Genomic DNA, 57,671 nt, shown 5'->3' with positions numbered 1-57,671 from the left:
AGTGCAAATACCGACCCAACGGCAGCGGCGACTATACCGCGTGGAGCTATCCAAGCAAGTACCAAGCGAGACTTCATTGGTAGGTCAGTACCAAAGGTCGAAATAGCAATACATAATGGGCGTGCAACAAAAAGTACGATGGCTAAAAATATAAATACATCGCTGTCGAGCATCATTAAATCAGAGAGCTGTAAGCGTGCTGCAAGTAAAATAAACAGCGTTGATATTAATATCATCGACAAGTCTTCTTTGAACTCAAGTACAGAATCTATTTCTAAATCGTCTTGGTTAGCAAGCCAAATGCCAAATACTGTCACAGCTAAAAGACCCGATTCATGGCTTAAATAGTTTGATACAGAAAAACTAATGAGTACTAACGCTAAAATTCCAAACTTATGTAATTCAAATGGTAGCCATTCGCGGCGCATTAATAGTGTTGTTAGCCAGCCTGCAGCAACACCAATACTTAAACCAACGCCGAGGGTTTTAACTAAAGCAATAATAGTGTGGCTAAATACTTCGCCTTGGCCTACAAGCATTACGGCTTCAAATACTAATACAGCAAACAATGCGCCGATTGGGTCTATTACAATACCTTCCCAGCGTAGTATGCGGTCAATGTCTTGTGTTGGGCGCATTGAGTTTAATAGCGGTGCTATCACAGTAGGGCCTGTTACAACTAACACTGCACCTAATACTGCAGCTACACGCCAATTAAGCTCAAGTAACCAATAGGCGCTTAGGCTAATAATAATACAGGTAGTAAGCATGCCGATTGAGCAAAGGTTTCTTACAACTTTTCCAATCCCTTTTAATTCTCTGAAATGCAGAGTAAGTGAACCTTCAAATAAAATGATTGCAACGCTTAGTGATACAACTGGAAACAGTAAATCACCTAACAATGCATCAGGGTCTAAAACACCACTAAATGGCCCAAGTAAAAGACCAGTAAGCAATAAAAAAAGAATAGCGGGTACTCTAAATGCCCACGCGACCCATTGGGCAAGTACAGAGCAAAGTGCGATACCGGCTATATAAATTGCTGACATAGATTAAGAATTCCTTATTTATGACGATATATTTTAAAAGTATAACTTTTGTTAACTATTAATACAGGGGTATACACGGGAAATTCAAATATTACTTATCAATTTTAGCTGCTAATAAAAGATTAGTGAGCTTTAATTTTGGATCTCGGATGCAAAGACTTTATAAAAGTACATTAACTATTGTTATCTTATTGATTAATATTAAAAATATATGTTTTCATTATTAATGTGCAATAGCTTTGTTTGAATTTTAGTCTTGATCTTACTGTGTAATTTAGCGTATTATACTTCGAGTTCGAATTATTAGTTATCTAATTAAGATTGTTGGTTAAAATAGTTGAACGTTAATGCCACGGTCATTTTTACTGCTTATAATCATGTTTTGGATACTAAATTAGTATCTGAACGTTAAAATTTTATTTTCCGAATTCTTAAGTATAGTTTTATTGGACAAGTTTGTTTATTTCATTTAACAAATAAAAGTTTGAGTTGAACTATTACTTTTCAATATTTAATCCCCATCGTGGCGATTAAATCTCGGTCCTTGAGTCTTCACCCTATCTGTTGGTGTATCAGACTCTAGAGGCTCTATGTATGTTGTTAATAGAAAAGCCACACACAGCTTTTTACAGCGATGCATAAACAACACTTTTAAACTTTCTTATTGGTACTGCTCATAACACTGGGTGGGTGCTACTTTATATCTGAGCTTAAATTTAAAACAACGTTTTAGATTTGGCCTTTTTGTGTGCGTTTAAAAGTGCTGTCAAACGATAAATAAATTCGAAGCAAGGTTTTATACCTAGCTACTTAGTTTTAGCTCACGAGTAGTGAGCGCAAATAAAATGGAAAGTTGAGCATTTATGCAAAAGTTAAATTGGCGACGCATTGTACTTAAAGTAGGCAGCGCTTTAATTGCACCGGATCACGATGGCTGCCGTTCACGTTATATATTAACCATCGCACAGTTTATTGTTCGTTGCCGTGCGCGTGGTATTGAGGTGATCCTGGTTTCGTCTGGTTCGGTAGCGGCTGGCGCGCACTTGTTTCCATCAGATAAACCACGTTCAGTTGTAATGAAAAAGGCAATGGCGGCAGCAGGCCAAACAGAAATGATTGCCATGTGGGACCGTTTTTTTGACTTTCCATCAGCGCAATTACTATTAACTCATGGTGATTTACGTGATCATGAGCGTTATCAAAGTATTCGGGAAACCGTATTTACGTTACTTGAGCACGGTGTGCTACCAATCATCAATGAAAATGATGCTGTGACAACAGACGATTTACGAGTAGGTGATAACGATAATTTATCTGCTATGGTTGCCGCTGCAGCAGATGCAGATGCTTTACTGATTTTTTCGGATGTTGATGGGTTATATGATAAAAATCCTAATTTGCACGACGATGCTGTTTTATTACCTGAAATAAAATCAATTGATGAATCTATTTATGCTATGGCAGGATGTGCTACGAGTGCTGTGGGCACCGGTGGTATGAAAACCAAAATAGAGGCTGCGGAAAAGGCAACATCACACGGTATAGCCACTTATATTATTAATGGCTTTAAAGAAGAAACATTTACTCGATTATTAGCTGGAGAAAATCCAGGTACTATTTTTTCGCCATACGAAAAGCCAATGCAAGATTCTGTACATTGGATGACACATACAGCAAACGAGCAAGGTGAAGTTGTTGTTGATGGGTCGTTTGATGAGTCATTAGAAGGTGAAACTGGGTGTATTCGCGGCGATGAGATCGTTGAAGTACACGGTGAATTTGCTATCGGTGATACCATTTTAGTACGAAGTGAAGACGGTACGCGTCTAGCTAAAGCGACCGCAAATTATAGTAGCTGTTTGTTAAACTTTATTGCAGACAACGAACAGAGTGAATTCAGCGAAAAAATGCAGGATTCAATTGGACCAGTTATATCTGAAAAACATATCGCATTATTGGAGAAGTCATGAGTTTAATTACGGACATTTCACGTCAGGCAGCTAAAGCTGCACATACACTTGCTTTACTCGATACCGAGACTAAAAACCAAGTATTAGTTGAAATGGCAGCGGCATTAAGAGAGCAAAAAGCATTTATAATAAAAGAAAATGAAAGTGATTTAAGCGCAGCACGCGACAATAACTTAGCTGCCTCAATGATCGACCGCTTAACGTTAAACGATGAGCGTATTGAATCAATGGCACAAGGCATTGAAGTTATAGTAAGCCTTGATGATCCTGTTGGTCAGCTACGAGATATTACCGAGCGTCCAAACGGTATCAAAATTCGTAAAATGCGCGTACCTCTTGGCGTTGTATGTATGATTTACGAAGCACGCCCGAATGTGACAGCAGACGCTGGTGCATTATGTTTTAAATCAGGTAATGGCGTAATTTTACGTGGCGGTAAAGAAGCACTTAGAAGTTCACAAGCTATCGCAAGTGTGATGCATAGCGTACTTGAAAAGCATAACTTACCAGTATCACTTATTTCAGTGATTCCAGATCCAGATCGTGCGCTATTAATGGAGTTAATGCAGCAACGCGAAAGTATTGATTTAATTATTCCACGTGGCGGCGAAGGCTTAATCAACTTTGTTACTGAAAACAGTACGATTCCTGTAATTCAGCATTACAAAGGTGTTTGTCATCTATATGTGGATAAAGATGCAGATCTAGAAGTTGCCCTTAACTTACTACTTAATGGTAAAACGCAGCGTACCGGTGTTTGTAATGCACTAGAGGGCTTAGTCGTTCATCAAGATGTGGCAGATGAGTTTTTAAATCTGTGTGCAGTCGTATTACGCCAAGAAGGTGTGAAAATAAATGCAGACAGTTTTGCAGCTAAATATTTTGATAACGCAACCGTTTTAGCTGATGATGAATTTGGTGAAGAGTATCTAGATTTAGAAATTGCTATTCGCGTTGTTCCAAGCTTTACGGCAGCAGTTGAGCATATTGCACAGTTCGGTTCAAACCACACCGAAGTAATTTGTACTAAAAATCAAACTGCCGCAGAGTTATTTCAACGCAGTGTTGATGCTTCTGTAGTAATGGTTAACGCGTCATCTCGCTTTTCTGATGGCTCACAATTGGGTCTAGGTGCGGAGATTGGTATAGCGACCTCTAAGCTTCATGCATACGGTCCAATGGGGCTTGAATCACTCACTACTGAGAAGTACTTAGTAAATGGCGAAGGCCAAGTTCGTGAATAAATTAACGATGTAAGTAATAAAGCCGAGCATTGCTCGGCTTTTTTGTATTTGTGGTTTATTTTAATTTTTTTATCCAATCACTTGCTGGTTCTGGCTTATGCAAATGATAGCCTTGCATAATTACTTCAGGGTACTCTTGGAATAAATCAAAGTGGGACTGATTCTCTACTCCTTCGGCAACAACTTTCAACTGAAATAGCTTTCCTAAGCTAACAATCATATCAATAATTAATTTATCGTTGTTATCAGTCGGCGCATCAAACACAAATGAGCGGTCTATCTTCAATTCTTGAATAGGCAATTGTTTGAGGTAGGTAAGACTTGAATAACCCGTACCAAAGTCATCAATGGATACACGAACACCTAAGTTTTTTAGGTATTGTACCGCCTCAATGGCGGACTCTATGTGATTGAGTAAGGTGCCTTCAATAATTTCGATAGTTAACTGGTTTGGTTTTATTTCGTAAAACTCTATTTTAGTTTTTAATAATGATAGGAAGCGTGCTTCATGAAAGTGTCTACCACTAATATTTACCGATAAGCTCAGTGTTGAATGACGATCATCTAACTGTTGAATAAGCGACAAAGAATTTGTAAGTACCCATGAGTCTAGTTCATAAATAATGTCTGACTCTTCAGCAATAGGAATAAACTCAGCGGGGCTAATAAAGCCTTTCTCAGGATGCATCCACCGTAAGAGCACTTCGCCACCTTTTAACTTTTGCTGACTATCAAATTGAGACTGAACATAAAGTGTTAATTCATTTTGCGATATTGCTTTTCGTAAGTCTTGTTCAATTTCAAAGCGGCGTTTTGCCTGTTCACCAAAAGAGTTATCAAAGAAAGTAACTCTATTACCACCTTTTTCTTTTGCTTTATAACAAGCAGCTTCGCAGTTTCGGATCGTTTCAATTGCATTTTCCCACTGATCTTCTCTAGGGAAAATATAGGTGCCGATGCTAATCGTAATACTTATTTGTTGATCATCAATTATGAAAGGCTCGTTAATAACTCTTAATAGCTCTTGTGCCTTATGTTCTGCAATTTCTTGTGATCTTAGTTGACCAACGCCTTTGTCAACACTACTCAAAGCGGCAAATTCATCGCTGCCTAAGCGTGCAATAACATCTTTTTTATCAAGTTTATTATGGATACGATTGGCAAGTTCTTTAAGAACTTTGTCGCCTGCTAACAAACCAAGGCCATCATTAATTGAGTGAAAGCTGTCTATGTCTATTATATAAATATAAGCATAGTTATTGTCTAAAGAACATCGCTGTAATTGTTGTTCTAGCTGCTTTAGAAAACCGTTTCGGTTAGGTAAAGCGGTTAGTTCGTCATGCCAAGTAAGGTAGTCAATGCGTTCTTGAGTTACTTTCAAACTCGAAATATCACTAAATACACCAATGAAATGAACATTTGAGTCTTGTTCACCTTTTACCATACTTAGTGTCAGTAATTCAGGATATAGCTCACCATTTTTACGACGCGTAACGAGCTCTCCGCTCCAATAGCCGGCTTTGTTTGCGTGGAGCCAAACATTATTAAAACTAATGCCAGGTTGATTATTTTGTTTTAGCTTATGTAACTTAATATCTAGCGCTTCGGCTTCAGTAAAGCCTGTGATACGGCAAAATGAAGGGTTAACGGCAATTATTTTTCCATCGGAATCAGTAATAACAACACCATCGGCAGTACTCACCAACGCCTGATAGAAAAGCTTGTGTTTAGATGATAATTGCTTAAGCTCCTCTTCTCTTTCACTTAATTCTTGTGCTAGAGATTCTATTTCAAGGAGCTTATCGTGCAGGTCAAAGTTCTTCTCTATAAGTCGGTCTAACATACCTTGCGATGTTATGTGAGTACGAATTCTGGCTCTTACTAAAGCAAGTTTATAAGGCTTGTGGATATAATCAATAGCACCTAATTCAAACCCATGTTCTTCTGAGTCTTCAGTGGTCAGTGCTGTCACAAAAATAATGGGGATTCCTTTGGTATTTTGGCGTGATTTTAATATTTCACATACTTCATAGCCATCCATACCCGGCATCATTATATCAAGCAGAATTAAATCAGGGCGTGTTGATTCTATAAAAGTTAGGGCTTGTTCGCCGCTAATAGATACTCTAACGTCATAGTCAGCAAGTAACCCTTCAACTAATACATGAAGATTATTTGGCTCATCATCAACAATTAACACTAAGGGTTTGTGTTTTTTATCTTGAGCTTCACTAGTATTTTTAGCCGGATACATCGAATGCACATTCAATCCTTTTGAGTCTTTAATATCTAATCTAGCTTAGTTTTTTACGCTTGGCTAATTTAAATTGTCATCACGAAATTGGCTTATCAACTCTAATACTAATTGATAGTCAAATTGATTTATTGCCGACTTAAGTCCGAGTAAAGGATAGGGAGATTTCAAAGTGAAGCCATTTAAGCTTCTTACTAAGCTGCTAGGAATTGGCTTTGAGTTAATTGTTAATTCATAAATTTTATCAATAAGGGTTGTAAGTTCGCTTGCATTTTCATTGCCCTCTAAATTGACATCTTCGCTAAGGCGTTGAGTTGTTAGATACTGTTTAATTGCATGCAAAGTAATTACAAATTGCTCACTAAACAGTGAAAATGAAACAACTTCTTTATTGCGTATTTGAGATTCAATTTTTTTAGCTAGCTGCTCTAAAACTTCTAATCCTAAAGTGCCCGCTAAACCCTTTATTGCATGAACATGGCGAGCAAGTTCAATATTATTATTAGTTTCTTGTAGCTTTTGAAACTTTACAATAAAGTTTTCATAGTCTATCGCGAACTGTGTAATCAATTTATTTAGCAAACGTTCATTATTATCTAAGTTATCAAGTGCTAGAGGGATATTAATGAGTAAACCACTTTGGGGCGTTGATAAATTCTTTTCAAGGCTTTGAAATAGCATATCAAAAATGAGGGGCTTGGTTAAAAAGTCATTCATTCCTGCATCAATAGCTGCCTTTTTATCCTCAGGAAGTACTGCCGCGGTTAATGCAACTATTGGTAGCGTTTCACCATTTTCTCTAATTTTACTGGTGGCTAAAATACCATCCATTACTGGCATTTGAATATCCATAAAAATAATGTCGAATATATTGTTTTTAACACACTCAACGGCTTCCAGCCCGTTCATTGCCGTTACAATGTCTAGATCTAATTTTTTTAACATTGCAGAGGTGATTTCTATATTCAGAGGGTTATCGTCAACAATGAGTGCTTTTATACCAGTAAATTTAATCAAGTTATCAGGCTTTGGGGTGATGCTTGCTTTGCTTTCAGATGCAAGTAATTTTAAGATATCCGACTGTTTGTAACTGTTATTTATAATATGTACATTTTTTTGTGTTGGCTGGGTGTGAGGCTGATCGGTATCCGTAATTATTATGATGATTTTTAAATTGTTTTTAGATAGCTGACTGCTTTCAGTGAGTTTTTGAAGAATAATACTGTTTTTGGCTTCTTCTTGCGTCAATGACAAAATGACAATATCAAAAGGAGAGCTTGGTTGAGATATTTTAGCGAGAGCGCGTAGCGGCTCTTCTGTTGTTTCGGGTGTTATTCCAACACTGCTGAGTAAAGACACAAGTTGGGCAGCTTGTTCTTTTTGTGGCGTAATGAGTAAGGCTCGTTTTTTTTGTCTGTGTTGTGGTGAAAGTTTAAATGGTAAGGTGAAATAAAACTCACTGCCTTTATCTTTTTCGCTTCGAATTTGAATTTTTCCACCGAGTACTTTTGTAAATTGTTGGCTAATAGTTAACCCAAGCCCCGTGCCACCGTATTTGCGAGTAATAGAAGCATCACCTTGATAAAAAGAGTTAAATACTTTCTCGACCTGTTCAGGTTCAATTCCTACGCCTGTATCTTTAATACAAAACCTTAAATCAATTATGTTTTTTTGTTGGGATATTGTTTCTACAATTAACTGAATTTTCCCATGTTCAGTGAATTTTATTGCGTTTCCGACGCAATTATTGATGATTTGGTTCAGATGAAATGGATCCCCTATCAGCTCTAAATGTGGGTCAGCATGTAGATTAAATTCAAGTGCTAAGCCTTTTTGATTCGCGGTATCTTTAAATAAATTGCCCGTGTTTTTTACAATAGAGTCGAGAGTAAATGGTATTTCTTCTATTTTTATTTTTTTTGATTCAAGTTTAGAAAAATCTAAAATATTATTCAGGATATGCAGTAAATTATGTGCACTTGAATATGCTTTGTCTGCGTAATGTTGCTGTTTAGTAGGTAAAGTACTGTCTCTTAAAAGCTGTAGCATACCTAATACGCCATTCATTGGTGTTCGCAGCTCGTGACTCATATTTGCCACAAAGTCACTTTTTGTTTTGTTAGCACTTTCGGCTTGTGCTATCGCAACTGTAAGCTCTTTGTTCATAGTCTCCATTTGGATATTTAACGCCTGCGTTTCAATCAGTAACTCTTTGGTTTGCTGATTTTTTTGATACAACATATTTGCTGCTTTTATTACTGCGGATATCTCGCTTTGATTATGATGGTTTTTATTGAGCGTAACTTGTTTTTCATTACTCATATCGTTTAGTAAAGTGGTTAACTGAGTAATTGGTTTAATGACCGATCTAAAAATAAAGTAGCCGACTGATATAACAATAATCGTAATTAATAAAGCGAATAAATTCGCTTGTTCTGTGTAGCTTATTAGGTGGGAGCTGAGCTGTTTTTCAGTTTCATTAAATTTCAGTTTTTCAGTTTTTTTGACTTGATTAGCTAAATAGAGTAATTCGTTTTCAATACCAGTAAGCACAACATTAATCGAAAAAGTGTAGCTACGTGTCAGCAGCATTAATTGGCTGTAAGCTTTCTTTAAGTTTGTAATCGTGTTCATGGAGACACTGCTTATGCTAGGTGCTTTCGCTAATTTTGAGTGTAAATGCTCAAGGTTTTTATTAACATTTTGTGCTTCGTCAAAATTAGGTTTATACAGGTAACTTACTACCGCGTGCTCTAGGTTGCTTATAGTAAGCAATATATCGCTAAAAATAGCTTTGCTTTTAGGGGAAGCTTGCGTTTCTAATTTCGTTATCTGTATTTTTAGATCTGTAATAGGTTGTTTAAATTGCGTTATGTAAAGTTGCTCTCGTTTAGTTCGATTCATCACAATTTGATTGAACGTGTCTTGATAGTTACTTAGGTAGTCACCAAGTCTGTTTAGTGCACTTTGATACTCTAAAGAATGCTCTACAGAATTGCTTTTTAAGAGATTGAGGTTTTTATTTGCTTCATTTAAATAAAGGTCGAATTTTTCGATTGTATTTTGATTTGCTTTATCAACATAAGCAATCGCCTGACTTTGCAGTGAAATAACATCGTTTTCTAAACGCGTTACACTTTCATTTTGCATCAGTGCATTGTGTTGTGCTTTTTGTAAGTTTAATAATGATTTTTGTGAATAATTAAATAAATAGCTTTGCAGTACTAATAAGCTCATAAGTAAGCACAAAGCTAAAATTATTTTTGATTTTATCGAACGAATTTTCATTAGCGACTAATTAACTCATGCCATTTTTGCAAACTGTAATCGTAGGTTGGCATAACACTGTTCCATACTGCAACATTACTGAAACGTTTGAGATAACTACCTCCATTTCGTTCCTCTCCTGCTTTTATCGTTATATCACCGTTGGTATTTCGTAAGTCTATTTCAGTTGCTTTACCATCGTACCAGTAGTCCCATTCAGAAGAACTCAGTAGTGGCTTTGAGCGTTCAGGGTTGCTAATGTAATAACCTTGACGAGCTATAAAAGCCCCCGGCCAACCAGATAACCACCAATTCATATAATCGTAAGCAGCATCTTTAACGCTATTTTGTGTTTGTGACGATAAGCACATCACACCGTGCCAGCCTCTGTAACCCTCTTTTGGAGCGGCAAAGCGCACATTAACACCTTGGCTATTAAGCACGGCTACTGCTGGTGAGAACATGCTCTCTATATGCGCACGTTTGCTCTTCATAAACTCGATTGATTCTGGCACAGAGTTCCAGTACCCACTAAAGTGACCTTGGCGTTTAAAATCAAGTAATATACTAAAGAGTCGATCCATTTCTGAACGCGTTATTGAACCGATATTATTAAATTTTATGAGGCCTTTGCTTTGTGCAGCTAAGGCCAAATCGAATAATCCGATAGTAGGGGCATTTACAATGGCTACTTTTCCTCGGTTCGTATCATCTAATAGCCAACTCCAGCTTTCTGTTTCGTAAGCTATACCTGGTTTGATGAAATCAGTGTTGTAACCAAAAGAGTCAACATTGTGCACATAAGGCAAAAAGCTTATGTGATCGCTTTCGTGCTCGCTTAATGTACCATCGGGTTGGACATTTAATAATTTATACGGAGCATCGCCTGCACCAACATTTGCATTTTCGGTGAGCTTTCCTGTTTTAGTGAGATTGTTAATTTCATTAAAGTAAGTGAGTCGTTTTTTTTCTATTGGCTGTATAGAGCCTGCATTCCACAGCACATTTATGCTATTTGACCATTGTTCGTATAAATCAAAGGAGCTTGGGGCCATTGACGCTCTTTGTAAAACGGCTGCACTGCCTGCGGGTGTAAATTCGATATTAATACCCAAGTCGCTCATCGCTTGTTTTCGAATAGCATCTTGTAATGTGACATGCGTACCAAGGACTCTTAAAGTGACTTTTTTTCGGGCAAAAACATAAGGAGCTTGCGTAATCGCGCCAGCAGTCAAACCAATAACAGCAAGTTTTTTTAACGTTGAGCGCTTAGGGGTGTCCATGATAAGCCTAAAGCATTAATACATATGACATTATATATAGCTAAGAAGTTGTAAAGACTCAAGTTGAAAGTTATAAAAATTAGTTAGAAAAAAAAGTAATTAACACTACGAAAAAATAATTTTTGGTTTTTGATGAGGAGGTAGGAAAGTGGTGGAGCTAAGCAGGATCGAACTGCTGACCTCCTGCGTGCAAGGCAGGCGCTCTCCCAGCTGAGCTATAGCCCCACATTCCTAAATTACGATTTACGTAATTACTTGGCTGCTGAGTTCCAAGCGGGACGAACTTTAAATTTTTTTATAAATTTGGTCAAGTATTTTTTCGCTAATTTTTACTGTTTATGACAAATTTTGATAGACTCGGCTTAATTACAAACTAAAACGACAAAAAACATGAAAAAAAGTGTTCTAGTGATGATGGTTTTACTCGCAGGTTGTGCGTCAAGTGACGGGCCTCCTTTTGAAATAAACAACAAACAGTTTCATGAAAAAAAAGATGCGCAAGGTAATAAAATTTTTGCTTATGTTGTTTCAGTAAAAGCTAAGCATCGTGAAAACTTTAATCTTGACCGTGGTCCTAATAACAGACCAAGTCGTGGTGAGGTTAAGCAATATATTGAGCAAGAGCATTTTGAAGAGTCGAGTGTTTTAAAGTTGCAGCTAGAAGACCAAGCTGTTGAGTTATTAAATCAAGAGCTAAAAGAGCGTCAGTATTGCGATAACGAACACGAAGTTAATGACGTTATATGGCGAGATTTGAGTGTGCAATTAAGAGGACGTTGCTTGTAATATGTTGGCTGATAAAACTAAGTTAGCAGAGCTTTTAGCGCACCTAGATATTAATTACGATGTAATAGAGCATCCGCCGCTGCATACTAGCTTAGCGGCTGATGAGTTTATGATTGAGCGCCCAGGTACACGTCTTAAAAATTTATTTTTACGTGACAATGAGGGTAAGCGACATTTTTTAGTTATTACAGCGCACGATAAACAACTAGACTTAAAGGTATTGTCAAAGCAGCAAGGTCTTTCACGCTTAGGGTTTGCATCAAGTGAGCGGCTAGCTAAATATTTAAAAGTGGCTCCTGGGTGTGTATCTATGTTGGCTCTTTTAAATGATAAGCAAAACGAAGTGAGCTTATGGGTTGACCAAGATATTTGGGGTGGCGATTTGTTCCATTGTCATCCATTTGAAAATACCCAAACATGGTTGCTTAGCAAGGCTGACTTAGAAGCTTTTTTTAATTACACAAAGCATCAACCGCGAGTTGTATTTTTACCCTCAAAATAAGCCCACACAATTAACGATAAACCGCATAAGCAAACCGCAAGCAGCGTAAACATAAACGCTGTTTGCCCATAATGTTGGTATACCACACCGGGTAATAACGACCCTAATGCACCACCACTATAATAAAATGATACATACCCGCCATTGGTTACGCTTGGTGGGGCTTTACTTATTTTGTTAACGAGCGGCGCTGCAGTTGAATGAATTACAAACATTGCCCCACAAAATAAAGTAAATGCGATTAAAAATAAGCTAAGTTGGTGGCTCATTAATAAAATAATACTCACACTATAAAAACTAAATACAGCGACTAAAAGATGCCAAGCTGAAGGTGTTTTTTTAAGCAGCCAAGGTGCAGTAATAGAGGCGAGAGCACCAATTAAATAACCACTGTAAACTAAACCTATGTCACGAGTATTGGTAATTAAAAACGTGTTTTGTAATATAAACGGTAAGTAATTAAGTAGCGCAGCGAAACAAAAAAACATACAAAAAACGGCGCCATACAGTTTAAGTACAGCACCTTCTTTAAGTTGTTTAAGGTAATCTAGAGGGGAGAGCTGCGACGGTGTAGTTGGGTTTGAAAAGCGAGAATGCTTAATTGTTAAAGCCAAAAAAATAAGCATAAAAGCAATAACATAATAAAAACTTTGCCAATGCCACAAATCGCTAAACAAAGCGGCGAGTACGCGGCCAAAGTAACCTCCAACTATACTGCTACCAATATACAGAGTCATATTTTTTTGAAGGGCATCTGCGCTGTAGCTCATGCCTATATAACTAGTCATTGCTGTTAAAGCTGCTGGAAGCGTTAAACCTTGTAGAAATCTAACCAAGAGTAAAAGTTCAAAGCTCGGTACATAAATGAAAAGCAGGCTACTAAGTCCTAAAAATACCATTGCAATACGCAATACGAGTAATGGGTTGCGTTTTGCTAAAAGTACACCATAAACAAGTGGTGCAATGGCCAAGGGTAGCATAGTTGCGGTCATTAAGCTGCCAGCTACCGCAGGGGCTACATTAAACTCATTCGCAAGAAGACTGAGTAAGGGCTGTGGCGCATAAAGTACAAAAAATATAAATACCGAGCAAACGAGTAGGTGAGGTAAACGCATTATATGCCTTGTACATTTGCTGATTGGTTAGGCGGCATTGTATTAAAAATTGCTTTTAATTCATAATTAAAAGCACGCTCTTTGCGCTATATCATGGTTTGTTTTAACTAGTTTGTTAGATTAATGTCGATAGCGCTGTTATTTAGACTCGTTGGTGATTAAAATAACCTTAATATTAGTTTTTAGTGGAACAAAGCCATGGGTTCATTACAAGACCAATTGCTTCAAGCAGGATTAACAACATCGCATAATGCTAAAGTTGCTAAATCAGAAAAACGTAAGCAACAAAAAAAGCAAAAGAAAGGGGCTACTAGTAACCCAAGTGATCTGCAAAAGCACATCCAACAAACCAAGCTAGAGCAGCAAAAAAAAGCTGAAGAGCTTAACCAAACACGCCAAGTGAGCTTAAAGCAGCGCGAACAAGAAGCGCGTGTTAAACAAATTTTAGAGCACCACAACCAAGACGCTATTCGTGGTGAGCGCACATTTAATTTTACTTATCAAAACAAAGTAAAAAATATCGATGTGAACGAGAAAACGCAAAAAGCGTTATCGGGTGGTCGTTTAGCTATCTGTGTACTAGAAGGGCAATTTTACGTTTTAGACGATGAACCAGCGCGTAAAGTGACTGAAGTTGACGAAAAGTATATTGTTTTTCATGTAGAGCCTGAAAACAAGCCAAAAGATGAAGACGACCCATATGCAGACTTTGAAGTACCAGATGATATAGTTTGGTAATACCCCATTAAGGGGAAGCTCATTTTTGTTTGTTAAGATAAATGAGTAGAAACGGGTTAGCAGTTTTTGGTTAAGTTGATCGTCTAGCGTCGTTTCGTACGTATGCTTTTTATTTGATTGTTTACTACAATCAATAGAACAGTTTTTTCTAACCGTCAAAAAAGAAGAGTAAATACAATGAGCAAGATGAAAACACTACTATTAGGTGCGGGTATTACTTTAGCTGCAAGCTTTTCGTTTAATGCAGCTGCTGCTGATGGCGCTGCACTTTATACCGCTAAAAATTGTCAAACCTGTCATGGTGCTGAAGGTAAAGCACCAATTATGGGTATGTACCCTAAGCTAAATGGTCAAAATAAAGACTACTTAGTAGCGCAAATGAAAGACATTAAATCAGGTGCACGTAACAACGGTATGACCATGGCCATGAAAGCAATGGTTGCAACGGTAACAGATGAAGAGTTTGACGCAATTGCAGATTACCTCGCTAACGTAAAATAATTTACGCAGTTATACCATTTGAATGCAATTGGTATTTTAGCTTTATAAACAGCCACACAATAGTGTGGCTGTTTTGTTTGGTGTTTGCTATAAAATAGAGACTGCTTTAGACTTCTAAACATCTGTTCGTACAGATTGATAATGTACGTTTTAAAAGGCTTATTATGTTTGATTTACCCCAACTCGATTTAAAAAATAAAGTATCAGCACAAGAGTGGCAACTTCGTGTTGATTTAGCCGCATGTTATAGACTGGTAGAGCACTTTCGTTGGGGGGATTTAATCTATACGCATTTATCAGCACGTTTGCCTGGCACCGACCACTACTTAGTGAATGCCTTTGGTTTAACCTTTGATGAAGTAACTGCCTCTAATTTAGTGAAGGTTGACTTAGACGGCAACATTATTGACGATACGCCATTTAGTATTAATCCAGCTGGTTTTACTATTCACAGTGCGATTCACGAGGTACGCGAAGACGCTCATTGTGTTATTCACCTTCATACTAAAGAAACAATCGCAGTCGCTACACAAAAAAATGGTTTGTTACCACTTAGCCAATATTCAATGTTTTCACTGCCATCGCTTTCTTATCATGGCTACGAAGGGCTTGCAGTAAACGACGATGAACGAAAAGTACTGCAAGATGATTTGGGCAGCACTAACCATATGTTATTGGTAAACCACGGTGGCTTAACGGTAGGCCCAACGGTAGGCGATGCGTTTATGCGCTTTTATGATTTACAGCGCGCATGCGAAATTCAATTAGCGCTACAATCAAGCTCGCAAGAGGTTATTGAAGTGCCGCAGCCTATAATCGACAATATTTATAATCAAGCAAGCGTAGTACACAGCGGCAGCACTGGCGGGCAACTTGCGTGGCCTGCGATGTTGCGTAAAGCGTATCGACTTGACTCTAGTTTTGCAAAATAACCCATAGCGGTTAATAAGGAATTTTAATGAAAGTAAATCGCGTTGAAGTATTTGATATTCACTGTCCTGATAGGCCTTCTTGGACACCTGTATTTGTACGTATTCATACTGACGAAGGTATTAGTGGTGTTGGCGAGGCAGGCCTTGCTTACGATTTAGGCCACAGTGCAGCCGCTGCTATGATTAAAGAAATGGCCGACGCCTTTTTAATCGGCCACGACCCATTTCAAACAGAAAAACTATGGTCACGTATGTTACGTGAAAGCTTTTGGGGTTTAGGCGGCGGACCTGTTGTATATGCCGCAATGAGCGCAATTGATACCGCGCTTTGGGATATTAAAGGTAAAGCGCTTGGTTTACCTGTATATCAATTATTAGGCGGTAAAGTTAACGACAAACTACGTACATACGCATCGCAATTACAGTTTGACTGGGATAGCGAATTTAAAGCGCTAGTACAGCCGCAAGAATATGCAGAAGCGGCTTTAAAAGCGATGGCCGAAGGCTATGATGCAGTTAAAGTAGATCCAATTCAGTACGATAAAGACGGCAATACTTATTACGATCGTACAAAAATAATCTCACGTACTGAAATGAAGTTATACCGTGCGCGCATGCAAGCTATTCGCGAAGCAGTAGGCGATGAAGTGGATATTATTTTTGAATGCCACAGTTTACCAGGCGTGACAACAGCCATTCAGTTGGGTGAAATTGCAGAGGAATTTGACAGTATGTATTTTGAAGAACCAGTTAACTACTTAAACCACTCATTACACGCAAAAGTAGCAGATAAAGTTAATGTGCCTATTGCTGGTGGCGAACGTCTGTATAACCGCTGGGGAGTGCGCCCATATTTAGAAGATCAAAGTATTGATGTTCTACAGCCAGATATTGGTTTGTGCGGTGGTTTTACCGAAACTAAGAAAGTATGTGACTACGCTGATATTTTTGATGTGCGAATTCAAGCTCACGTATGTGGCGGCCCTGTTGCAACCGCAGCATCACTGCATTTAGAAACGGCTATCCCTAACTTTTTAATTCATGAGCACCATACTTATGCGATTAAAAAATGGAACCGCGAGTTATGTTTGCAAGATCCACAGCCTAAAAACGGCTTCTTTGAAGTATCAGAAGAGCCAGGGTTGGGTATTGAGCTAAATGACGAGATTGTTATGCGCTCTCAGCGAGTTGAAATTAAGTAGCCAATGCGTTGAGATTGATAATATTACACGTTAAAAAATAAACTATTAAAAATAAGTTAGACCGACTATTTCAGCCGGTCTAATTTATTACTAAAAATGTCACTAGTGCTTTTTATTGTATGATCTGCTGCTCACTCTACATTGTCTTCTAAATTTGAAGACTCTATTTTTTTTCCTTTATAAATAGTAAACGTTTTTCCGCCAAAGCGGACTTTTCCGCGTTTACGTTCTATCAATGCACTGGGTGTTATTTCATTATTAAGTATTTCAACAAATTGCTTTCGTGCGCGATGGATTTGAATATTAACGTGACCTTCACTAATACCTAAATCTTTTGCTAGTTTTTTTACTTGCACCCAACCCTGTACATCAGCCTCAAAATTATTTTGCATATCATTTAATTTATATCGCGCTAATAGCAAGGTTAAATAATGATGAGAACGCACATCAAAGTCTAATGTAACTTTATTTTTTTTGATTTTTAGTTCGGCTAATTCTTCATCGAGGCTTAGGCTGAAAATGAACTCTAAATTATTATTAGGCTGTCTTTTGAGTTCAACTGTTTTTTCTTGCATGGTGGATTCAGCCTGAAATAAGCACCAACTTTTTCCGCCGATATATAAATTTTGACCATCACTCATTAGGGTCTGAAGGTGATCTTGCATAGTTTCATAATACCAACAGTGCTGCTGTGAGTCGAAAAAGACAATCACTTCAGGTTGCTTATTGTCAGGTAAAAAATGGTATTGCTCTAGAAAAATGACGTCTTCATGCGAGGCATTTTCTGGTAACAATAAGTCTCTTGGTGGGTCAACGCAAATAACTTGATACACAGCATTATTTACTTCAGAAAAACGGATATTATCGCCTTTTTTTAAAGGTATATTTTGATTTTTACTGATTTTTTTATCGTTTAACCAAACGCCATTTTTGCTTAAATCATTTATACACCATTGCTCATTTAGCCATTCAATTACGGCATGAATACGTGTAATTTCAGGAAAATCAAGCAAAGTATCTACAGAGTGTACTAATCTACCAAAGCGGTGGAAAGCACGTAAATAGAATTTACTCTGGGATTCTATATGTTTTAAAACAGCCATGGTTCATCCGTTTTTTCTTATTGATATAATTTATTATACTTAAATAATATCAATAGATTGTAATTATTTAATCTTTGAAGTTACACTAACCATTAAAATGTAAATATTATTGAGTTGCAGTGTGTTTAAATTAGAAGAGCATTACCATAAGCTAAACGTTTTAGCACAAGGAGGTATGAGCAAAGTCTACCTTGCTACTGATTTAAAGTTAGATCGCCAAGTTGCGCTCAAAGTAATCGATTTATCATCTTCAGTTACAGATCAAATACTATTAGAGGCTAAATTATTAGCTTGTTTTAATCATCCAAACATAGTCCAGATTTATAAGACCATCCAGTATGGTGAGCAATTGGTTCTTGAAATGGAATATGTTAAAGGTACAACACTTGAACGTTTGTTAAAAAAACAAGTATTAACTGCACAAGAAAAGCTAGCATTATTAATTGATATAAGTGAAGGGTTGTTAACCATTCACCAGCAAAATATTTTGCACCTTGATTTGAAGCCAAGCAACGTTTTGGTCAATGAAAGTGGTTCAGCTAAAATCGCTGATTTTGGTATTTCACAGATAAAAGATACTTTGCAATCGGAAGAAAACATGAGCTTTGGCAGTTTAACAGCAATGTCTCCAGAGCAGTTAAATGATCAACCGTTAGACTTTAGAAGTGATTTGTTTTCATTTGGATTAATTGCTTATCAATTATTCGCTAATCAACATCCATATAGTGCGCAGTCTTCTGACCTTACTAATAAGTCTATAGCAGAGCAAATAAAAAATAATAAATGCAGTGCTAATGCATGCGCTATTACGGGTATCCCAGAACCATTGGGGCTACTTATAAACCGTCTTCTTTCTTATAATGTAAAACACCGACCGTCATCTTGCGTAGAAGTTACTGATGAATTAAAACGTATTTTATTGTCGCTAAATGGTAATAGTGAAACTATTTCTATGGCAGACATTCATTTAGCTAGCAAACACAAACAAAGGAATAAGTGGGGCATTTTTGCATTATTGTCATGTATTACCATCAGTTTACTCAGTGTGAGCATTTGGTATTGGCAAGCAAATAAACCCAAAACTTACGTTGCAGTGTTACCTGTCGAATTTAGTAAAACAACCAAACTCTTAGATGCTCAAAAGCAAGTGCTTAACTTGGCAATTAATGATGCTATAGCGCATTACTTATTAAATCACTCTGATTATGCATTAATCTCAAAAACTGAAATACGACAAACTCAAAAATTATTAGGCAAAGACACAAATTTAGCCACTTTAGGCCAGGCACTTAATTCGGATCAATTACTTGTTACGCACTTAGATTGCACTCCACTTTCTTGTGATATCAACTTAAGCCTACTGAATGGGGGAAATGCGACGCTAATTCGTGAAGAAAGAAGTGCAAGTGATACTGAAAATTACATGGGAATTTATAATTTAGCGAGTAGTTTTGTTGAAAAATTATACACAGGTAATGCTGCGAGTAGGCAAACACTAAAAAAAGAGAGTGAGTTTTTAGATCAATATGTGAATTTAGTACGTGTAGTGTCAAATAATTCGCGTGATGCGGAATCTTTAATGGCAGATGCTGAGAATTTGATTTTACACAGTCCCGAGTTTACACCTTTATATCCACTGTATCGTAAAATCGTACTTCGTCAGTATGATAAAACACATGATCCCGAAATTATAAAAAAATTAAAACAAACCTTAAATACTTTACCTCGTACTTATCGTAATAGTGCTGCTTACTTAATTGATATGTTAGAAGTTCATCAGCATGTTAAAGATAAGTATAATGCGGAAATTGTGATACAAAAAATTCAGGAGTCAGATCTTGAAGAGTTTCAAAAACAAACATTACTAGCAATTTACTATAAAAGACATGGTGATTTAGCGCGTTCCTTAACGCATGCAAAGCTCGCTTATAAAATAAGGCCAACACTTGTTGCAACACGGAATCTAGCTATTGCCCACCTTATGCAAGGCAATAATCAAAAAGCAGCAGAGTATTTATCAAAAATACTTACCTACACACCGAATGATTTTATTACGCTACAAACGCTCGCAGATATTTCATTGTTATCAGGTGACCTAGCGGAAGCTGAAATTAACTACCAGCGATTAATTTCAGCAGGGACTGCTATTTCATCAACATATTCAAATTACTCTATTGTGTTGTCTTTAAAAGGGGAGTTAAAAGATGCATTACACCATGCCCAAAAGGCAGCAGAACTCTCCTCTATAAATAGTACGCAACAGCTCAATCTAGCTGATATTTTATATATGTTAGATAAAAAGGAACTGGCTTTTGATATTTATAAAAAGATAGATCGACAGATAGCAGACGATACACAAATTGTTGAGTTATTATTAGAAAAAGCGCAAGCACAGGTTCATTTGAATAAAGGGCAAGAAGCGATGATCAGTATCGATCGTGCTTTAGCTCAAAGTTCTGAATTAAGCGAAGTATACTTTGTGAAAGCTATGATTCAGGCCATTTTAGGAGAGAAGTACTCAGCGGTTGCATCTGTAGAGCAAAGTATTAAAAAGGGATGGAGCCCCACTTTTTATCGACTTGGTTGGTTCAAGCCGTTATGTACAGAGAGTAAGTTTCAAAAACTCTTAGGCAAAGAGAATTATGATTCTCTCTGTACATAAAATTCCTAGTGTGGTTCCATGTCTTGAAGAATCACTCGCGGATCTTGAGAGAAATAGCGCATTGTTGGTTCTTGATTAGCTGTGTTTTTAGCGACAAGACGGAAGTTTACTTCATAGTCTGCGCTCTCACTTAGCAGACCAGAAATAGCTTCGTCTGGATTGTCAGCAAGTTTTGTTGCCAGCTCAGCAGGTAATGCGTGAGCAGGAATAATACTTGAAATAGACACTATGAGTGATTGACCGCCATTTGCTACTATACTTGTTAATTGATAATTAAAATTATCTTTAGCATCAGAGAAGTAGGTGCCATTTTCAGCGAATTCCCATTCTTGGCAATCAGCCAATTCATAATATAAATTGACGGCTTGCCCTGCCTTTAGTTCTTTATAATCAATACAAATATTTTCACTATCTCCACCCGTTGGGTTAGAAATGTCCCATTGTCCATTTTCTGTAGGAATAACTCGAAAGCTAAGATTACTCATTTTAATATCCTGTTTTAGGGTTAATAAATATCATTGTAGTTACTTTTGCAGCTTAAGTAAGCTGCGGTTAGGTATAAAACATATACTCCAGTGAGCATAGCGTTTTTTATATATAAATTGCCATTGAGTAAACTAATTATTTACCCGACAATTAACATCATTTATAACTTTGGTTGCCTTACTATCAAGGTGGCGTACAAAACATTGCTCGTCTTTAATCATTAACTCAAATTGATCGGGCATATTGAGTTGCTTACCCATAATCGGGCTACCCAAAGTATCTTTTTGATTAAGTCTATCAAGCGTTACCGTACTACTTGTTAAAAATACGTCATCAGATAATTGTATCTGCTGACTATGAAGTAGTAGAGCTATAACCTCGGCTACAGCCTCACTATTTGGCTCTACCAATAATGCATGTTGCAGCTTAGGCGTCGACTCAGAGCTTTGTGCTGAGCACCCAGTAAGTGTACACATTATGATAGCTGTGATTATTAGTAAACGCATTTTTATAGCCTACCTCATGTTATCGCTGAGAATAATATTTTGATTAAGCATTGTTTGCACTCGTGTATCTTCTACCTTTGGTGAATCATCTACAATTGATGGAGCAAAACCCTGCTTGCTACTGGTAGAGCTTGGCGCAGGACAGCTCTCTGTTGTGCGATAGCTAAGTGCCGTTTTGAGTAGTGCTTCATTTGCATCACCTAAGGAAGTAGTAAAATCATCTGCAACGGCACAGCCTGCTATTAATACAGGCTGGAGTGCGTTATCTAATGTATTTTGTGGTGCAAAACCATCTGAAAATTCACCAAAGCCTTTATTGTTCTCACCGGTAAATTGAATGGTGAAATAAGTTGTATCGCAATTATCTGTTGGGTAAAAGCCATATGGTTTTCCACAAGTACCTGATCCCATTTGAATCACCTCTACATCTGCGCCGCGTAGACCATTAATAATGGCTTCACTGGCAGAACAAGTGCTGCTGGTTGTAAGCACAAATACACGATTTAAGTTAAGTGTTGGTAAAGGTGTACCCGGTGTAATACTTGGGTTGCTCTCAAATCCCACAAATTGATTGGTAAAAGACATTGGGTTAAGTGTTTGCCCTGTTATTGGGTTGGTATTTGGGTTTTTATCGTTAAAAAGAGTACGTTCAAAAACCTTACCTTGTGTATTACTATTACCTGCAATCATATAAGCAATTTGACTTGCCATTTGTAATAGCCCACCACCGTTATAGCGCATATCGATGACTAAGTCTTTAATGTCACTTGCAGCAAGTTGGTTAAATGCGCTGTATAGTTGCTCTTCAGCAATTGCATTATGGCTATTAAATTGAAAATATCCAACCTCTCCATTCGCTAAGTCAGTCCGTACATTACTTACCGGTTGCGAGGTTATATTTTGCGACGTGAGGGTAACAGTACGGTTTTCGTTGGTGTTGATATCTTTAAATACAAACTCAGTTACTTTACCTGTTTGCGTAGGGAATAAACCTGCATTAATAACACCAACATCATTTGATGAGTTGGTATTTACAAAATCAATACCATCTACTTCAACTAACTCAAATCCACGTGTTAGGTTTTGGTTACTTGCCGGAGTATTGGGCTGCGTATAACTTATTATGGCTTGGCGAGGTGCGCTAGACGCTAGAATTTTTATATTGAAACCGTAGCCATAACTTACGCCTGCTTGATTTTGGCGTTCCCACTCATCGGTAGGTAAATTAAAATGAAATTTATCCTTTTTTGCACCCGATTCGGTGAGTTCATTGGTTTTTAGTTGTTCAAAGTAATCAAGGACTCCACTCGTAAGAGCTGGGTCAGTGTCGATAATTTCATCATACCAAAGGTATGTTTCGTTACTCCATGAACGTAGCCAGTTCTTCTCATCACTTGCTTGGCACTGGCCTTTAAATTGACTAGCACGAGCAAATTCATTGGCGGTCCAAGTTGTTGTATTTGAGCCAATAGGAGTGACACTATTACTGTCATTTAAACTTCCGCCACCGCCACATGCGCTTAAGATGCTAATAAGTGTTAAAGGCAGAATGGTTTTTGCAATATTTAACTTCGTAGGAATGAACATGTGAAGGCTCGCTTTTTATACTATTACGTAAATATAGCGGTTTTTATTTATACTAGATAGAGATGTTTGGCATTTTTGTAGCTTAAATGGTGCCAGATGTGATCGCTGTTACACAATCCCAAATGAGCATGCCATAAATTGTTATAGCTGGAGTTAATTTGGCAAACGGGGAAATTACTGGCAAACATAATCCGTTGCTCACCAAAATGCTGAAAAATAATATCAAAACACGTAATTTGCTGTTGGTTATTTAGTGACAGAAGCTCAAACCCTGAAAACTTAATTGCAACGTTACAATTTTTGGCTAATAGTTCAATACCTTGTTGCCAAAGTACTATATTGCTTGGTAATCCAGCATGATTAATTACAATCTTTAGATGTGGGAGTTGCTTCGCGTAATACGCTAATTGTTTTACTATTGGTATATTTTCAAGCTCAAGCTGCGCTTCAAAATGCAGATGCAAGTGGCTTAATATTTTAAGATTATCTAAGCAAAAACTGTTTAATAAGCGTGCTGCATCATTGCCTTCGGTAATATCTCGGATCCCGGCTAACGTTGGGTGTATAAGGTTTTTTAGCGTACGTTCAAATGACTCACTGTCTTGATCAATTTGTATAAAGCTAATCGCTTTATAGGCAATATTACTTAAGTGTTTATCAAGCCATTTTAACTCATTAATAGGTGCGCTGTTATCAAATCCAGCTTCTATATGCACTAAGCCAGAAAGTTCGAAATCAGTGCTTTCAATAAGTTGTTCTGCGCTAATTTGCTGTTTTATTTTATCTAAATTTGGCCATGTTGGCGGATTGGCGCCCTGCAACCATAAATACTGACCCTCAATTAAATTAAAGAAATGGACATGCGGGTCAATTATTTTTGTACTCATTGGGCAGTATAGCCACCGTCAATACTTTGTAGGCTGCCAGTAATAAAGCTGGCATCGTCGCTTGCTAAAAAGCTCACAAGAGCGGCAACTTCGTCGGCTTGCCCCAATCGGTTAAGCGGTTGAAGACTTGCTTCCTCGGCAACTATTTCAGCTTTGTTTGCGCCACTTTTTGCGCAGTACGCATCTATCGCGTTATGAAATAGCGGGGTCTCTATCGTGCCAGGGCATACGGCATTTGCTCTAATATTGAAACTCGCGTAATCAAGCGCTGTTGTTTTTGCCATAGAGGCAAGGGCGTGTTTGGTCAGGTTATACGCAAAAGAGTTTTGTTTACCTATAAGTGCCTGATCGGAAGCGACTAATATAATAACGCCGTTATTTTGCGCTTTCATGCTAGGCAATACACTTTGTACTGCGGCATAAGCGCCTTTAACATTAAGCGCAAACAGTGCATCGAGAGTTTGCTCGTCGGTGCTTTGTATATTTGCGCTTAAATGCTTTCCTGCATTCGAAACAAGTACGTCTATTCGTTGCGATTGCTCGTATATAATATTAATACAGCTACGTACGGCTGTTACATCACTGACATCGCACTGATGGAATATACCGTATTCACTAGGCTCTATATCGAGGTTATGAACTTGGTAACCACTGTTTAGCAAGCGTTTAATTACTGCTAAACCAATGCCTTTTGTTCCGCCAGTAACAATAGCAACTTTAGCCATATTTGATCCTAATTAGTATAGGTGATTAGTGAGAGTGGCCACAGCCGCCTTCAGCGTGCACATGTCCGTGAGAAACTTCTTCACTTGTTGCTTCACGTACAGAGATGACTTCCACATCAAATGTTAGCGTTTTACCCGCAAATGGGTGGTTTAAATCACAATCTGCGTTAAAGCGACCTACTTTAACAATAGTCACTTGATGACGACCTTGGTTAGAGCTTACCATTGCTGTCATACCTGGTTTCCATACTTTAACGTCGCCTTGTAAGTGCTTAAGCGGGATGCGTTGAATTAAGTCATCAACACGCTCGCCGTACGATTCACTTGGCTCTAGCGTTACACTAAACTTCTCACCAGCTTGTTTGCCTTCAAGTGCTTTTTCTAAACCAGGAAGCATGCCTTCGCTACCATGAATGTAAGTGAGTGGTACTTCGTTTGTGCTACTTTCTACTTGTTCAGTGCCTTCACTGAGTGTGTAGTGAAATTCAACAGCTGAATTTTTACTGATTTGCATGCTTATCTCTTTAAATTTGACTATGTTGAGGCTGATTTTACGCGAAATATACTTGTTTATAAACTTAACGTGGCTGATTTAGTGTTTTTTGTAAATCTAGCAGTAAATCTTTTTTTATTGGTGCTGCTTTTTGCTTTTCAGCCTGAGGTATAAACAGCACTAATTGAGTGCCTGGCTTTAAAATACTTGATGCAGAGAGCTTATTCCATTTTGCCAAGTCGCTATGAGGGACATCATAAAGCTGACTTATACTCCAAAGGCTATCGCCTGACTTAACTTCGTAATCTATTTCAATAGTGGGAATCGCAATCTCTTGGTGCTCTAAATAAGGGCTAATTTTGTAATCAACAGTTAATGTGCTTGGCAGAGTTTTAGGTTGTCCAACTAATAACTTTTCTCCAACGCCGATTAAATTATTATTTTTATTATTAAGTTGTTTTAAAGCTTTTACCGACATGCTAAAACGCCTAGCGATACCATAAAGCGTGTCGTTTTGTTTAACGATGTACTCTCCAGCAAAGTTTGATTTAAAAAACTGACTTTTTAATAATGCCTCTTGCCCTATAGGAAGCAGTAAAGTGTGCGGCCCGTTAGGTGAGCTTTGATTTTTTAAGTACCCCTGATTGATTGCATGTAACTGCTTTGAGCCTATACCAGAGAGCTTAGCAACAACTGAAAAGTCAAACTGCTGGCCTATATTCATCTGTGTTGTAAATGGCTTATATGCAAGCTTTGGGCGCTTAATGCCTTTTTGTGGGTGTTTAACTAAATAGCTTAAAGCGAGTAACTTGGGGACGTAGTCAGCGGTTTCTTTTGGCAGACTGAGCGACCAGTAATCGGTGCTCTTACCGCGCTTTTTGTTTTTTTCGATTGCGCGTTTAACACGGCCCTCACCACTGTTATAAGCGGCCAAAGCGTGTAGCCAATTACCATCAAAGCGTTTATGCAAGTAGCTTAGGTAATCAAGTGCAGCATCGGTTGAAGCAAGTACGTCTTGGCGCCCGTCATACCATTGGTCTGACTTAACACCAAAGTGATGCGCCGTTGCGCCAACCAACTGCCAAACACCAACAGCTTGCTGTGATGAGGCTATCGTTGGTCTAAAATCGCTTTCTACAAATGGTAGTAAAGCGAGCTCCATAGGCAGTTGCTTTTGCTCAATTTTTTTTACGATGTGATACAGGTACGGCGCTGCGCGTTTGTTTACAGCGCGTAAGTAATTGGGTTGTTTTAAATACCAATTTATACGTTGCTTTAAAGCTCGGTTTTGATCAATTTTAAAATGCAGGCTCTCGGCAATGTGAACCCATAGGTCAGTTGCTTTGGGAGAAGGCTTTTTAATGTTTACTTTTTTATGTAGTAATACTGTGTTCTGAGGCTTTACTTGAGCACCTTCAATTATGCGTTGATCCGATTTGTCTAAAAAAGTGTGTTTTGGCTCAAAGTGAGTAAATATTTTTGGCGTTTCTTGAATTTCTGATTCAGTTGTTTCACAACCGAATAGAAATAAAACTAAAAAACAGAGAGACAAGCTGCGCATAATATTCACTTTTGTAAATTCCTTTTACTATTTTAACACAGTCCATTGTGTTGAGTTATTTTGCGTTTTTCGCGCGAGCTAATCCTGATTGCAAAAACAAATTGCTCGATTTTGCATTTAAAGATTCTTCTGTGTAAGGTTTCATTACTTTTTCAGGAAACGATAACACAAGTTGTTCTATCGTTTGATCGTTGTTTTTGTTCACATGCTCAGTAATAGCGGTTAGAAATGCTAACGGCTGTTTGAGTTCAGCTCTATCAAGTATACCACCATGCCCTGGTATAATCAGCGCAAGATTTTCATCGTCAATGTATTGTTTAAGCAGCGTTTGCCAGCTTTTAAATTCGCCGTGCCCAGGATAAGGGAGCCAGTCAACAATGTCGCCACCAATTAAAACACGACCGCTATTAGTTGTGAGTGTTAAGTCACCACTTGTGTGGGCTTTATGGGCGTTTAAGGTTACTTTAAAACCCCCTAAATCAAGTGTTTTATTTTCATCAATAATAATTTCTGGCGACTTTAGTTGATATTCTTGCCAGCGAAAAAGGCGTTTTTTTGCAAGCTCCAACTTTTCACGCCATTGTGCTTGTTCTGCTTTTGAAATACCGGCTAAGCGTTGGTAACTCAGCTCTATACTTTTTTCGTAATTATCGAGTTGGTCATTAAATGCTTTTTGGTAGCGATTAAAATCGCTATTTACTTGCTGATGCACAATTAGTTTTGCATCAGGGTAGAAGTGTTGCATAACCGCCATACCGAGTAAATGATCATCGTGGTAATGCGAAGCAACTAAGTAGCATAATGGTGTTTTTAGGTGTTTTTTTAGGTCATTAGCTAGCTGTTCCACAGCAGCAAAATTACCGCTTGCATCAACAAGTAGTGCACACTTGTCACCTTCGATAAGTACTTGGTTAGAGTCGTAAAAACGCAGCTTTTTTTCTTGTTCTAAAAATTGGATATTAGCATTAATAGTTACCCAATTGACTGCGCCATAAGTTGTTGGCGCTAAGAGTAATAAAGAACATGCTAGTAGTAAGTATTTACATGAAGCGATTATATAAGATAGGTTTAACTTCATCCTGTGTCTCTACGCTATTATTTAATTATGCTAATAATAAACAAAAAGCGCAGTTTGCGCTTTTTATTTTTGATGTGTGGGGTCACTTGCCAAATGCTGACTTAGTTTGTCAACGAGTTGGTCTTGTTGCTGCTGCTCAACTGTAGCCTGTGTTTTTGCTTCTAGCAATTCGTGGCTTAAGTTTAACGCTGCCATAAGTAAGGCTTTTTGATCATTTCGAACTGAAGAGCGTTGTTTCATTTGCTCCACCAAATCATTAAGGTTTTTAGCTGCTGCTATTAGTGCCTCTTCTTGTCCTTCAGGACAAGCAAATTGCTGCTCTTGACCTAGCAACTCAACAGTGACCCGCTGGTTTTGCAGCTCAGACATTAGCTAGCCTGTTGTGCACTTTGTAATTTATCAAGAAGACCAGATAAAGTTGTGCTGGCATCTTTTTGTTTTTCTTCGTTTTCAATAGCTTCTAGCTGTAATAGTTCGTTTTCATCTGCTAGTTTGCTATTTTGTTCTTTTAAGTTTGAAACATCAGTTAGCAATTGATTATTACGATCAATTAGTGAATCGATCAGTTGTTCGAGTTGTTGAAGAGTATTGTTATTCATAAAGGCGCTCATATAACTGTAATTAATGTCATGCAAATGTAAAGCAAAGTGTATTGATTTGCCAGCATTTACGGTGGTTTTAGCTGATTTTTCTTCTGCGTTAAGGGATAATTCAGCGTGAAGGCTTTTTCATTCATAAATGGTTCACTCTCAGTTGCCAAAGTATAGTGCTTATGGTTCACTGTTTTTTATTAAATAGCGTATGGCGAAAATAAATAATGCTTAGTTATAGACACTCATTTCATGCTGGTAACCCTGCCGATGTACTCAAACATTTAGTGTTAGCGCAAGTACTAGGTTATCAAACAATTAAAGATAAACCACTTGATTACATAGACACACACTCAGGCGCAGGTTTTTTTGAATTAGCCGCAGCTGATTCACAAAAAACACAAGAATATCAAGATGGCATAGAAAAGTTGTGGCAGCATAAAAGTGAACACGCTGCACTTAATGAATATATAGCGTTAATTAAATCATTTAATGAAACAGATGAACTTGCATTTTATCCGGGCTCTCCAAAGATTGCTGAGCACTTTTTACGTCGTCACGATAAAGGATGGTTTTTTGAACTTCATCCGCGCGATTTGTTATTACTTGAAGAGAATATGCAAGGTAAACGATCTATTCGTGTACGTGGTGAGAATGGATTTACTGGATTGGTAGGCCTTTTGCCACCTGCTTCACGCAGAGCATGTGTATTGATCGACCCACCATATGAAATTAAGGATGATTATGAAACGGTTGTTACTACTTTAATCAAAGCGTACCAGCGTTTTTCGACAGGTACTTATATGATTTGGTATCCTGTAGTGGATAGGGAACGTATTGATAATATGGAGCAAGGTTTAATAGATTCAGGTATGCGTAATATTCAATTATTTGAATTGGGCACTGAAGATGACACCGATGTACACGGCATGACCGCATCTGGCATGATAGTCATTAATCCGCCATGGAAACTAAAGCAAACTATGGATGCAGTGCTACCAGAGCTTATGACTTTATTAAGCAAGCCGAGTGGCTTTTATCGTAGTGAACAATTAGTAAATGAATAGCTGAAATGTTAAATAAAAAGCGCTGTGCAGTACAGCGCTTACTTTTATGCCTTATTTTTTAACGTATTTAGTTAAAATAACAATACGTTGACCATCAACTCGCCCTTCAATATGTTCAGGATTACTCGTTAAGCCAATATTGCGTACTGCGGTACCGCGTTTAGCGGTAAGGCTACTGCCTTTAACGTCTAAATCTTTAATAAGTGTAACGGTATCGCCAGCTTGAAGTACCACACCGTTGCTATCAACATGTTTAACATCGTCATCTTCAGCAAGTGCTTTTTTAGCCCAAGCAAGTGTATCTTCTTCAAGGTAAATCATGTCTAGTGCGTCTTGTGCCCAGCCATTATTAGGCGCTAAGCGCGAAAGCATTCTGTAAGCTACAACTTGTACTGCGGGTGTTTGGCTCCACATGCTGTCATTTAAACAGTGCCAATGTGTTGGTGTTAATTCGCTACTGTTTTCGATTTGATCTTTACAGGTTTGACATGTGTAAATACATTTATCTGAATGAGTTTCTGTCACAGGAGGTACTTCGTATACAGAAAGGTTTTCGGTTGCTGCACATAATTCACATTGATTACTACTGCGTTCAATTAAGGCTTTTTCAATACTCATGAAGGTTCTTATTTAAGTGAAGTTTACATTTGGCGTTATTATACCCTAGCAGGGCTGCTGAACGCTATAAGCCCCTTGGTTTTGTAAGGGTATATTATTCATGCGGGGGTTTTTAATTTCTGAACCTTAGGCCTGTTTATCTTTCGAGGTTAAATTTGCAGCAGTCAGTTTGGTATTTAGGCAAGGCAGAGCCTATGGTGTGTGGTTATTCCCATAAATAGCCCCTAGATTGAACAAATTTTAATCCGCAAAAGTCAACAAGCCCAGTTGTTTATTCTTTTTGTAAGGCGTTTATGCAATATGTGTAATGTATCTGCGGGAGGTTTGAGAATAAAAACGATGGCAATAGATCACTATTTTATATTTAGTTGAGCATCCTTTTATATCTTGAATTCAAGTATTAAGTGCAATCATTATGCAGCCACCAGAACTTCTGATTGCCCCGTAAATAACTCATGAGGGGTTTTATACCCTCTTGTTTTTCTTGGCCGATGGTTGAGCTTATCAACTGCCGCCTGTATTTCTGCTTCACTTAGCGACATAAAGTCAGTTCCCTTGGGGAAGAAGCGTCTAAGTAAGCCGTTGGTATTCTCATTTATGCCCCGCTCCCATGATGAATATGGGTGAGCGAAATACACATCCGCTTCTAATTTTTGTGCAATATGCTCATGGTGAGCAAACTCTTGAGCTATAGTCGTTTCTGGTGTATGAGAAAAAGTCATTGCGATGTAATCTGTTAATTGATCTTGACCAGATCAACAATTAACCAGAGAGACATCGCAATGACTGAAAATGATAATGTTATTTCCATTGAAAAACCAGACAATCCGTTAGAGCAGTTGCTTAAAAGCGGGGCGCAGCAGTTGTTAGCTCAAGCGATTGAGGCTGAGTTGGCTGTTTTATTGGCTCAATACCAGCATGAGACCGTCGAGGGACTTCAGCGGATCGTCAAAAATGGTCACCAGCCTGAGCGTACGATCCAAACAGGCCTTGGTGATATTGAGGTCAAAATACCTAAAGTCAGGGATCGAAAAAAGGAAGGCATTAAATTCAATAGTGCCTTGATCCCGCCTTATCTGAAACGGACAAAAAATATCGAAGAGCTGATCCCATGGCTCTATTTACGAGGAATTTCGACGGGTGATATGCAGCCCGCTTTAGTGTCTCTTTTAGGCGAGCAAGCCAAAGGTTTGTCGGCCAATAGTGTCTCTCGGTTGAAATCCACCTGGGAAACGGAGTATCAGCAGTGGTCTAAACGTTCCTTGGCTAAACGTCGATATGTGTATATCTGGGCCGATGGGATTTACAGTAAAATTCGAATGGATGATAAGCTGTGCTTACTGGTAATTATGGGGGTAGATGAAACGGGCAGAAAGGAGCTATTGGCGGTGGTTGACGGGGTTCGTGAGTCTGAGCAGAGCTGGACTGAAGTGTTAAATCAGTTGCGCTCACAGGGTCTAACAATACCACCAAAATTGGCCATAGGGGATGGTGCGCTGGGGTTTTGGAATGCCCTCACCAAAGTATGGCCAACAACCCAACATCAACGTTGCTGGGTGCATAAAATCGCGAATGTGCTAAACAAAGTGCCGAAATCAATGCAACCTAAAATCAAAGCGAATTTACAAGATATCTGGATGGCAGAGAGTCGAGCTTCTGCTTATAAAGCGTATGATTTATTTGTTAAAAATTACTCAGTCAAATACCCAAAAGCGACGGATTGCTTGATGAAGGATAAAGATGAAATGCTGGCATTTTATGATTATCCTGCTGAGCATTGGATGCACATAAGAACGAGTAATCCGATAGAGTCAACGTTTGCGACGGTAAGGCTGAGAACGCATAAAGTGAAGAGTTGTGGCAGCCGGACAACCACCTTAATGATGGTTTTTAAACTCGCGCAGTCGGCAGAGAAAAAATGGTACCGCTTGCGAGGGTTTAAGTTACTGGCTGAAGTAATTACAGGGGTAAAATTTAAAGACGGCGAAAGAATAACTCAAGATCAAACAGAGCATCAAGATGAGCTCATACACCAGATTTGACAATAACTCCAAACTCTTTTCCATTATCTAAAGTCACGGTAATAACCTTACCTTTATAGGGTGTCATACACTTGATCAGCGCATCGGCTGTTATTTTCGCATGCTTGCTTTCAATTCTGTGAACGACTGTATATAACGTTTTACGTTCAACCATTGTAACAAGGGCATTTTTACGCCCTTTGCCTATCACTGTATCGCCCTCCCAATCACCAATCCTAGACTTTGAATCCACAATACTTGGGCGTTCATCAATACTGACTCGATTAACTATCTGTCCACGTTTATCGTAGCTTCCATAGCGTTTTTTATACTTTTTACATGCACGAGTGAGTGTCTTATGTAGTTCACCACCACGAGCCTTGTCTCTGTAAATATATTGATAAATCGTTTCATGATGCAAAACGACCTTTTTCTCTAAAGCTAAGCGGCCTGCCACCTGCTCTGGCGAAAGTCCGTCAACCAACAATTTATTAATCCAGTCAGTAACATCATCTGTTAACTTACTTGCTTTGAAAGATGACTTGCGTCTTTGCTCTGCAAAATTATTGGCTTGGTTAGGTCGATAGCCTTTAAGCCCTTTATTGCGTTTTAACTCTCTAGAGATAGATGACGGTGAACGAGTGAGTTCATCAGCTATCTGTTTTTGGTTATTTCCTGCTTTTATTAACGCGTAAATCTGGTATCTTTCTGCTTGTGTCAGCTGTTTATATTTCATTAAAGCAATTTCCTTTGGCGAGAGAATGGCCGAATTATAACAGCTGGCCATCTAATCTGAGAAATTGCACTTATTATCCGAATTTAGGTATGATTTACTTTTAGTTGTTTGCAATTATTAAGATATTTTGTAACTATTCAGCCACATTTTCAATAAATATATCAGGTAACTGATTTTTGAAGAGTAACTCAAGGGCTAGGCTTGCTGATACATGCTGTTTTCTGCAAGTCGAGAGGTAGCTTCTGATTAAACAAAACATCTCTGCACCTTGCATGCTTCTGAAGCACCCAGATATCTTTTGATGAACCTTGGTCATCCTAATATCATTCTCACCCTGGTTGTTGCTAAAAGGCACCGCTGTTTCCGTCATGAACCGTAAGACATCATCTTGATAATCTCTTAACCGCTCTAACAACGCTCTAGACTTTGTTCGTTTCAATCTGCCTCGCTGGCCTTTTACTCGGCTGTTTCTATCCGGTGGAGGGCATTTAATGTCACCTTGAGCCAATATTTGTTGATATTTCTCTATATAGTGAGCTTTTGTGTCTGCATCTAGCTCGGGGTTATCTATTTGATGTTTATTGATTTCAGTCAGTAGGGTTTGCAAATCCTTTGCCCATTGCATACCGTCTTGCTCCCATGCCCTTTCTAACTCTCGGATATGATGTGCATTACACAAGGCATGTTGGCACTGTGTATATTGATAATACGGTTTCCAGTGGTCGTGGCATAGTACCCCAGTAAAGTGAGGTAAAATATCGGCGTCATCCATCGCTATTTTCCCTCTTTTCTCATGCGGGTAAAAATACGTCCACCACGTCGTTGATGCACCATGAAGCCATCGTCGTTTACCACCTATATTAATCCCCGTTTCATCAACGTGTAAGGCTTGATAAGTCGTTTTCAGGGCTTTCTTGAGCGCGGCTTCTGCGCCGGAGGACTTTACCAAGGCCGCTGCTTGTTCATTAAAGTTAAATAAACTACCCGCACTGATTGGAATACCGAGTTGATCACAAAAATATTCTTCAATGCGGTTGTAAGGGAGTAATTGATATTGGGATAGGTAAACTGCATGGGCTTTTACACCAACCCCATATTGAATAGGACTGTTAACGTCTTCTGGAAATTCACCAATAAAACGCTTACCTTGCTCATTTTCCAGAATTTGTGCTTGGTATTCAGTGACCACTTTCCTGATATCTATATCGACAACCTGTCGTTTTTGAAAGCCAATTTCACGGTAGTGACCTTTCGGTAAAAAATCACGTTCAACTAGGATGATTTTGATCTCATCAGGCGTCTGTGTTTGGGTTAGTGTTTTACCTGCACGGCCTTTTTGACCACCCGCTGACTTGGCTGATTTCTCTTTGTTTTGTTTTTTTCGGTTGATGTCTTTTGATGGCGGGATACTGCTATTGTTACTGTTAAGTCCTAATTTACTTGCTAACATAACAACGACAACCAGAATGAGTTCAATAGACATCTTCAGCGCAGGCGTGAGAGTTTTACCTTCTTGTAATTGAGCTTTGGTTTTCTCAACGATTTCGTCGATGTTGATGCTGTTTAAATTCATTGAAGCTAGGGCTATTAGGTCATAGCCCTAGCTTGGCATACTGGCGGGATCGGTCAATAGTTAAAAAAGATCCTTTGAAAATAATTTACCATGGTGAATAGTTACGATATTTTTACTATACTTTTAATTTGTCACATGTATTAAAGTAACTATATAAGTGCTATTTGCACACATGAACTTACAGGCTAAACCTATTGAAAGTGTCTAATACACCAACTCCTACTCTTACGCAGTATGTAGCAAGACAACCCATATTTAATGCTGAAAAAGAGGTTTTTGCGTATGAGTTGCTGTATAGAAATTCATCAAATAACGCCTTTCCAGTAGGTACAAGTGATGAACATGCAACGAGCCGTTTATTTTTTAATACGCTTATGTTGGTAGGTGCTGAAAAGCTTACTGCGCATCAACTGGCATTTATTAATTTATCAACGGATGCATTACTCGATGACTTCCCTAAATTATTAAATCCTGAAATGACGGTTATTGAAATTGTAGAACGCACAGTGAATATAGATGAAGTAGCTAAACGTGTTACATCATTAAAAAAAGAGGGATACACTTTTGCACTTGATGATTATGATGGCGATGCAAAGTGGGAGCCATTATTAGCACTTGTTAGTTATATAAAAATAGAGGCCGATGAGCCCATAATAAAAACTAATATGCACGTAAAAAAGCTTAAGCGTAAATACCCTCACTGTAAAATTATTGTTGAGCGTATAGAAACACACGAGCAGTTTAAAGTACTAAAAACTGCTGGATGTGACTTATTTCAGGGGTTCTTTTTTGCTCGTCCAGAAATGCTAACTTACAGTGGTATCGATCCTTCAAAAGTTACTGTGTTTGATTTACTTAAATCAACGTCAAAAGAGTCTTTATGTTTTGAGGAGATACATCAGCGTGTAGCCAGAGATGTTGGTATTACCACGCGTATTTTGAAATTAGCTAATGCACGCTCAGGAAATAGTAATTTAGTAATTACGTCTATTTCGCAAGCTGTAGTGTATCTAGGCGAAGACGTTATTCGCCAGTTTGTCCGCGTACTAGCTCTCAGTGACTTAGGTATAGATAAACCGACGGAGCTCACTAAATTTGCACTTGTGCGAGCAAGGTTAATAGAGTTAATTTTAACTGAAGAAAGTCGTGATTTGGCTCAGCAAGGCTATTTAGTTGGGTTGTTCTCAATGCTTGATGCCATTTTGGATATTGAATTAAATAGTATTGTTAAAGAATTTACACTAAACAAAGATATCACTGATGCTTTATTACATGGCTCTGGGGTGCTAGGCGATTGCTTAATTCTTGCCAAAGCTATCGAAAATAAAAACTGGTCATTAGTTGATACAACCTTAAAAGAAATCAATCCACAGCTCCCAATTGAGAAACTTTATAACTTTGTTTTAGAGTCGATGCTTTATAGTGATGATGTAATAGAGGTTGTGGTTGATTAAATATGCGTAATTGGTTGTCGGTTATAAGTGTAGTGGTTGCTCTTTGTTTATTGTTTCCTGGTATTACAAAACCAGTATTAACAATAGAGGGCAACATAGATAAATCAAAATTAGCGCAAGCGGGTATTGAAATGCTGGCTGAAGAGGGCGATGGCCGGACTCGCAGCATGCTAATGATGTTCTCGAATATGCTAGGGCTTGATAAGTTAGAGGGCGAGATTAGCGCCTATAACAAAACACAAAGTATTTTAGGTACAGTTAAAGAACTTGCTAATAATAACAATTTACTTGTAGCCGCCTTAGTGGGGTTGTTTTCTATTGTTATTCCAAGCCTGAAGCTGCTATTACAATTGTTTTATTGTTGCCTACCTTTGAATGGGTTTAAGCAAAAGCTCGGTCTGGTTATTTGTGCATTAAGTAAGTGGAGCATGGTTGATGTATTTGTTATTGCATTAATAGTGACTTACCTAGCAGGTAACGCTCATGGTAAAAGTGGTGAGCTACTTGTTATGAATGCCCAATTTGGTGAGGGTTTTTGGTATTTTAGCGCATATTGTATATTTGCAATTATAGCGAGTAACTTAATTAAAACACCTGATAAACCGCAGTCTACATAATTAAAGTATTTGTGGTTGCCGTTAGGTTATCTTACAATCATTTTAAAATTTATTAAAAGGCATAATGTTGCAACGTTTTTACTCTAGTTTACTCATGATAACTTTACTGCTTACTTTTGTGGGTCAGGCAGTTGCGTCTGTAGCTATGGTATGCGAAATGCCACATATGCCAACAAAAACAGCAATGCATGCCCAAATACCAATGACACACAGTAGTGATGCAACAGCTGTTGCTAGCATGTCTGAAAATATGATGCAGATGGATTGTTGCGACGACGAAAGTACACCACAAAATGATTGCAAATGCCCTATCAGTGGCTGCGCTGCTAATTCAATGCTTAATGTTGATACTTTATTTAGCGTTACTTTACTTGAATCTGAAAAAGTAAATATAAGTGTATTTACTACACAAATTAATATACCTCGTTCACTTTACCGCCCTCCTATGTCTGCTTAATAGCAGGATAGGTGTATGTAAAAATTGCGGTAACCCCGTTTATTGGTAATTCCTAAACACCTTTTTTGCTTCCTAATTTAAGAATTTCTTTTATTTTTAGATGGAGCAAGTGATGAACCACGCTGTAAGTATTAAAGCCGTATTATGTAGTGTTGTGTTATTTAGCACAGCTGTTAATGCGCAAAACAATTCAAATAACCTAAATATCGATACGCTAAAGCAAGCCCGCAATGAGCAAACGCTTAGCTTAACGCAAGCGCTTAATTATGCACTAACGCATGAGCCATGGCTAAAAGCGAGTGGCTACCAAGAAGATGCCGCAATAGCACAAAGTATTGCCGCAGGCACCTTACCCGATCCTGTTTTAACGGTTGGCTTACTTAACTTACCTACTAACGGTTATGCGTTTGATCAAGAAGGGATGACGCAGCTTAAAGTCGATTTGAGCCAAAAGTTTAGCCGAGGGAATAGTTTAGCGCTTAAACAAAAGGCATTAGCTCAGTCTGCTCAACAATATTCTTGGCAGCGCGCCGATCGCTTAGCACAAGTAAAAGCAATTGTGATTGAGTCGTGGTTAAACGCGTATCGTGCTCAGCGAAGTATCGCTTTAATTGAGCAAGATAAAGGGCTATTTACTCAGCTTATTGAAGTTACCGAAGCAAGCTACGCAAGTACCTTAGGTAAAACACGCCAGCAAGATATTATTCGTGCGCAATTAGAGCTCACTCGCCTTGAAGATAAGCTGGTTATGCTTGAGCAGCAATTTGAAAGTGCTAAAAACCGTTTAGCACAGTGGTTACCTATGAATATGCTTATGCAGCCTTTAAATGCCGAATTTACTAAAACCACAGGGCTGGTTGATTTTGCAAACCTTGAATTTGATAAATTAATACAGTTGCTTATGGCGCATCCCGCAATTATTGCGATAGACAAAACCGTCACCGCAAAGCAAACCGAAGTTGCACTCGCCAAGCAAAGTTACAAACCTCAAATGGGCGTTAATGTGGGTTATGGTTACCGAGATGATACGCCGATGGGGGAGTCGCGAGCTGATTTACTTTCAGTAGGATTTAGCATTGATTTGCCATTGTTTACTGATAACAGACAAGATCAACAGGTTAAATCGGCTATTGCTAGTGCAGAAGCTACTAAAACACAAAAGCTGGTGGCGCTTCAAAAACTCAAAGGCATGTACTTTAAGGAGTTTAGCCAACTCGCTCGTTTGCAAAAACGCGATACGCTTTATCAAAATACGTTATTACCGCAAATGTCAGAGCAATCTCAAGCAACACTAAATGCTTATACGCGCGACGATGGGGATTTTTCTGACGTGATGCGCGCGCGTATTAGTGAGCTTAACGCCAAAATAGACGCGCTTAATATTCAAGTAGATCAGCATATTATTACCGCTCGCCTTAATTATTATGCAAGTAGCTTAGACCCCCAAGTAATGAGCGATAAAACTGGAGAATTACATAATGAATACTAATTTAAAGTTACTTGTTGCCGCCTTAGTCGGTGCGGGCGCATTTGCATTAATTGGCGCCTTAGTGATGCAGTTTTTACCTAGCAGCTCGGAAATGAATGAACAGCAAAGTGCTGAAAAACAGCCCTTATATTGGGTAGCCCCTATGGATAGTAATTACAGGCGTGACGCGCCAGGGCTGTCGCCAATGGGAATGGATTTAGTCCCTGTATATGAAAGCGATAGCAACGCTCAGGATGGACCAGGTGCAGTAACTATTTCGCCTGCAGTAGTTAATAACTTGGGTGTAAGAACTGCCAAAGCGCAGCTTAAAACACTTCACAGCGATATAAATACTGTAGGGTATGTGCAATATAACCAAGACCAACTTATTCACATTCATCCGCGTGTAGAGGGCTGGATTGAAAGCTTGTACGTTAAAGCGCAAGGAGCACAAGTTAAAGCCGGTGAGCCTTTATATACTTTGTATTCACCACAATTGGTGAATGCACAGGAAGAGTTTTTATTGGCGGTGAATCGTAATAATACCGTGTTAATTCGCGCAGCAAAGGCACGTTTAGAGTCGTTAAATGTGTCTGATGGATTTATCGAGCGCTTACAAAAAAATAAAAAGATAATGCAAAACATTACTTTTTACGCAAAGCAAAGTGGTGTGGTAGATGAACTAACAGTACGAGAAGGCTTTTACGTTAAACCAGGCACATCAATGATGAGTATTGCTCAGCTTGATGAAATTTGGGTAGAGGCAGAAGTATTCGAGCGCCAATCAGAACAGGTTAGCGTGGGCTTGCCCGTTACAATGACGCTTGATTACTTAAAAGGTCAAAAGTGGGAAGGCAAGGTTGATTACATTTACCCCGCGCTTGATGCTAAAAACCGAACGCTGCGTGTAAGGCTTAGGTTTGAAAATACAGATCATCGGTTAAAACCAAATATGTTTGCACAAGTGAGCATTCACGCTAAAGCGAGTAAGGCGCAATTTACAGTACCAAAAGAAGCGGTAATTCGCACGCAGCATCAAAACCGTGTAGTTATTGCATTAGGTGGGGGTCATTTTAAATCGGTAGAAGTCGAAGTTGGGCAAATTAATAGTAATGAAGCGGTCATTTTGTCAGGCGTGACGACAGGTGACACGGTAGTGACCTCAGCGCAATTTTTAATAGATTCTGAGTCGAGTAAAAGCTCCGACTTTAAACGAATGGAAATACCTAGTTCTGGTATCAGCTCGGATTCTGGTTCAGGCTCGAATATGAACATGGATATGCAGCCACAAAGCGCCACGGTTAACGGCACTATTAATGCCATAGATACACAAAATCGCATTATAAATATTAGTCGAGAAGCCATTGAAAAATGGAATCGAGAACCCGCCACAATGGACTTTGTATTAGCGCCAGATATTGATATTAGTCAGTTTGAAAATGCCCAGTATATTAATTTTACTTTTAGCATTATTAACGATGAATTTGTAATTACTAAAGCGCAAAACGCAGAGCTGATTGATCATTCTACTATGCAACCTATGCAACCTATGCAACACAGTTCTCACTAGGAGCCATTATGATAACTGCCATTATTCGCTGGTCTGTTGGCAATCGCTTTTTTGTGTTGTTGCTTACATTAATTTTACTAGGTGGAGGGTTGTTTGCGATAAAAAATACGCCCGTGGATGCCTTGCCTGACTTATCTGATGTTCAGGTCATTATAAAAACTACTTACCCGGGGCAAGCGCCGCAAGTAGTGCAAGACCAAGTCACATTTCCTCTCACCACTGCAATGCTTTCTGTGCCGGGTGCACAAACTGTAAGGGGTTTTTCGTTTTTTGGTGACTCGTACGTTTACGTTATTTTTGATGAAAAAACTGATTTGTATTGGGCGCGTAGCCGAGTACAAGAATACCTAAGCCAAGTAGCGAGTAGATTACCCGATAGCGCTACGCCAGAGCTTGGTCCTGATGCAACAGGCGTAGGTTGGATTTACTTATACGCACTAGTTGATAAAACAAATAAACACGATATTAGTCAGCTACGAAGCTTACAAGATTGGTTTTTAAAGTTTGAGCTACAAACCGTACCAGGAGTCTCTGAAGTGGCTGCTGTTGGTGGCATGGTTAAGCAATACCAAGTCAATGTAGAGCCCGATAAATTACGTGCATATGGTATTCCGCTTAGCCTCATTCAAACGGCGATTCAACAAGGCAACCAAGAGATGGGCGCCTCAGTAGTTGAAATGGCTGAAGCTGAATACATGGTAACAAGCACCGGCTACATTAAGAGTGTTGCCGACCTAGAAGCTATTCCGCTTGGTGTAAACTCCAACGGTACTGCGCTGCAATTGCGTGATGTAGCCGATATTAGAGTCGGGCCGCAAATGCGCCGTGGTATTGCAGAGCTAAATGGTGAAGGCGAGGTAACCGGCGGCATTGTTATTATGCGCTATGGCGAAAATGCACAAAAAACCATTGAGCTCGTAAAAGCAAAATTAGAATCGCTTAAAAAGGGATTGCCAGAGGGCGTTGAAATAGTCCCTGTGTACGATCGCTCCAACTTAATAAATAACGCGGTAGATAATTTAACAAGTAAGCTAATTGAAGAGCTGATTGTAGTTGCCTTAGTGTGTGTGGTGTTTTTGTTTCATGTGCGCTCATCGCTTGTAGCGATTATTACGTTACCGCTTGGAATTTTAACGGCATTTATAATTATGTATTGGCAAGGGATTAACGCCAATATTATGTCTTTAGGGGGGATTGCAATAGCCATAGGCGCAATGACCGATGGCGCTATCGTCATGATTGAAAATATGCATAAGCATATGGAAAAAACGCCCCTTACCAACGAAAATCGCTGGGAAGTTGTGGCTAAATCGGCGAGTGAAGTGGGTCCTGCATTATTTTTTAGTTTATTAATTATTACCGTCAGCTTTATGCCGGTATTTATTTTAGAAGCGCAAGAAGGACGTATGTTTGCGCCACTGGCTTACACTAAAACCTATGCTATGGCAGCGTCTGCTGGGCTTGCGATTACCTTAGTGCCGGTATTAATGGGTTACTTTATTAGAGGTAAAGTTATTTCGGAGCAAAAAAATCCAGTTAACCGATTACTCGTCGCAGCGTATCGCCCACTACTTAACTGGGTGCTTAAATTTCCAAAAATGACATTGGTACTCGCGGTGGTTGTTTCTGTTATTGGCTTTTACCCGGTAAACAAAATAGGCAGTGAATTTATTCCGCCACTTGATGAGGGCGACTTAATGTATATGCCCACAACGTATCCTGGTTTATCGGTAGGTAAAGCGCGCGAAATACTACAGCAAACCGACAAGCTAATTGCCACAGTGCCCGAGGTTAAAACAGTATTTGGTAAAGTTGGGCGAGCAGAAACAGCAACAGATCCTGCACCGCTTACAATGATAGAGACGTTTATTCAGTTAAAACCAAAAAACGAATGGCGCGAGGGTATGACCCTTGAAAAACTAAAAAAAGAACTCGACGGTTTGGTTAAGTTTCCGGGGTTGACGAACGCGTGGGTAATGCCAATTAAAACACGTATTGATATGCTCGCAACCGGTATTAAAACCCCTGTGGGCATTAAAGTTGCGGGACCAAAGTTGAGTGAAATTCAAAAAATTGGTCAACAAATAGAAGTGCTTTTAAAAGATGTGCAAGGCACCGCATCGGTTTACTCAGAGCGAGTAGCAGGTGGGCGTTATATAAAAGTAGATATAAACCGAGAAAAAGCGGCGCGTTATAGTTTAAACATTAGCGACGTACAGCAAGTTGTATCTACAGCAATTGGTGGTACAAACGTAACTCAAACCGTAGAAGGGCAAGAGCGCTACCCTGTTAATTTACGTTATCCGCAAGCATACAGAGACTCGCCAGAAGAACTAATGTTGTTACCCATTGTAACGCCTACAGGGCAGCGTATAGCACTTGGTGATGTAGCCAATGTATTTATTGAAGATGGACCGCCTGGTATAAAAAGCGAAAATGCACGTTTAAACGGTTGGAGCTTTATTGATATAGATGGCGTTGATATTGGTACTTACGTTGAGCACGCTCAGCAAGTGCTCGATAAAGACCTAATACTACCAGCTGGCTACTCAATTACGTGGGCTGGGCAGTATGAATACATGCAGCGCGCTAAAGACAAACTGACTTATGTATTACCACTTACATTAGCAATAATTATTGTGTTGCTTTACCTTAATTTTAGAAGCTTTGCTGAGGTCACTATTATTATGGCTACGTTGCCACTGGCAATGATTGGTGGCGTATGGCTAATGTATTTAGAGGGCTTTAACTTTTCAGTTGCAGTAGGTGTGGGCTTTATTGCCTTAGCTGGGGTAGCGGTAGAAATTGGGGTCATTATGTTGGTGTATTTAAACCAAGCCTATCAAGAAAAGTGCCTCGAAGCAGAGCAAGCCGGAAAACCGCTTAGCTTAGTGCAATTACAGCAAGCTATCATTGAAGGTGCAGGGCTTCGAGTACGCCCAGTTATGATGACAGTTGCGACAATTATTATTGGCTTACTGCCTGTGCTTTATGGCACGGGCACCGGAAGCGAAGTAATGAGCCGAATAGCAGCGCCTATGGTTGGCGGTATGGGCAGTGCAATTGTACTTACTTTACTTGTTATTCCTGCGGTTTACCTACTGTGGCGTAAGCGAGATTTGTAAAAGTATTAGGGAGTAAGCCAAGTATTTATTCCCTACATACCAGAGTTGTTTTTAGAATACCTTCATTATCGCTAATTAGATGTTTTCAATTTGTTAAATTAATGATAATTCATTATGTTCGTTTGTTTTTTTTTGTGAATAATGAACGGTGGTTTTATTTAAGGAACGAATAATGAAGTATTTACACTGGCAGCATATTATACAAAAAGCACTGTTTACCTGTTTTTATTTACTCACACTTAGTTATTCGTGTTTTACGTTGAGTAATTCAAGTTTTACTCTCGCTGATTTTACCTTACGGCCCCCATTCGGTGGTATTAGTTATGCCCCTTTTGCACCAACTAATTTTAATTATAGCAAAAGTGATAACGCTATATCTGTCTCTTGGGATTGGGGAGTTAATGATGGTGGCGAACTGAATACTTTTTCTGCAAAAATTTTCAATGGAGCTCTTGAAAGCCAGAGTAAAAATACTTTCAGTATTCTGCCTTGTAATGGTAATTGCAATCTTACTACGCACTTTGTTGTTGAAGTATCTGAAGCTGGCGGTGCTTATAGGGTTGTTGCAACAACTACAGGAAAAATTTACCACTTTGCATTAACTAACTATGCCAGCTACCGGTTTAGAGTTAAAGCTGGGACTGATTATTCTAAAACAGAGGTAGGGCCAAGGAAAATTATTTATAGTGATTACTTGGTAGGCCCTGTTATTACAGCTCCTGCAAAACCTAAGTTAGAAAAACCCAGTATTACTCCTGCCTCAGAATCAATCCTTTCCGGTACGGCAATATCAATTAGTTCAAGTTACACAGTCAAGTATAAGCTAGTTAATAACGGTACAAGTTGCGATAACGGTAGCTGGCTGAGCTATACAAGTGCATTTAATTTAACGCGCAGTCAACGCGTGTGCGCTAAAGCAATAAAGTCAGGTTGGCCTGATAGTGATGTGGTGCTTCAAGATTATACAATTTTGGAACAAACCTCTCAGTTTGCAGCGTTGGCAGCAATAACGCCTAATAATGAGTTGGAGTTCGAACAGGTGGGGTCGCCAACGGTTAGTGGTGTGGGAGCTATTAAGGGTCAAGCCGGGGTTGATGGTGGCGCAGCAACCTACCACATTCCTATTGAATTACCGCCAGGGCGTGTAGGCATGCAGCCGGAAGTATCGCTCAATTATTCATCACGAAGCGGTAAGGGAATAGCCGGTGTGGGTTGGTCATTAACAGCAGGTTCAAGTATTACACGCTGCGCTGCAACTTATGCACAAGATGGTTTTAGTCAAAACCCACAATACAACAGTAATGACCGTTTGTGCCTAGACGGTCAACGTTTAATCGCAACATTAGGCTCTTATGGTAATTCAGGCACTGAATATCGCACAGAAATAGATAGCTTCACTCGCGTTACGCAAAGCGGTTCTCTTAATGGCACGTCAACGTGGTTTAAAGCCGAATATAAAAATGGGCATGTTGCTTATTTTGGTAAAACCAGCAATTCACGCTTAGTGCATGGTGGTAAAAGTACTGCGTATTCGTGGTTAATTGAATATCAACATGATGCTACTGCGAAAAATTATATTCATTATAAATATGAAGAGTTTGGAGTCGGTGAAACGCTATTAAGTGGAATAGCTTACACAGGAAATGGTATTAGTTCAAAAGGGAGCCAATCAATTACTTTCGCTTACGAAAGTAATAACAGGTTTAAAAGTGGTTATATAGCAGGAGGAAATTACTCATCATCACAGCAGCTAAAAGCAATTAATGTTGAAAATAATGGCCAAGTAGTTAGGTCTTATGACTTAACTTATACCTTAAGTCGAACTTCAAATAGAGATCTATTAAATAAAGTTCAGCAGTGTGAAGGTGCAGATAATTGTTTTTCAATAACGAACATTGATTGGAGTGATAATAAACAAACAGTTGCGTTAAATACGCTAAGCTTGGCTAATGGAGAAAGGCTATTTCCTAATATTTTAAATTTATTTGAGCATATACCTCAAGGCGACTTAAATGGTGATGGAGTAAGAGATTGGCCAGGAGTTTACCTTAATGCTGAGGCCGAACTTTCTTCATATAATAATTTGGCGTTTAACCCTTGCTATCAAAACAGCTATAACAGGCAATTAATTTGCGTTGATGGTGACTTTAACATGGATGGTAAAAGTGATGATTGGTCAAATGTTAATGGGCTAATGGTAATTAAATATACAAATGGTGGAATGGTCACTACTAATGTAGAGCTAGGAAATAGTGCCAACTTGGGCATCGCTGATAGTCACCCTGTTCATATAGCAGATTACAACGGTGATGGATGGCCTGACCTGATGGTTTATGATTCATCAAATTCAGGCGGGGTGTCTTTAAAACTTTATTATCACACGGGTTTAGTTCAGCGTCCATATAGTGAAAGTCAGTATATAGGTAGTTATGGTTTAATACGTAAAGGAACATCCAATATACTAGGACGAGGCTTTCAATTTATGGGCGATATGACAGGTAATGGTCTGCCCGATATAATAAAAACTGACAGCGGTGCTTCAAGAGATAACCCTTATCCACAAGCTATACCAACTAGTTTATTAGTCAATAGCGGCAGTGACTTTTCAAATGTTGGTTTAGATGATTTAGATATACTTTATAATGGTGATTATCAAGATTTACATCCGGTTTTTTCATATTTTATTGATATAAATGGGGACGGGTTAAGCGACTGGATTGGGTGGCGTACAACACCGTCGATAAAGTTAGTTGCTAGACTAAACATTGGGGGAGGGAATTTTGCTCAAAACGAAATTAACTTAGGTTCTAACCCTTTTGAAACTCGTTTTTCGTATATACGACTTAGCAATAATGAAGTTGACACAAGGTATATTCCTAAATTTATGGGGGCATTTAAAGTACAAGATATTAATAATGATGGGGTACCAGAGGTACTTGTACCTGGTGAGAGGATATATGAATCATGTGCGTTAATACCAAGTCAAATTGGAGGGACTAAAAATCGTTGTGGCGATGAACTATACGGCTCGCGATTTAGCTCTTCAGATGTTGGTTCTATAACTTCAATCAACAGTGAGTCGGTTGATAATAGCATTTATAGATTTGATGCTATTTATTTTGAACAGGGAGTAGGTAATAGTTTTTCAGTTCGAAGAGAGCCAACAAATTATCTTGGGCATGCCTATCAATCAACTTTTATTGATGTGTTTGGTACAGGTATCCCTTCCCTAGTTTTTAATCATAGAAGAAATTATTCAGCGGGGAAATTAACAACATTTAATGATGCATCTCTTGGTAATGAATTTGTGCAATATAAAAGTGATTACGGAATTTTTATAAGTAGAAATTATGGCTCAGGTAGTGGAATTACAAATAGCGATTATGCACCAGCAGATCTCATTGAAAGTGTTGAAAATGGCTTAGGTGTTAAATCACAATGGCGTTTAAGGCCGCTTTCAAGTAATGAACTTGATTACGATTTACTCTCGAGCGATATAGTTAATGGTAATGGATACTTTAATTTTGCCTCATCAATGTATGTAGTAACTAGTTTTAAACAAAGTAATGGGGTTGGCGGTACGAATGAGCGCAGCTATAATTATTTAGGTTCTGTTTATAATGCCCAAGGCCGTGGTTTTATGGGCTTTAAAAGCATTATAGAAAAAGATGTAAGTCGAGGGCTCGTTACACAATCAGACTTTAAACAAGTCTTTCCGTATCAGGGTAAGTTAGAACGCCAAGCTACTTTTGCGGTAAATGACTATAACGTGCGAAGTTATAATTTATTACAATCAGCAAGTCTGGAAGCTAATGCATTAAGCTATTCAAGTACTGACTGGCAGGATAACCTGAACCATACTATATCAGGTGTTTATAATGTATATCCTCGTTCTACAACGCAGCTAACGCGAGATCTTGATTCTAAAAGTGTTGTTACATCTACCAATAAAACCATAATTGGAATTGATGAATATGCAAATGTAACAGCCAACTCGGTAGAGATTAATGACGACTGGGGAGTGTATACAACATCCCAAACTAGTACTTATCAGAACGATAAAAGCAGTTGGTGGTTAAATAAACTCACTAATAAAACAGTGACAAAAAACGCAATTAAAGAGCGTAATAGTAATGATCCAATAACGAATGTAACACTCGATCAAAAAACATCTAATACAACTGTTTATTCTCAATATCATAGCAGTCGTCAGGCTGGTGTAGTCGAAATTAGTGGTAAAATAGGCTCAGCTATTTCGGGTAATGGCAGTACAGTTACGACTGCTTTTAATGATTACGGCTTACCGCACCTTGTAAGTCAAACAACCAAAGTACGCAACAGTAGCGGCAGTTGGGTTGACCAAACGCGGACGACATCAACTACGTACAGTAAAAATGGCATCAGCGAGGCAAGCGACGGCTATTTCCCCCACAAGCAAATCAATGCTAAAGGGCATATAAGTTATACCAATGTGAACCCCGCCACGGGGCAGGTAACCCAAACACGCCAACAACTCAGTGGCAGTAATTATCAAGTAACTAACTATGGCTATGATGATTACAACCGTCCGTACAGCGTTCAAACTGCGGGTATGCCCATTCAGTACAGTGCAGTACAAACACCGGATACACAAGCTCCCGAACACGCAGCTTTACAAGTATTAAAGGTGGCAGCCGGGCAACCAGCTCAAAAAATCTATATAGATAAGTTAGGTCGTACACTACGCACTGCCGTACAAGGTTTTGATAGCGATTGGATATTCAGTGATGTTGTTTATAACAGTGTAGGTTATAAAACATTTGAATCTGTAGCACATAAAGAGCATGCCTCAGTATTTGGTACATTCTATACCGCACACGATACACTCGGTCGCGTAACTGAAAAAGTAACCAATCAACACTGCGGTGATATGACTACAAACTACGAATACAGTGAGCTTGCCACAGGCATAACAGTTTATGATAGTTGTTATGGCATCACGCTAGATATGTCGCGTACTTACAATAGCCTTAAGCAACTAATGCAAACAACTGATGCAAACAATGGAATTACACGTTATAGCTATAATGGGCAAGGGTTACCAATCGTTATTCAAGATGCTAACGGCAATAACATTGTGGCAATGTACAATGCACTTGGTCAAAAAGTACAGGTAAACGATCCAAATCAAGGTATCACTAATTTTCAATATAATGGTTTTGGTGAATTACAACATGAATCCCGAGCGGATAATAAAACCATCAGTTATGTAACCGATGTACTTGGGCGCGTTACACGACGCACCGCGACAGGTGAAAATACGTTAACGTATAGCTATGATGGCGCTACCTATGGCCTAGGGCAGTTAAATCAAGCGGCAGGTAATGGCGTAACAAAAAATTACGCATACGATAGTCGAGGCCGTCCTAGTAGCCAAACTATTATTGGTAGTGGTAAAAGCTACACAACAACCACATTTTACGACAGTAACTATGGCCGTGTAAAAGGGCTACGTTACCCGAATAACCTTACCTTAGAGTACATTTATAACGATGCAGGCTATCAAACGCAGGTAAAAAATGCCGCCAGTGGTTATGTGTTTAAAACTATCATTGAACATGATGTGTTTGGTAATATATCACAGGGGACATTAGGTAATGGGTTAAGTGAAAATACCGCTTACAGCCTTAAGAATGGTCAGATGACCCTTAAAACCATTGCTAAAAATAATAGCAATATCATGAGTATTAATTACTCAGCGTATGATGGGTTTGGTAATTTAAAAGCTGTTGATATCACCTCGGGGAGTATTGGCAACCAGCACAATTTTAGTGAAAGTTACAGCTACGATGCACTGCACCGTTTAGAAAGTAACGCTGTTAATGGCATTACCACGATTGACTACAGCTATGATGCGGTGGGCAATCTGTTATCTAAATCGGATTACGCCTCACAATACGATTACACTAACGGTGCAACAGGTGGGCCAAATGCAGTAAAGCGTGTGCTACGCAGCGGCAGTTGGAAAATATTTAGTTATGATGCACGTGGTAATATGACACGGGGCGACGGCCTTACCAGTGCCAGCTACAACGCGATGGATAAACCCACACAAATTATAAAAAACGGTAAAACCCTCACTTTTACCTATGGTCCACAACACATGCGCTTTAAGCAAGTGAATGGCAGCGTAACCACTTTTTATAGCGATAAGTTGTATGAAGAAGAAATTGACGGCACCAAAACCACATGGCGAGCTTACATAGACGACATAGCCGTTATAAGCCAAACGACAGGGGCCAGTGCAAGCATTCGATACACTCACCGTGACCGCTTAGGCAGTGCACGCGTATTTACAGACCATAACGGACAAGTAGAAGCAGAGCGAAATTTTGACCCATTTGGTAAACCACGGCTAGCCAGTGGCGGCTTAAAAGCATTTGGAGATTCAAAACTCGGTGATATGGCGGATGCCAAAACACGAAGAGGCTTTACTGACCACGAACATTTAGATAATGTAGAGCTCATTCATATGAACGGGCGGGTGTACGATTATAACCTTGGGCGGTTTATGTCGGTAGACCCGTTTGTTCATGAGGGTTCACAGGGGATTAATCCTTATTCCTACATCATGAACAATCCGCTGTCCGGTATTGATCCAACAGGTTATTCACCAGAAGAACCTGAGTTAGAAAAGGTTGAGTACACGGAACAGACTGAAAAGGTCGCTGTTACTGGATCAAGGATAAAACGAGAAGTTGTAACAGGTGCCAGTGGAACTGCAACTTACTCTAATGGGGCTACACAATCGTTTTCAGCGACATTCAGTGGTGGGAAGGTAGCCACGATGGACATTGGTTCTCCTAAGCAAACCAGTACTACTTCACCGCAAACCCAGCAAAGTGGAAGCTCTGTAGGTGAAACGGTGAAAGGTGTTGCTCAGGCAGGGCTGAAATCCCTCAAAAAAGGCGGTGTAATTGGTATGGCTTTAGCTCCTACCTCTACTGCTACTGATGAGCAAATGGAAGATCTAGCAGCTCCAGTAATAGCTGCAAATATATCATCTTACGAACAAGAGCAGTCGGCTGCTATCGCTAGAGTAAGGAGTGCTGATGGCGGAATCGTCTTGTATCATGGTACTGATGTTCAGTCAGCTCTTCGAATTTTAAATGGTGAACCCCTAAATGCAGTAATTGCATCAGGAAATAAAATAGATGGTTTACCGGGGTTTTATATGGCGACTGACTATAATGATGCTGAATTTTTTGCATTACGCCGTGGGGAAGGCGCTGTAATTAAATTCATGATATCAAATAAAGCTCTTGGAGGCTTAAATGCAAATGGAGCTAGTTTTAATAAAATTCCAATCGGAGGATTTAAAGCCGACGGTTACGAGTTCTTAGTTCCACCTGAAGCGTTTGGAACCTTTAATTCTTATAGAAAAGCACAAGAAATAGTAGCTACACCATGAAAAAATATACATTAAAAGACTTAAAACCAGTCTCTAAACCTACAGATTTGATTAAGAAACAACCGGAAAAATATCTGTCAAATATAGATTCTCCGGGAAATGAAATTGCATCGGGTATATTAAATGACGCCCTTACCTTGGGTGCTAATGAGGTACAAATAAAAAGGGTGAATGGATGGATAATAATTTCCGCTGATATCGCTTGGTTTCGTTCTAATCTCGATGCAAGTCAAGATATTAGTCACGTTTTTGATAAGTTTATAGCAATACCTGAAAAGTGCGTGAACTCATTTCGAACTGAAATTTTAGTATTTACTTTTTCGAAAGCATGCTTTGTTAATGAAAATGGTAAGGTAACATCGATAAAGGGGAACTACCCAAGTGTTGATATTTTAAATGCAATTAACGGTACATTACCATTTGTAATTGGTTTCAAGTGCTAAAGGAAAATAATGAGATAGATCACCTTGCCTTTTCCTATCAATCGCTTCATTAAAATTATTCATCAAGTGCGCAACCAACCCCTGTAGAACTGTGCACTTGCTACTAGCATGCTGTGCAATCTGTGTCAGTGCCACTATTTAGTGGCGCTGGCTCAAATAGCTAGCTCTGCTGTTTTTTAGTGACACTGCTTACTGAGTTTGCCTCAACACAGTACTGGTTTAAGCTGCTCATAATGAATTGTATTTATGTGGTGGTTGTTCGCAATAAATTAAATGAATCGAGACAGAATTTGTTGTTTGAGTGCCTTTAAGCTCGTTGGTGGAGTTGGTTGGAATAAAATGTTTATAAGCTCAACGATTTCTGTATGGCAAATGAAGTTATAGAAACGATTCATCCCTTCAAAAGAATTAGCTACTAGCCCAATTTTAATGGCTTGCTCGCATAGCTTTTTATACAAACCAAGCGTTGGTTGTATGGTCAAACAGTTGCCAGATATTAATCTCATAGGGAGGCTAAAGTCCGTGTGGCCGTTATTTTTATTAGGTATTAAAATACGATAGCGCATCACAGGCATGTGCGGGTACAGCGGGCTAAACATCTCATTTACATATGCATAAAAATCATCAGAAATTGACGAAAATGGTGTAACGATAGCTATCTTTAATAAATATTTAATTGCACATAATTGGTTGGTGTCAATTTGATTATATCCTACCGCTTTTTTCTCTAGGCAAAAGGCTAGCCAGCATGTTAACGCATGAATATCATGACTATGAATTAACTTGTGTCTTGCTTTTTGAGTCAGTTTTGTTTTTTTAATGAGTTGGCCGTGACTATTTTCTTTGAATAAAAGACTGGCGTAGTTGTAGGGTAAGTGCGCTAAAACTTGATTTATAAACAGGTCTGTTGGCTGCGTGTTATCTAAAAGCTGCCAAAGTGGATGACAGAGTATTGCTAATGAGCTGAAGTCACTATTTAAGCGTTCATCAATTTCTCTAACAACGTCAAACCGGATCACTGGCTCACCCGCTTCTTTTTTATTAAAAAACCGAGACGACTTATTTAACCAGTCATTGCCTTTATTTTCCCACTCTTCATCGGTTAATAACTTTCTTTTTATCTCATAAGCACTTTTCGCGTTGAGGTGTGCCTTTAAACAGGCGCACCAATATCGCGTTGCTAAGGATTTTGTTCGCCTCGATAGCGTTAAATAATGTTCAAAGGTGTACATCTAAAATTTGGCAATTTGAATGCCAAACTCCGTTCAAAAGTACTAACTCATTGAAAATATGAATGTTCACAGTATATAGCATTGTTTTACTCGTGCCTTTAATTAAAAAAGAAAGCCTTATGTAAGTTTAGCAAAACTACATATTCTTAATAAATCATATTAAGTCTTAATAGGTGACTACCATGCTGCTAATGAATAGCGAGGAGGAAAGGTTGAAAGTACTGGCTTTGGCTTTGGCGTTAGAGCGCGAGCTGATGAAAAATTATGGCTCTCCACTACTCACAGGGGAGAAGCTATCTGAAGCGATGGGCTATCGCAGTATCTATTCGTTACGCAAACATATGTCACAACAATCTTTTCCGGTGGAACTGTTTACGATTAAAGGTAGGAAGGGACGATTTGCGCTTGTGAAAGACATTGCTGCTTGGTTGGCTAAGCAGCGCATTGAAAACCAATATACACCTAAGGACAAGCCTATGGATTAAATTGCACGACATTACCTAAGTACAATTGTTTAGGCACAACTTAGTAAGGCTCAGAAGGTGAAAAAGCCAGCATTACAGTGCTGACTTTTTCTGAAAATGTCGTTTGGTTCACGCCCTTCGACTCTTTTATTTAAGCTTTCCTTTACCTATCTGTCAAGTTTCATCCTGTGATGAGATGCAGGTCGGCGTGTGCCTTGATTTCTTTAAAATTGAAATTAAGGAGGTGCGTATGAGCGCACAAATATTACGGCAACTTCTTCGTTTGCTATTAACCACACCTTATTCAAATCGTCGTATCGCAAAACTGGTGGGGGTCGCCCCCAATACAGTGCGACGGTATCGTAAGAAGCTTGAAGGAGTAACGCTCATCCTCGAGCGAGTAAATGAATACAGTGACAGCCAGCTTGTTCGACTATTTTCAGAGCCAAAACAAGCAGACAGTAGCAAACGGTTGCCTGATTGGCATTATGTTCATCAACTGATGCAAACTAAACATCAAACTTTGGTCCAACTTTGGGAGGAGTACCGTAGTCTCAACCCCGATGATGCTTATAGTTACTCACAATTCACATATTACTACCGTGATTTTGTTGACTCAATTGATGTGACAATGCGCCAGTATTATTTACCTGGCGAAGTAACCTTTGTGGACTTTTCTGGTAAGCGTATTCCTTGGTATGACTCAGTTGCATGCAAGCAGCACTATGCCGAAATATTTGTTGGTGTCACAGGCTATGCTCAATACGTGTTTGCCATTGCTGTGCGTTCACAAAAACTTGAAGACTGGTTGTCTGCACATCAAGCCATGTTTGATCATTACGGTGGTGTGACCCAGCTTGTGGTGCCTGATAACTTAAAATCAGCGGTGACAAAGCCTGGCAAAACACCTGTTATTAATACCAGTTACCAAGAAATGGCCGAGCATTACGATTTTGTTATTGAACCTGCTCGTGTACGCAGGCCACAAGATAAATCATTGGCTGAAATAGGTGTGTTGCTGGTAACTCGTTGGATAATCGTGGTATTGAGTTGACGTCAGTTTTTTAGCATTGATGAAATTAACCGTGCTTTACGTTCTTTGCTTGAACAATTAAATCAACGGCCTTTTAAGCGCTTTGAAGGTAATCGCTCACAACGATTCCAAGAGCAAGAGTGTCAAACCTTAAAACCACTGCCTCAACAACCCTTTGAAATTGGGCGTTGGATACACCAGCAAAAAGTGAATCGAGATTATCACATTTATGTGCATGGACATGCGTATTCTGTGCCTTATGAATTAACAAGCCAAGCGGTGGATATCAAGGTTACAAACAGCAAGGTTGAAATTTACTTTCAGCATAAGTTAATGGCTATACATGTACGCAGTTTTGTGCAAGGTGGCGCGACAACTGAGCCGCAACACCGTCCTAAAAGCCATCGTATGTATGCAGAGCAATCAAAGGCTCATTTTATTCAATGGGCAGAGCACATCGGACAAAGTGCGCTTGCGCTGGTGATGGCGCAATTTGACAACTTACCAGATTACTCAATGCAAGGGTGTAAAGCGTGCACCAACCTGCAAACACTGGCAAAACAATACGGGGCAATACGATTTGAAAATGCTTGTCATTGTGCCTGTGACATAAAGTCACGCACAGTGACTAGTGTGCGGTCTATTTTACAATGCCACCTTGATGAAATACCAGATGATGTACCTACGCAGCAATCTTTGCCGCTTCACCATAACATTCGTGGTGCGGAGTATTACGTTAATGGAGGGCAGTAAAATGAGTAATGAACACAGTGTATTCGAAAACCTACAGACATTACGTTTAATGGGTATGGCGGGTGCTTTACAAAAAGTACTTGAAAGCCCTGATATGTTGTCCCTGCCTCTACTTGATGTGCTGGCCTTCTTAACCTGTGAAGAAATGCAGTTTAAGTCCCAAAAAAAGCGTGAGCGTATGTTTAAAGCCGCCAAGTTAAAGCAAGCACAAGCTTGTATTGAGAATATGGACTACTTAGCAAAGCGTGGTATTGATAAAAGTCATTTTGTGAATCTAGTGCAGTGTGACTGGATGCAACGCAATCAGTTTCTTATTATTACGGGGCCAACCGGCGTTGGCAAAAGTTGGATAGCGTGTGCGCTGGCGAACCAAGCCATTAAATTCAATATCCCCGTATTGTATAAAAGGTTTGCATTGTTACTGGAAGAGCTAGATATTGCTCGCAGAGACGGCTCATTACCTAACCTGCGTGCACAATTAGCCAAGTTTAAATTACTAATTTTAGATGACTGGGCAATGGTGCCATTGAATGAGCGCAATCGCCAAGACATTCTAGAGTTGGTTGAAGAGCGTATCGAATCAGGCTCACTTTTAATCACCACTCAATTACCCGTGAGTAAGTGGCATGAGTACATCGGTGAAATCACGATGGCGGATGCCATTATGGATAGGATTGTTCACCGTGCTCATCGCCTTGAATTACAAGGAGGCTCAATGCGTAAACGCTATAAAAACATCCAAGGAGACGGATCATGAATGAGATTGAAACAATTGATGAGTTCGAGCAGATGTTACAGCGCATCAATATTGATGAGGTATATATCAAACAGCTGTTTGATATATACCATACACGACTTTTAAATGATGATACCGCATGTAATAAGCTCGCACGTAGAGGCATTAGTCATGAGGCAATTATTCAATATCACCTTGGTTATTGCGACCGTAGCTTAAATCGTTACATTAAAACCAGTAGCACAATAGATGGTGCAAGCTTTCGTAACGTACTAAAATGTGTAGGGCTTGTTACTGCCAACGGCCATGAAGTCTTTCGTGGCTGCATTGTTGAGCCTATTTACCATGAGGGGACGTTGCTGGCTGTGTGTGGTATTAAATTGATTTGCCCAAGTCGGCCAGCGCCTCGTATTATTCAGTGGTTTAATGGTGCACTGTACCCTAAGCCATTGGTGTTTCACCTGATGAAATGGGGAGAACGTTATGTCACTCATTAAACCAGCAACGTTAGCAATAGTGCCATGCATTGATTATTACTGTGCGCTGTGCCGCGCAAAAGGGCAAAGTGAAAACACAGCGGTTAGTAAACAAGCTGCTTTAGCGTTGTTTAACACATGGGCAGCAAAGCAAGGTATCACAACATTGGATAGGGTTGATACGGAGCTTCTTGATAATTACCAGCAATACTTAAACCAGTATCGTAAGCTACTAAATGGTGAACCGCTATGTCGGGCTACCATTCGTTATCGGCTAACGGCTGTTAAAGTCATGGTGCGCACGTTGTTTATAAAAGGTGTGCTTGCAACAAATGCCACTGAGCATTTTGAATTACCTAAAAACGGCAGGCGTTTACCTAAGCCAATTTTAAGTGAGCCAGATGTGGATAAGGTGCTACAGCAAACCGAACATTACGGTGCAATGGGTGTGCGCGATAGAGCTATCATGGAAACGTATTACGCCGCTGGTATTCGTCGCTTTGAACTACAGTCTTTGCACATCGATGATGTGGACTTTGAGCAATACAAACTGAGGGTGAATCAAGGTAAAGGCTTTAAAGACCGTTATGTACCTATCGCGAAAAGCGCCTGCTTTTGGATTTATCGCTACCTAAAGGAAGTAAGGGGTACGCTGGTGAATGAGCATTCAGGCAAAACGTTGTTTATTGCGAATAATGGCAAACCATTTCGGGTTGCACAGTTGTCAGAGCTGGTTGCTAAATACATTAAACGTGCGGGTATACGTAAGCAAGGTGCATGTAATCAATACCGCCATGCTGCGGCGACACACATGGTTGATAATGGTGCGGATATTCGCCATGTACAGGCCTTTTTAGGCCATGCCGATTTATCAACAACGCAAGTGTATGTGCATGTGAGTATGGCTAAGCTAAAAGAAGTCTATAACAACACGCACCCAGCGGCTCAACGCTAAGGGAGGTTGACATGGTCGTCAATAACGGCAATAATGTGTGTATGGTGCAGCAGACATACTTTTTAAGTATGACACCACGTAACCTTTTATAGGTCGAGGCAGTGTCCGGTAATGATGTTCTGAATCCAAGTAATACTTGGCGAAGGCTCCCTTGTTGGAGCCTTTGTTATTTCTAGCCTAATAAAAAATAACATGAACGCAAAAAACCTTTTTAATCTCGCAGATAATGAGTATCAATTTTGGAAGTCATTTAACTTCCAAGGCACCGAGATTAATTTTAAACATTTAAACGCTAGAAAACACACCTATACTCATCCTGAGCGTGATGAGCATTACACTTTATACATAACAATTTCCCATCATGTATTTACCGTTGATAGTACGAAATTAAGTGCTACGAGTGAAGTAGCGCTATATCTCCATAAACCTGAAGACTCAAGAGCGTTTTGCGCAAAACGTTACGCGTTATCGTTTCATCTACCTCAAATACTAGAAACTTTGCCGGAACAGTTTTGCTATCACGGCGGATATAGTCGCTATTGCACATGTAAGTTAAAAGATGAAAATGGCAATGATATTTTCTATCAAGTTGTGTTTAGGGTTTGGAAAGAGCGAGGTAAAATGCGTTTTCACGTTGAAAGTGCTTACCCGTTACCAAATCGACCATCAAAAATTAAAAAAGTAAACTTTTGGGTGATTTGTCATAATTTACTGACAGGTAAAAAATTACCAAAGCCCTCATCACGTTAAATCTAAAAGTTATTTAATAGTTTATTTTATTCCTGTAACCTCAGAGCTATAAAAAGCTCTTTAAAACACTTTGCTAAACTAAGCCGATTAATTCATATGAACGGGCGGGTGTACGATTATAACCTTGGGCGGTTTATGTCGGTTGATCCTGT

Annotated in this window: 47 protein-coding genes, 1 tRNA gene and 1 pseudogene (2 of these 49 cut by a window edge); 27 read left to right on the top strand and 22 right to left on the bottom strand. The window is 39.1% G+C overall.

The window, feature by feature from the left end; translation table 11 throughout:
- Positions 1–1,049, bottom strand: partial view of a cation:proton antiporter gene (locus tag AC0VZ4_RS18395; protein ID WP_475440390.1) — the 5' portion only. The gene continues 805 nt to the left of window position 1, outside the view; 1,049 of the gene's 1,854 nt are visible here — the first part of the coding sequence; it begins with the start codon at positions 1,047–1,049; the stop codon falls past the left edge of the window.
- A gap of 863 nt (positions 1,050–1,912) precedes the next feature.
- Here AC0VZ4_RS18395 and proB point away from each other — a divergent pair.
- Together proB and AC0VZ4_RS18385 are read left to right on the top strand one after the other, a co-directional pair.
- The gene (proB, locus tag AC0VZ4_RS18390) at positions 1,913–3,019 is read left to right on the top strand and encodes a glutamate 5-kinase (protein WP_007375946.1); all 1,107 of its coding nucleotides are present in this window, start codon (positions 1,913–1,915) and stop codon (positions 3,017–3,019) included.
- Complete coding sequence (locus AC0VZ4_RS18385) at positions 3,016–4,263, top strand: glutamate-5-semialdehyde dehydrogenase (protein WP_007375947.1); 1,248 nt, start codon at positions 3,016–3,018, stop codon at positions 4,261–4,263. Before proB ends, AC0VZ4_RS18385 begins: the two co-directional genes overlap by 4 nt.
- 55 nt (positions 4,264–4,318) lie before the next feature.
- On the opposite strand, the gene AC0VZ4_RS18380 is transcribed toward AC0VZ4_RS18385, so the two are convergent.
- The 4 genes from AC0VZ4_RS18380 to AC0VZ4_RS18365 form a co-directional block, all read right to left on the bottom strand.
- Positions 4,319–6,517: a two-component system response regulator gene (locus tag AC0VZ4_RS18380; protein WP_475441683.1), complete on the bottom strand. Its 2,199-nt coding sequence runs from the start codon at positions 6,515–6,517 to the stop codon at positions 4,319–4,321.
- Positions 6,518–6,580: 63 nt separating this feature from the next.
- Positions 6,581–9,754: a response regulator gene (locus AC0VZ4_RS18375; protein ID WP_475440389.1), complete on the bottom strand. Its 3,174-nt coding sequence runs from the start codon at positions 9,752–9,754 to the stop codon at positions 6,581–6,583.
- Positions 9,755–9,804: 50 nt separating this feature from the next.
- Positions 9,805–11,067, bottom strand: coding sequence for an ABC transporter substrate-binding protein (locus AC0VZ4_RS18370; RefSeq protein ID WP_475440388.1), 1,263 nt, complete (start codon positions 11,065–11,067; stop codon positions 9,805–9,807).
- A gap of 149 nt (positions 11,068–11,216) precedes the next feature.
- A tRNA-Ala gene (locus tag AC0VZ4_RS18365) sits at positions 11,217–11,292 on the bottom strand.
- A gap of 165 nt (positions 11,293–11,457) precedes the next feature.
- On the opposite strand from AC0VZ4_RS18365, the gene AC0VZ4_RS18360 reads away from it, so the two are divergent.
- On the top strand, positions 11,458–11,853 hold the full coding sequence (locus AC0VZ4_RS18360; RefSeq protein WP_033023229.1) for a putative periplasmic lipoprotein: 396 nt from the start codon (positions 11,458–11,460) through the stop codon (positions 11,851–11,853).
- Position 11,854: 1 nt separating this feature from the next.
- Positions 11,855–12,355 (top strand): prolyl-tRNA synthetase associated domain-containing protein, encoded by a 501-nt coding sequence (locus AC0VZ4_RS18355; RefSeq protein ID WP_475440387.1) that lies wholly within the window; start codon positions 11,855–11,857, stop codon positions 12,353–12,355.
- Here AC0VZ4_RS18355 and AC0VZ4_RS18350 read toward each other — a convergent pair.
- Positions 12,322–13,470 (bottom strand): MFS transporter, encoded by a 1,149-nt coding sequence (locus AC0VZ4_RS18350; protein WP_475440386.1) that lies wholly within the window; start codon positions 13,468–13,470, stop codon positions 12,322–12,324. The two genes, AC0VZ4_RS18355 and AC0VZ4_RS18350, sit on opposite strands and share 34 nt — an antisense overlap.
- Positions 13,471–13,668: 198 nt before the next feature.
- On the opposite strand from AC0VZ4_RS18350, the gene AC0VZ4_RS18345 reads away from it, so the two are divergent.
- The 4 genes from AC0VZ4_RS18345 to AC0VZ4_RS18330 all read left to right on the top strand — a co-directional run bounded on the left by AC0VZ4_RS18345 (position 13,669) and on the right by AC0VZ4_RS18330 (position 16,843).
- Entirely contained in the window at positions 13,669–14,208 is a 540-nt protein-coding gene (locus AC0VZ4_RS18345; RefSeq protein WP_475440385.1) for a DUF2058 domain-containing protein, read from the top strand.
- Positions 14,209–14,385: 177 nt separating this feature from the next.
- Positions 14,386–14,709: a c-type cytochrome gene (locus tag AC0VZ4_RS18340; RefSeq protein ID WP_033016362.1), complete on the top strand. Its 324-nt coding sequence runs from the start codon at positions 14,386–14,388 to the stop codon at positions 14,707–14,709.
- Between the two features lie 164 nt (positions 14,710–14,873).
- Complete coding sequence (locus AC0VZ4_RS18335; protein WP_475440384.1) at positions 14,874–15,641, top strand: class II aldolase/adducin family protein; 768 nt, start codon at positions 14,874–14,876, stop codon at positions 15,639–15,641.
- A 26-nt stretch (positions 15,642–15,667) separates the two neighbouring features.
- On the top strand, positions 15,668–16,843 hold the full coding sequence (locus AC0VZ4_RS18330) for a mandelate racemase/muconate lactonizing enzyme family protein (protein ID WP_475440383.1): 1,176 nt from the start codon (positions 15,668–15,670) through the stop codon (positions 16,841–16,843).
- Positions 16,844–16,974: 131 nt separating this feature from the next.
- Here the strand turns inward: AC0VZ4_RS18330 and AC0VZ4_RS18325 are convergent, their stop codons facing one another.
- A complete protein-coding gene (locus AC0VZ4_RS18325; RefSeq protein ID WP_475440382.1) occupies positions 16,975–17,946 on the bottom strand; it encodes an FHA domain-containing protein in 972 nt (323 codons plus the stop codon).
- A 121-nt stretch (positions 17,947–18,067) separates the two neighbouring features.
- Here AC0VZ4_RS18325 and AC0VZ4_RS18320 point away from each other — a divergent pair, with 121 nt between their 5' ends.
- Positions 18,068–20,608 (top strand): protein kinase domain-containing protein, encoded by a 2,541-nt coding sequence (locus AC0VZ4_RS18320; RefSeq protein WP_475440381.1) that lies wholly within the window; start codon positions 18,068–18,070, stop codon positions 20,606–20,608.
- A 5-nt stretch (positions 20,609–20,613) separates the two neighbouring features.
- Here the strand turns inward: AC0VZ4_RS18320 and AC0VZ4_RS18315 are convergent, their stop codons facing one another.
- From AC0VZ4_RS18315 to zapB, 10 genes are all read right to left on the bottom strand, one after another.
- Positions 20,614–21,093, bottom strand: coding sequence for a hypothetical protein (locus AC0VZ4_RS18315; protein WP_475440380.1), 480 nt, complete (start codon positions 21,091–21,093; stop codon positions 20,614–20,616).
- 132 nt (positions 21,094–21,225) lie between these two features.
- Positions 21,226–21,600: a hypothetical protein gene (locus AC0VZ4_RS18310; RefSeq protein WP_475440378.1), complete on the bottom strand. Its 375-nt coding sequence runs from the start codon at positions 21,598–21,600 to the stop codon at positions 21,226–21,228.
- Between the two features lie 9 nt (positions 21,601–21,609).
- Positions 21,610–23,187 carry a S41 family peptidase gene (locus AC0VZ4_RS18305; RefSeq protein WP_475440377.1) on the bottom strand — a complete coding sequence of 526 codons (1,578 nt, stop codon included), beginning with the start codon at positions 23,185–23,187 and terminating at the stop codon, positions 21,610–21,612.
- A 47-nt stretch (positions 23,188–23,234) separates the two neighbouring features.
- The gene (locus AC0VZ4_RS18300) at positions 23,235–24,074 is read right to left on the bottom strand and encodes an amidohydrolase family protein (RefSeq protein WP_475440376.1); all 840 of its coding nucleotides are present in this window, start codon (positions 24,072–24,074) and stop codon (positions 23,235–23,237) included.
- Positions 24,071–24,799 (bottom strand): SDR family NAD(P)-dependent oxidoreductase, encoded by a 729-nt coding sequence (locus AC0VZ4_RS18295; protein ID WP_475440375.1) that lies wholly within the window; start codon positions 24,797–24,799, stop codon positions 24,071–24,073. The genes AC0VZ4_RS18300 and AC0VZ4_RS18295 overlap by 4 nt, the downstream gene beginning before the upstream one ends.
- Positions 24,800–24,824: 25 nt before the next feature.
- Positions 24,825–25,313 carry an FKBP-type peptidyl-prolyl cis-trans isomerase gene (locus tag AC0VZ4_RS18290; RefSeq protein WP_475440374.1) on the bottom strand — a complete coding sequence of 163 codons (489 nt, stop codon included), beginning with the start codon at positions 25,311–25,313 and terminating at the stop codon, positions 24,825–24,827.
- 64 nt (positions 25,314–25,377) lie between these two features.
- The gene (locus AC0VZ4_RS18285) at positions 25,378–26,853 is read right to left on the bottom strand and encodes a LysM peptidoglycan-binding domain-containing protein (protein ID WP_475440373.1); all 1,476 of its coding nucleotides are present in this window, start codon (positions 26,851–26,853) and stop codon (positions 25,378–25,380) included.
- A 55-nt stretch (positions 26,854–26,908) separates the two neighbouring features.
- Positions 26,909–27,931 carry an MBL fold metallo-hydrolase gene (locus AC0VZ4_RS18280; RefSeq protein ID WP_475440372.1) on the bottom strand — a complete coding sequence of 341 codons (1,023 nt, stop codon included), beginning with the start codon at positions 27,929–27,931 and terminating at the stop codon, positions 26,909–26,911.
- A gap of 63 nt (positions 27,932–27,994) precedes the next feature.
- A complete protein-coding gene (locus AC0VZ4_RS18275) occupies positions 27,995–28,300 on the bottom strand; it encodes a cell division protein ZapA (protein ID WP_007375967.1) in 306 nt (101 codons plus the stop codon).
- Entirely contained in the window at positions 28,300–28,530 is a 231-nt protein-coding gene (gene zapB, locus AC0VZ4_RS18270; protein WP_007375968.1) for a cell division protein ZapB, read from the bottom strand. Before zapB ends, AC0VZ4_RS18275 begins: the two co-directional genes overlap by 1 nt.
- 218 nt (positions 28,531–28,748) lie before the next feature.
- Here zapB and AC0VZ4_RS18265 point away from each other — a divergent pair, with 218 nt between their 5' ends.
- A complete protein-coding gene (locus AC0VZ4_RS18265; RefSeq protein ID WP_007375969.1) occupies positions 28,749–29,588 on the top strand; it encodes a 23S rRNA (adenine(2030)-N(6))-methyltransferase RlmJ in 840 nt (279 codons plus the stop codon).
- A gap of 51 nt (positions 29,589–29,639) precedes the next feature.
- Here AC0VZ4_RS18265 and AC0VZ4_RS18260 read toward each other — a convergent pair whose 3' ends face one another.
- Together AC0VZ4_RS18260 and AC0VZ4_RS18255 are read right to left on the bottom strand one after the other, a co-directional pair.
- Positions 29,640–30,206, bottom strand: a complete 567-nt coding sequence (locus tag AC0VZ4_RS18260) for a PhnA domain-containing protein (protein WP_475440371.1) — start codon at positions 30,204–30,206, stop codon at positions 29,640–29,642.
- 413 nt (positions 30,207–30,619) lie between these two features.
- Positions 30,620–30,889: pseudogene (locus AC0VZ4_RS18255) on the bottom strand (IS30 family transposase); the annotation flags it as partial.
- 99 nt (positions 30,890–30,988) lie between these two features.
- Here AC0VZ4_RS18255 and AC0VZ4_RS18250 point away from each other — a divergent pair.
- Positions 30,989–32,248 carry an IS256 family transposase gene (locus AC0VZ4_RS18250; protein WP_475439694.1) on the top strand — a complete coding sequence of 420 codons (1,260 nt, stop codon included), beginning with the start codon at positions 30,989–30,991 and terminating at the stop codon, positions 32,246–32,248.
- Here the strand turns inward: AC0VZ4_RS18250 and AC0VZ4_RS18245 are convergent.
- Positions 32,232–33,014 (bottom strand): IS30 family transposase, encoded by a 783-nt coding sequence (locus AC0VZ4_RS18245; RefSeq protein ID WP_475440370.1) that lies wholly within the window; start codon positions 33,012–33,014, stop codon positions 32,232–32,234. The two genes, AC0VZ4_RS18250 and AC0VZ4_RS18245, sit on opposite strands and share 17 nt — an antisense overlap.
- An 82-nt stretch (positions 33,015–33,096) precedes the next feature.
- Positions 33,097–34,536, bottom strand: a complete 1,440-nt coding sequence (tnpC, locus tag AC0VZ4_RS18240) for an IS66 family transposase (RefSeq protein ID WP_475439674.1) — start codon at positions 34,534–34,536, stop codon at positions 33,097–33,099.
- Positions 34,537–34,730: 194 nt separating this feature from the next.
- On the opposite strand from tnpC, the gene AC0VZ4_RS18235 reads away from it, so the two are divergent.
- The 8 genes from AC0VZ4_RS18235 to AC0VZ4_RS18200 all read left to right on the top strand — a co-directional run bounded on the left by AC0VZ4_RS18235 (position 34,731) and on the right by AC0VZ4_RS18200 (position 51,120).
- Positions 34,731–35,990: an EAL and HDOD domain-containing protein gene (locus AC0VZ4_RS18235; protein WP_475440369.1), complete on the top strand. Its 1,260-nt coding sequence runs from the start codon at positions 34,731–34,733 to the stop codon at positions 35,988–35,990.
- A gap of 2 nt (positions 35,991–35,992) precedes the next feature.
- Positions 35,993–36,607, top strand: coding sequence for a paraquat-inducible protein A (locus tag AC0VZ4_RS18230; protein ID WP_033023237.1), 615 nt, complete (start codon positions 35,993–35,995; stop codon positions 36,605–36,607).
- Between the two features lie 94 nt (positions 36,608–36,701).
- Entirely contained in the window at positions 36,702–37,064 is a 363-nt protein-coding gene (locus AC0VZ4_RS18225) for a hypothetical protein (protein ID WP_475440368.1), read from the top strand.
- A 112-nt stretch (positions 37,065–37,176) separates the two neighbouring features.
- The gene (locus AC0VZ4_RS18220; protein WP_475440367.1) at positions 37,177–38,553 is read left to right on the top strand and encodes a TolC family protein; all 1,377 of its coding nucleotides are present in this window, start codon (positions 37,177–37,179) and stop codon (positions 38,551–38,553) included.
- On the top strand, positions 38,543–40,102 hold the full coding sequence (locus tag AC0VZ4_RS18215; protein ID WP_475440366.1) for an efflux RND transporter periplasmic adaptor subunit: 1,560 nt from the start codon (positions 38,543–38,545) through the stop codon (positions 40,100–40,102). Before AC0VZ4_RS18220 ends, AC0VZ4_RS18215 begins: the two co-directional genes overlap by 11 nt.
- An 8-nt stretch (positions 40,103–40,110) precedes the next feature.
- Positions 40,111–43,227 carry an efflux RND transporter permease subunit gene (locus tag AC0VZ4_RS18210; RefSeq protein WP_475440365.1) on the top strand — a complete coding sequence of 1,039 codons (3,117 nt, stop codon included), beginning with the start codon at positions 40,111–40,113 and terminating at the stop codon, positions 43,225–43,227.
- 172 nt (positions 43,228–43,399) lie between these two features.
- Positions 43,400–50,677 (top strand): RHS repeat-associated core domain-containing protein, encoded by a 7,278-nt coding sequence (locus AC0VZ4_RS18205; protein ID WP_475440364.1) that lies wholly within the window; start codon positions 43,400–43,402, stop codon positions 50,675–50,677.
- Positions 50,674–51,120: a hypothetical protein gene (locus AC0VZ4_RS18200; RefSeq protein ID WP_337150598.1), complete on the top strand. Its 447-nt coding sequence runs from the start codon at positions 50,674–50,676 to the stop codon at positions 51,118–51,120. The genes AC0VZ4_RS18205 and AC0VZ4_RS18200 overlap by 4 nt, the downstream gene beginning before the upstream one ends.
- A gap of 269 nt (positions 51,121–51,389) precedes the next feature.
- On the opposite strand, the gene AC0VZ4_RS18195 is transcribed toward AC0VZ4_RS18200, so the two are convergent.
- Entirely contained in the window at positions 51,390–52,352 is a 963-nt protein-coding gene (locus tag AC0VZ4_RS18195; protein WP_475440363.1) for a hypothetical protein, read from the bottom strand.
- 182 nt (positions 52,353–52,534) lie between these two features.
- Between AC0VZ4_RS18195 and AC0VZ4_RS18190 the strand changes: the two genes are divergently transcribed.
- The 8 genes from AC0VZ4_RS18190 to AC0VZ4_RS18155 form a co-directional block, all read left to right on the top strand.
- Entirely contained in the window at positions 52,535–52,837 is a 303-nt protein-coding gene (locus AC0VZ4_RS18190; protein ID WP_475440362.1) for a hypothetical protein, read from the top strand.
- A 229-nt stretch (positions 52,838–53,066) separates the two neighbouring features.
- Positions 53,067–53,870, top strand: a complete 804-nt coding sequence (gene istA / locus AC0VZ4_RS18185; RefSeq protein WP_475440361.1) for an IS21 family transposase — start codon at positions 53,067–53,069, stop codon at positions 53,868–53,870.
- A gap of 45 nt (positions 53,871–53,915) precedes the next feature.
- The gene (locus tag AC0VZ4_RS18180; protein WP_475440360.1) at positions 53,916–54,602 is read left to right on the top strand and encodes a Mu transposase domain-containing protein; all 687 of its coding nucleotides are present in this window, start codon (positions 53,916–53,918) and stop codon (positions 54,600–54,602) included.
- Position 54,603: 1 nt separating this feature from the next.
- The gene (gene istB, locus AC0VZ4_RS18175) at positions 54,604–55,359 is read left to right on the top strand and encodes an IS21-like element helper ATPase IstB (RefSeq protein ID WP_421960669.1); all 756 of its coding nucleotides are present in this window, start codon (positions 54,604–54,606) and stop codon (positions 55,357–55,359) included.
- Complete coding sequence (locus AC0VZ4_RS18170) at positions 55,356–55,835, top strand: hypothetical protein (RefSeq protein ID WP_475440359.1); 480 nt, start codon at positions 55,356–55,358, stop codon at positions 55,833–55,835. Before istB ends, AC0VZ4_RS18170 begins: the two co-directional genes overlap by 4 nt.
- Positions 55,822–56,769, top strand: a complete 948-nt coding sequence (locus tag AC0VZ4_RS18165; RefSeq protein WP_475440358.1) for a tyrosine-type recombinase/integrase — start codon at positions 55,822–55,824, stop codon at positions 56,767–56,769. Before AC0VZ4_RS18170 ends, AC0VZ4_RS18165 begins: the two co-directional genes overlap by 14 nt.
- A gap of 192 nt (positions 56,770–56,961) precedes the next feature.
- Entirely contained in the window at positions 56,962–57,519 is a 558-nt protein-coding gene (locus AC0VZ4_RS18160) for a heat-shock protein (RefSeq protein WP_475440357.1), read from the top strand.
- Positions 57,520–57,654: 135 nt separating this feature from the next.
- Positions 57,655–57,671, top strand: partial view of a hypothetical protein gene (locus tag AC0VZ4_RS18155; RefSeq protein ID WP_475440356.1) — the beginning only. Its footprint extends 958 nt past the window's final position; only the first 17 of its 975 coding nucleotides appear in the window; its start codon is at positions 57,655–57,657; the stop codon falls past the right edge of the window.

The sequence above is a fragment of the Pseudoalteromonas sp. QJM3NY_22 genome (assembly GCF_056173065.1).
This window is presented reverse-complemented; position numbering and strand designations above follow the sequence as displayed.

Coding starts and splice junctions, on each gene's coding strand:
- proB (WP_007375946.1), top strand. CDS start 1,913: ATGCAAAAGTTAAATTGGCGACGCATTGTACTTAAAGTAGGCAGCGCT.
- AC0VZ4_RS18385 (WP_007375947.1), top strand. CDS start 3,016: ATGAGTTTAATTACGGACATTTCACGTCAGGCAGCTAAAGCTGCACAT.
- AC0VZ4_RS18380 (WP_475441683.1), bottom strand. CDS start 6,517: ATGTATCCGGCTAAAAATACTAGTGAAGCTCAAGATAAAAAACACAAA.
- AC0VZ4_RS18375 (WP_475440389.1), bottom strand. CDS start 9,754: ATGAGCTTATTAGTACTGCAAAGCTATTTATTTAATTATTCACAAAAA.
- AC0VZ4_RS18370 (WP_475440388.1), bottom strand. CDS start 11,067: ATGGACACCCCTAAGCGCTCAACGTTAAAAAAACTTGCTGTTATTGGT.
- AC0VZ4_RS18360 (WP_033023229.1), top strand. CDS start 11,458: ATGAAAAAAAGTGTTCTAGTGATGATGGTTTTACTCGCAGGTTGTGCG.
- AC0VZ4_RS18355 (WP_475440387.1), top strand. CDS start 11,855: ATGTTGGCTGATAAAACTAAGTTAGCAGAGCTTTTAGCGCACCTAGAT.
- AC0VZ4_RS18350 (WP_475440386.1), bottom strand. CDS start 13,470: ATGCGTTTACCTCACCTACTCGTTTGCTCGGTATTTATATTTTTTGTA.
- AC0VZ4_RS18345 (WP_475440385.1), top strand. CDS start 13,669: ATGGGTTCATTACAAGACCAATTGCTTCAAGCAGGATTAACAACATCG.
- AC0VZ4_RS18340 (WP_033016362.1), top strand. CDS start 14,386: ATGAGCAAGATGAAAACACTACTATTAGGTGCGGGTATTACTTTAGCT.
- AC0VZ4_RS18335 (WP_475440384.1), top strand. CDS start 14,874: ATGTTTGATTTACCCCAACTCGATTTAAAAAATAAAGTATCAGCACAA.
- AC0VZ4_RS18330 (WP_475440383.1), top strand. CDS start 15,668: ATGAAAGTAAATCGCGTTGAAGTATTTGATATTCACTGTCCTGATAGG.
- AC0VZ4_RS18325 (WP_475440382.1), bottom strand. CDS start 17,946: ATGGCTGTTTTAAAACATATAGAATCCCAGAGTAAATTCTATTTACGT.
- AC0VZ4_RS18315 (WP_475440380.1), bottom strand. CDS start 21,093: ATGAGTAATCTTAGCTTTCGAGTTATTCCTACAGAAAATGGACAATGG.
- AC0VZ4_RS18310 (WP_475440378.1), bottom strand. CDS start 21,600: ATGCGTTTACTAATAATCACAGCTATCATAATGTGTACACTTACTGGG.
- AC0VZ4_RS18305 (WP_475440377.1), bottom strand. CDS start 23,187: ATGTTCATTCCTACGAAGTTAAATATTGCAAAAACCATTCTGCCTTTA.
- AC0VZ4_RS18300 (WP_475440376.1), bottom strand. CDS start 24,074: ATGAGTACAAAAATAATTGACCCGCATGTCCATTTCTTTAATTTAATT.
- AC0VZ4_RS18295 (WP_475440375.1), bottom strand. CDS start 24,799: ATGGCTAAAGTTGCTATTGTTACTGGCGGAACAAAAGGCATTGGTTTA.
- AC0VZ4_RS18290 (WP_475440374.1), bottom strand. CDS start 25,313: ATGCAAATCAGTAAAAATTCAGCTGTTGAATTTCACTACACACTCAGT.
- AC0VZ4_RS18285 (WP_475440373.1), bottom strand. CDS start 26,853: ATGCGCAGCTTGTCTCTCTGTTTTTTAGTTTTATTTCTATTCGGTTGT.
- AC0VZ4_RS18280 (WP_475440372.1), bottom strand. CDS start 27,931: ATGAAGTTAAACCTATCTTATATAATCGCTTCATGTAAATACTTACTA.
- AC0VZ4_RS18275 (WP_007375967.1), bottom strand. CDS start 28,300: ATGTCTGAGCTGCAAAACCAGCGGGTCACTGTTGAGTTGCTAGGTCAA.
- zapB (WP_007375968.1), bottom strand. CDS start 28,530: ATGAATAACAATACTCTTCAACAACTCGAACAACTGATCGATTCACTA.
- AC0VZ4_RS18265 (WP_007375969.1), top strand. CDS start 28,749: ATGCTTAGTTATAGACACTCATTTCATGCTGGTAACCCTGCCGATGTA.
- AC0VZ4_RS18260 (WP_475440371.1), bottom strand. CDS start 30,206: ATGAGTATTGAAAAAGCCTTAATTGAACGCAGTAGTAATCAATGTGAA.
- AC0VZ4_RS18250 (WP_475439694.1), top strand. CDS start 30,989: ATGACTGAAAATGATAATGTTATTTCCATTGAAAAACCAGACAATCCG.
- AC0VZ4_RS18245 (WP_475440370.1), bottom strand. CDS start 33,014: ATGGCCAGCTGTTATAATTCGGCCATTCTCTCGCCAAAGGAAATTGCT.
- tnpC (WP_475439674.1), bottom strand. CDS start 34,536: ATGAATTTAAACAGCATCAACATCGACGAAATCGTTGAGAAAACCAAA.
- AC0VZ4_RS18230 (WP_033023237.1), top strand. CDS start 35,993: ATGCGTAATTGGTTGTCGGTTATAAGTGTAGTGGTTGCTCTTTGTTTA.
- AC0VZ4_RS18225 (WP_475440368.1), top strand. CDS start 36,702: ATGATAACTTTACTGCTTACTTTTGTGGGTCAGGCAGTTGCGTCTGTA.
- AC0VZ4_RS18220 (WP_475440367.1), top strand. CDS start 37,177: ATGAACCACGCTGTAAGTATTAAAGCCGTATTATGTAGTGTTGTGTTA.
- AC0VZ4_RS18215 (WP_475440366.1), top strand. CDS start 38,543: ATGAATACTAATTTAAAGTTACTTGTTGCCGCCTTAGTCGGTGCGGGC.
- AC0VZ4_RS18210 (WP_475440365.1), top strand. CDS start 40,111: ATGATAACTGCCATTATTCGCTGGTCTGTTGGCAATCGCTTTTTTGTG.
- AC0VZ4_RS18205 (WP_475440364.1), top strand. CDS start 43,400: ATGAAGTATTTACACTGGCAGCATATTATACAAAAAGCACTGTTTACC.
- AC0VZ4_RS18200 (WP_337150598.1), top strand. CDS start 50,674: ATGAAAAAATATACATTAAAAGACTTAAAACCAGTCTCTAAACCTACA.
- AC0VZ4_RS18195 (WP_475440363.1), bottom strand. CDS start 52,352: ATGTACACCTTTGAACATTATTTAACGCTATCGAGGCGAACAAAATCC.
- AC0VZ4_RS18190 (WP_475440362.1), top strand. CDS start 52,535: ATGCTGCTAATGAATAGCGAGGAGGAAAGGTTGAAAGTACTGGCTTTG.
- istA (WP_475440361.1), top strand. CDS start 53,067: ATGAGCGCACAAATATTACGGCAACTTCTTCGTTTGCTATTAACCACA.
- istB (WP_421960669.1), top strand. CDS start 54,604: ATGAGTAATGAACACAGTGTATTCGAAAACCTACAGACATTACGTTTA.
- AC0VZ4_RS18170 (WP_475440359.1), top strand. CDS start 55,356: ATGAATGAGATTGAAACAATTGATGAGTTCGAGCAGATGTTACAGCGC.
- AC0VZ4_RS18165 (WP_475440358.1), top strand. CDS start 55,822: ATGTCACTCATTAAACCAGCAACGTTAGCAATAGTGCCATGCATTGAT.
- AC0VZ4_RS18160 (WP_475440357.1), top strand. CDS start 56,962: ATGAACGCAAAAAACCTTTTTAATCTCGCAGATAATGAGTATCAATTT.